This is a genomic window from Streptomyces sp. NPDC037083, assembly GCF_055606485.1.
Window position 1 is genome coordinate 1 of record NZ_JBVJSQ010000020.1, and the last position, 56,533, is coordinate 56,533.

Here is a 56,533-nt window from a genome sequence, read left to right on the forward strand (position 1 = left end):
GCTGCAACGAGGCCGCCGAGGGTGTAGGCCGCACGGTTGAGAGTGTCGGAGAATCCGGCGCCCTCGGAGACCTGGCCGCAGGCCTCAATCGGGGCCAGGACGGAGGCGAGCATGCGCTGAGTACGGTCGCGGTCGCCTCCCGCGGCGAGGACGGCCTGCTGGGCGCGCGGCGGGACGGGTCGGGGAGCGGGAACGCTGGGGGCCGGCAGGTGACCGGTACGTTCGAGTTCCTGTGCGAGCCAGGTCGGCAGGACGGCCGGCTCGCGAACGGCATCCACGGGGGTGTATGTGCCGTCGCGGGTCGTGGTGCCGGGGGCGACGATGTAGCCGCCGTGGGCCCGTACGTCGACCTGCCAGGCAAGGGCGCGGCCTTGGCTGGAGCCGGCCGAGCAGTGCCAGCGGCGGTTGTCTGCGGCTCGGTACCAAACGTGCAAGCCGCCTGAAGGGGTACGGACGCGCAGGGTGGTGTTGTCGTCGGCGGGGCTGGGCTGACCGCGCAGTGCGGCCAGTACGGCGAGTGTGTGGAAGCCGTTGGCCAGGCCAGTGAGATCGACGTGGTCGGCGATCGGGATGCCGGGCAGAATCCGGTCCCGGCCGGGAGGGCGGGTGGGATGGGCGTCGATGTCGATGACGACCAGACTGGCGGGGCCGCACGCGACGCCGACGCCGAATTCCGGGTGGGTGCCCCACCACTTGGCGATGCGGCGCTGGTCGAGGGTGGCGGCGTGAAAGCCGTGGCACCAGCGTTCTGCGGGAAGGCAGGGGCATTCGGCAGGCGGGTGCGGAGCCGTGCGGCAGTCCTGGCAGTTGGCAGCCGGGGTCTTGCGGCCGGCGGCGAGGGGGTGGACGGGCCAGCCGCGGCGTGCGCACCAGTTGGCTGTGGCGAGGGAGGCAGCGACTGAAGGCTCAGGGGCCGGCTGCCGTGAGTCGCTGTTAGGAAAACGCAGCTCAGCGGGCATTCGCACCCCCCATCAGCGACCGAAGCGACTCAACGACGGACACAGCGTAGCGAACGTTGCCGGTGAGGTCATGGAGCACATGCAAAAAGGAACACAGGTGCCGCGTCGATGGGGCCATCCGCTGGCTCATGCAGCGACCAAACGGGGAGGGCAGCGACCGAGCACCCCTCAGTCGCTGCCAGTCTGAGCGCGAAACCACCAGGTCAAAAGCCGGTAGAACTCAGAACAGCGACTGAAGCGACTGAAGCTTCCTATATATGACGCACACGCGCACACATGAATGTCTTCATATACCCGAACTTGAGTCGCTTCAGTCGCTAAAGAACTCTCGATCAAGCCTGTGACCTGCACTTTTTGGGCCGTTCCAGAGCAGCGACCGAAAGCCCGCTGAGTAGCTGGGCTTCAGTCGCTGCTCGCTGCGTCCAGCAGCGACCCAAGCGACTGAAGCGACTGAGCCTCCGACAACAAGCCCGCCTTCGCACGCCGGCAAGGCGACTCCGCCAGTGAGTCGCTTCGGTCGCTCCTCCTGAGCAGCGCCCCGGTCGGCGGTTCGCCAGACGCGGTTCGTTACACCCGACACCACCCCAGTGACCACGAGGATCACCGGCCGGCCCCATCCACTGCACACCGTCACAAGCACCAAAAGACAGAAGCAAACGCCGTGCAGCTACTGGAGGGTGCTGGCCTGCGCTACCGCCACGGTCCCATGCTGGCCAGTCCGCAAGGTCTTGGGAGGAGATACGGCGCTACCGCGCGTATCTCCTCCCAAGACCCTTGGCCTGTAGTCAAGGGGACTCGGCTCGACCGGCGGTTACTTATAGTGATGCCTTCTGGGGGTTCTGCAGGACGGGCGATGTCGCTCCGCTTTCGATCCTTGCTTCGAGGGATTCGGTTCCGCCCTTCGCCTCTCACGATCGGCCAACGGCCGCCTCCGCTGCTGTGGCATCCCCGGGGTGGGTCACGGGTGCCGGGGGCCGGGGAGCGAGCGAGGTCAGGGCCACGCCGCCGACCAGCAGGACCGCCGCGCACCAGCGCAGCCCGCTCACCGGTTCGCCCAGGAAGAGTGCCGCCGATGACATTCCGAAGACCGGGACGAGGAGGGAGAAGGGGGCCACCGTGGATGCCGGGTGGCGGCGCAGCAGCCAGCCCCAGGCGCCGAAGCCGAAGACGGTCGTGATCCAGGCGACGTATAGGACCGTGCTCGCGCCTTGCCAGTCGAGGGTGCGCAGCGCCGCCAGGTCGCGCGATGGACCCTCAATCAAGAGGGACAGGGCCAGCAGCGGCAGTACCGGGACCGTGCTTACCCAGACCATGAAGTTCAGCGCGTCCGGCGGGGCCGCCTTGCGGGTCAGGACGTTGGAGGCGCCCCAGCAGGCAGCCGCTGCGATGCACAAGGCAAACGCCCCGAGCGGGCCGGACGCACCCTCGTCCACCGCCGCAACGGCGATCCCGGCCAGGGCAACCGCCATACCCAGCGCGCTCAGCCACGAGGGGCGTTCCCCCAGGACGGCAAAGGCGATCATGGCCGTGAACACCGCCTGTGTCTGCAGGACCAAGGAGGACAGACCAGCCGGCATCCCGGTGTCCATTGCCACGAACAGCAGCCCGAACATGGCCACGCCCAGGATCAGCCCCACGGCCACGATCCACTTCCACGCGACCTTAGGGCGGCCCACCAAAAACACCACAGGAAACGCAACTGCGAGGAACCGCAGGGCGGAGAAGAGCAGGGGCGGGAAGTGGTCGAGGCCGATCTCGATGACGGTGAAGTTGATACCCCAGACGGCGGCGACGAGGACGGCGAGGGCGAGGTGTGCAGGGCGCATGGGCCGAGGATCACACCCACAGACCATGAAGCACCAGCGATGATTGCTGCATGGTTGAATGAAGCGACGCTAATCGATTGCTCCGTTCGTGACGGGAGACTTTCATGCTTGACCTTCAGCGGCTGCGCGCTCTGCACGCCGTCTCCGTGCACGGCAGCGTCGGTGCCGCCGCCTCCGCCTTGGGCTTCACGCCCTCTGCGGTGTCCCAGCAGATCGCCAAGCTGGAGCGGGAGACCGGGACTGTGCTGCTCGAGCGTGAGGGGCGCGGCGTCCGGCTGACCCCCGAGGCGCATCAGCTCGTCGCCGTCGCAGAGAAATTGCTGGCCATCGTGGAGCGGGCGGAGACCGAGTTGGAGCAGCGGCGCGGGAAACCGGCCGGGCGGCTCACCATCGCCGCCTTCGCGTCGGCGGCGCGCGGACTGCTGCCCGAGGCCCTCGCTGACCTGGCCGCACGGCATCCGGCGATGGAAGTACGGCTCAGCGAGGTTGACCCGCATCTGTCTGTCGGCATGGTCGCCAAGGGCGCGGTCGACATGAGCGTGGTTCATGACTGGGACATCGCGCCGCTGCCGCTGCCGCCGGGGGTGGAGCAGGCGGTGATCGGGGATGACCAGTGCACGCTGCTGGTGCCGCAGGAGCATCGGTTTGCAGAGCGGGATTCGGTGCGGCGCGAGGACCTCGGCGGTGAGCGGTGGGTGTGCCAGCCGCCGGGCCGGGTGTGTCACGAATGGCTGGTGCGGACCCTGCGGACGGCCGGGCAGGAGCCGGAGATCGTTCACCAGGCGGACGAGAATCCGACCTTGGTGGCGCTCGTTGCCGCCGGTCTCGGCATCTGCCTCATCCCACGCCTCGGGCGCGGCCCACTGCCCGCCGACGTGGTGGAGGTTGCGCTCGACCCGACGCCGGTACGGCGGCTGTACGCGCTGTGGCGCACCACGGCAGCCCAGCGCCCCGCGATCGCTGAGACCGTCCGCACCCTGCAGGAGCACTGGCCCAGGGCGGCACGGCCGAGTCGTCAGGCGGCTCGGATCCCTTGCGAGGATTGAACGACCCTCGCGTCGATGCTCGCAGCAAACGCCCCCACTGTCGAAGACTAACGACGCAATACGCCGGTTTCAGGAACATCTGCAATATCCCGGTTTGGGGCAGCCAGCGGAAGCTTGCCTCAACCGGTGGTTTGGAGGGTGGGGTTGTAGGCAGGCGGGGGTACGTGGAGTTGGTCGGTGGTGTAGTCGCCGAAGCGGAGCACGTTCTCGCGCCGGTAGGGACTGAGTACCGCCAGATCGCTCGCATTCAGGGTCCAGCCCTCGCGGCCCATCTGTCGCAGGGCCCAGGTCATGTCGATGGTGGTGGAGAAGATCACGCTGGCGGCGACAAGGTCGAGGAATTTCACTGCCTTGTCCTGCAGTTCGGGGTCGCGGCTGTTGAGCCAGCCAGCGTTGCCGAAGTGGAGCCACTTGGTGAACCCGTTGTAGGCCTCGGCCTTGTTCGTGGCCCGCTGGATCTGCTCGCGCAGCGCCGGGTCGGACAGGTAGCGCAGCAGCACGGCCGTACGGACAGCGCGCCCGACCTCACGGAATGCCTGGTAGATCTGGTTCTTCCGGGACCGGTTGTTCAGCCTGCGCAGCAGGGTCACCGAGGAGACGGTGCCCTGTTTAACTGAGAGCGGGACCTGCATGAGGTCGGGCCAGTGGCGGCGCAGAAGGTCCCAGTCGATCGCGGTACGAGGGTCGATGGAGAACAGCTGGTCGATGTGCCGGTAGCGCACCGTCGGGTCGGGACGATGGAAGGTGAGGTCCTGGAAGTTGCGGATCCTGGGCAGAAGATCGATCCCCAGCAGGTGTGCGAGCCCGAAGACAGGGAACGACTGGCCCTGCGTATCGGCGTGGACCTGCTCCGGGCGGGCAGACGACTGGTTCTGCAGGAGGGAGTCGATGAGGTAGACGGCTTCCCAGACGCCGCAGGGCACGAATCGTGAGAAGAGCGCGACGTAGGTATCGGCGACCAAATGGTGGGCGATGCCGCCGTATCCTCCGTACCGGATCGAGGTCTCGGCGAGCAGGTTGTCGATGGCCGCGTCCATCATCGTGCCGTCCACCGCGGCCACTGACCCGTCACCCCACGCCCGAACCAGGTCCAGGTCGAGATGGGCATCCACCACGTCAGCGCCGGCCCGGGCCAGGTTCTTCGGTGTGCAGTGACGTTTGGCGATCGCGGCCAGCTCGTGCGCGGAGACCGTGCGGATGTGCCGGGCGGCTTGCGCTGCCCCGAGGCCGGAGCCATAGGTGAACGCGGTAACCACGTAGCGCGCCAGCGGGTTCTTCAGCTTCGGGTCCGACCCCGACAGGGGGCCAAGGCGGTGCCACCAGCCGGCCCAGTGCGCCGCCCGGGCGAGGTGCTCCAGAATACCGCGCACCGGAAGCCGCTGATCCAGCTCCGCCTCCAGCGCCTCGGCGGAGGCCGTGCGCTCGCGGCCGGCGCGCTGCTTCAGCGAGGGCACCCCTGTCACCGGGTCGATCGTCAGGTCGGCATTGTCCGGATACCCGGCGTCCACCTCTTCCGCGACTCTTGTGAGCTGCTGTCTGAGGTTCTCTACGAAGCCGTCGGCGGTGTGGGGGATGCCGGCCTGCTCGCAGAACTGCGATATCTGCGCCTCCACCCGGTCCCACGGCAGGAGCATCGTCGTCCAGTCGCCGAAGTCCTCGGCACCGGCCACCGCGATGTCCCCGCAGCGGAGCTCTTCGACCAGGTAGGTAAAGACCATGGCCTCGAAGTGCCGGCGCACCAGCATCCCTGGCTGGTCCTTCGCATACACCGTCGTGCGCCACTGCTGTGAGGCGAACGACAAGTCCAGCACCCGCGACCGCGCAGGATCCCCACCGTCGGCCGACGGCACGGCGGCAAGGACGGCGTCGGGGATCAGCTCACGGGTCAGATGCCGGTGGGCGACGGCGTGCTCCAGGGCGTCCAGCACACTGCGGTCCCGAGATGTGGGCACGAAGGTGAGGGTCCGGGCGAGCTTGAACATCGTCGGCCGATCAGGGCGGAAGAAGCGCTCCACCAGCGGTGTCCAGTTCCCACCCCGATACGCCGCCAACGCCTCGATCTCCGCAAGCTGAGCCTCGAAGCCGCCACTGCCCTCCACCACCTCACGGACGCGCTTTACCACCAGAACATCACCCAGACTGCCTTGACCGCTCTGGCTGGCATCCTCGTCGACGATGTGCTCCTTGAGCGCCGTCAGCACGTCCCTGTAGGCGATCAGGAGCTGCTCTGTGGAGGCCTTGTGACGCTGCTCCAGATCCGCTAGCTCTTCCTGGGCCCGCTTGGCGTGCCGGGCCATGCGCTTGGACAGCATCACCACGAACTCATCGCGCACCCGCGCCCTGGCCTTGGCCACCGTGCAGGCGAGCAACGCGGTCCGCCGCGGCTCGGAGACGTCCAGCATCTCGCCGACCGATAAGACCCGGGCCTGCTCCGCGAACGCGCTGACCTTGGCTGCAGCGACACCCTCCACCCAGCTCGCAGCATCGCCGAAGCCATCGACGAGGTCGACACGCTCGCCGTGCAGCCGATACCTCGACCACGTCGCCCGCCGCCCGGGCTCCTTGATCACATCGAACGGACTGCGGCGCTCACCGTCCGGCACGACCAGCAGCCCTGCCAGCCGGGGCCTGGCCACGCCCACCCGCTCGGCGATCCGGGTGCAGATCTCGCCCTCCACCCGTGTCTTGACCGAGGCCGCCATCCGGTCCAATGTCGAGAAGCCCGGCAGCTCCAGACCCGCGCGGACGATCTCCTCCAGCGCGACGTTCACCAGGTCCACCACCGAGGCACGAACCGACGCCGCCTCTTCCATCGCGGCAGCGGCGATCCCACGGGCACGGACCGGGTCGTGCACCAGGCCCAGGTACTCCCGGATCCAGGAGCGGTAGCGTTTCGCGGTCCGCTCTTCGACCACCGGGGTGACGTCCTCCGGCAGAGCGGCCGCGGCACAGACACGGGCGATGACCGGCGCCGGAACCTCATCCAAGCCCGGGAAGTAGCCCAGCCTGGCACAGGACTTCAGCAACACCAGCAGTGTGAGGAGCGATTCCGGACGGTCATGGGTCCGCTTCGCCGCCCACGCGATCTCAACCTCGTCAGGGGTGAAGAACTGCGCCAGCTCGCGTTCGGAGATGATCCGCTTAAACCGCGGATACGCCGTCCGCTCCACCGACGCCACAACCACACCGGCCAATCACATGATCGACAGCACACTACCCGAGCCCCGCACCTACGATCATTACGGATCGTCACCCTGCGGTGAATACACTCCGCAGTCTGAGGTGGCAGAGAGTGTCCAAGTGGCCCGTTTCGCGCGTATCTCCTCCGGAGCCCCGCAAGGCGTGGCGCGGACACTGCAACCGCTGCCGCTTACGACCTCTGCAGCCCACACACCACTCGGCTGCGTCGGCACCATCCGCAGCAGCCCCCGCACCGGAGATAGGGCTGTCAGGAACGGTCGCTTGGTACAGGTTGCCCTCGGCTGCGTTCCGGGAGGCCATCTCGAGCATCATCGCGAGGCTGTGCAGAGTCTCGTCTCCGACGGTCGTCCAGACGGGCGCGCAGTACGAGGTCGGCCTGATCCAGGACGTCGGGCCAGGCCCTGGCGTACGTCTTCGGATCCCCCGGTCAGAGGCGTAGGCCACAGGGCGGCGTGCGACTGGAGCAGCTGCTCGGCCGACCGGTAGTCAGGACGGATCCGCAGGGCCGGCGTAGTCCGTCAGTGTCGGCGGCGGTGCCCGGCCCCCTGGGCATGGCACCGGAGTGGGTGGGACACAGGAGCGCGAGCCAGTCGGGCGGCTCCGCCGGCGCGGCGGCGGAGCCCTGCCGGAGCGGGGTCGCCGTGGCGGGGCAGTCCAGCACCCGGCGGACACCGGTGAGCTGTCGGCCGGCAGTGAGCTGGTCGGACGGCACATTGGGCTCTTTCGGCGGCTAGACCTCGATGTACGCGACGACCACCACGGTGCGCAGCGCGGTGACGAAGTACAGGACGCGGACGGCTTCGACTTCGTCGGTGTACTGGCGCAGCTGGGGGCCGGCGGTTTCGCCGGGGAGCCGCTCGCCGGCCTCTGGGTCGACGGAGATGACGACCAGGGCGCGGTCGAGGGCGTGGATGTCCGCCTCGCTGGTGATGTTCTCCAGCTGCTTGGCGGCGGAGTCGGAGAAGGCGATACGGGCGCGGCGTGGGCCCTGCTGCGGGGGCATCAGGCGACGGCCGGGCGCTGTGCGGCGAGGCGGGCGAGGTGGGCCTCGCGCAGCTCCTCCCATGGCGTGCAGTCCTCCACCGAGGGCAGCCCGTTGGCGGCGATGTCCTCGAGGACGGCGGCGAACTGGTCGGCGTTCTCACGGGTCCTGGCCGCGTACGCGCGGACCGCGTCGGCGGCCGCGGGCTCCAGCTGCTGGCGGGCGTGGTCGGCGGGGGCCGGCTGTTCGCTCATCGAGGGCTCCAGGAGGGCGGAACTGGCGTCTGCTTCAACGGTATCGGCCGCCCCGGCCCGTGGGGACCACTCCGGACGAACCCGGCCGTACGAAGGTGCGGGACCCAGGGACCCAGGTTTCGGGGCGGTTGCTGGGGCCCTGGTCCGCCCGCGCGATGACACAGATCAGCTGACCAGTGACACAGATGAGTGTGCCCACCTGGGGAAACGGGGGGTCGATGACACAGATGAAACAGGTCGGCCGGACTGTTCAGGCCGGGACGCCGGGCCCGACCTGGAGGCGTGCGGCCAGGATTTACCCGAGGAGTCTTCCGACATCGATGTTCATGCCCTGGAGCGCGCCGAACACGGGCGCCACCCCGAGCTTGACCGGTTCAGTGAGTTGGTACAGCGCGCCGCCGGTGGGCGAGCCGTCAGGGTTTACGCCCGGCAGGGAAGGCGGAAACTGCGAGCCGACCAGGCCGCCGAGAATCGGGACAGGGCCCGCGCTGGGGGCGAGGGCTGAGGCGCTGTACGCCGATCCGCCCAGGGCACCGGGGGTGAGGATCGTGGTGGCCGCGATCCGGGACGCTTTGTTTATCTCGATCCTTCGCTGGAGTCCACCGAGAGCACCCGCCGCTTGAGCCCGGCGGGCTTGACGTTGCGCTTGCTCACCACATGAACGCCCAGAGGGGATCTTGGTGCGGTCGCCAGAAGCGGCGGTGTCCGCGGGCATGACTACGTTTCGTACTGCTCACGAGTGCGCGGGAGGCGTGATCAAAAATGTCACGCTCTGCCCTCGAATCCCGCCTTGGAGGGGCTCACAGACCCCGGGAAGCGGACATAAAAGGAACATATTCGAGGCGGCGTGACGCTTTTCTGGGGAGCGTGACGGGTGGTGTCACGCTCACGCTCTGTCAGCGTGACACCACCCGGGTTGACCTTCGACAGGGGATCTTGACCGTTTGCCAGGTGAGTTTGATCGCCTGGCCGATGACTTCTCGCGACAAGGCCGAGGATGTTCAGGATCGTCCCCGCCATCGGGAATGATCAGCCTCATTGGGCGTCCTGCACGTCCAGCCCGAGCATGTGATTCGAGGAGTGGATATGGCGGAGCGGCAGTCCGGCACCGTGAAGTGGTTCAACGACGAGAAGGGGTTCGGCTTCATCACCCCCGAAAGCGGTCCGGACCTCTTCGTTCACTTCAGGGCGATCCAGGGGAGCGGTTTCAAGGGGCTCAAGGAAGGCCAGAAGGTGTCCTTCATCGCCGTGCAGGGCCAGAAGGGCATGCAGGCGGACGAGGTCATCGCGGAGGGCTGAGGCCGTGATCAGGGAAGCGTCTGCTACCGGCCCGGAGCTGAATTGGCTGCTGGGCCGTGCATCAGCAGGCGATGTTGCCGCATGGTCACAACGGGGATGTCAGCGGCCCGACCACGGCGAAACCGCGTGGTGACCTGGACGGGCGCGGGGACGCTCCTGCGGGGCGCGCAGAGTAGGCACAACCCGCTGCGTCGATGGCGGCCGCCACCGCTTGGCGCTGGGCACGGCGGTCGGCCTGCCTCTCGCACAGCGTGGGCGTCCTGCCTGGAGTCGAGCAGCACCCGGTCGTCACGCCGCACGTCGCTGTACTGCTGACGCTAGGAAGTCTCAGTGAACGACTCGGGGCGCATTCGTGCCAGCCCTCATCGACGGCTGCAAGGTCGTTCGTGACGGGCCACGATCACTTTCCCAAGGCCACTCGCTGTTCGTCCCTCTCCCTTTATGTCAGGTCGGGATAGGTGATGGTGAAGTCGTCTACCGGCGTGGCCCGGTCGGCGGCGTATTCGGCGCGGGCCTGCCGGTCTGCGTCGGTGATCTCTGGGTGCTCGGGGGGTGTCCGGGGTGCGCGCCAGAGCTGGATGAGGTGGTGTTCGCCGTGGTCGCCGATGCCGGGTTCGGGGTCGTCGGCGTGGCAGTACAGGCGCATGCGCACCCATTCGCCGCTGTGCGGGGAAGGCGGGATGGCGAGGGGGGTCTCGTCTGGTGGCCAGGCGTCGAGGATGTCGCCCTGTTCCAAGGTTGCCAGGCACAGGGTGGGCAGGTCGGTGTGCAGGCTCATTTCCTCTGCCGGTTCCCAGGCGCCGCCGGTTTCCGGGGGCGGCGGAGCGTCGTGGACCTCGACGGTCAGCTGGAGGGGGCCGGTGTCGGTGGTGGTCATGACGACGGCGCCTGCGTCGGTGGCCGGGCCGCAGCGCCATCCGAAGGGCATTTCGGCCGGGTATTCGTAGTCGTCGGTGAAGCCGATGAGGTAGCCGTTTTCGCCGAGTTCGACGGTGAACGAGGACGTGCGTACCAGCATGCGTTTGCCTCCTTGGAAACGGCCGGGCGCCCCTCTCCCGGGTGACGTGGGAAAGGGGCGCGCTGGCTGGCGGGAGTGTAACGGGGCTCAGGCGATGACGTAGAACGGGTCGTGGTCCATGACGTGCATCTGGCCGCGCCAGGCGGTGATGCGTCCGCCCTGGGACTTGTTCTCCTGGACCTTGACCCAGGTGATCTCCCGCTGGGCGGCGGGCAGGGTGGTGCCGCCTTCGTAGGTGGAGGCGAAGGGGTATTCGTCGCACGAGGTGCGGCCGGCGCGCTGCATGTCCGCCGGCGCAGTGCGCGGGCAGACCGCGGCCCTGTGCTGGCCCTCAACGGTCTTGTTGATCATCCAGTGCAGGGGCTTGCCGCCATTGGGGTCACCGTAGTGGCCGCCGCGGGCTCGCAGGTTGCGGATGCCCTCGTCGATGCGGGCCAGTCCGACCATGCTCACCCCGGTGGGAACCTCGGGGATGGCGCAGCCGGAGCGGTTGGTGCGGGTGCTGCCGTAGTAGTTGTCGCAGCGGTAGACGGCCGAGGCGTAGGAGACCTTGCCGGGGCTGTAGCCGGGCTTCGTGAAGGTGTACGTGTAGGTGGTCTTCGCCTTGGCGAGGATCTTCTTCGGGGCAATGGTGGTCTTGTAGCCGACGGTGCCGCTCGCGGCGCTGTCGAGGGTGTGGCCCTGCGGGAAGCTCACGGTCGCCTTCGTGCCGCCGCCGGACTTGGCGGCGACGTTGACGTGGACGCCGCGGCCCTGGCCGGTGGTCGTCGCCTTGGAGACCGCCAACTTCTCGCTCCAGTTCGCGGAGTTGGTCTTCAGGGTCATCTGGTGCTTGACGTTGAAGTCCGCGGTGCCCTTGAGGACCGGGCGCCCATTGACGACCTGGATGACGTCGACGTGGACGGTGACCCACTCGCATTCGCTGAAGCGGTTGATCGTGATGCGGTTGATCGTGCAGGTCGCGGCTGCGGCCGGGCTGACTTGCGCGCCCGTCTGAGCCCTGGCTGCGCTGGCGGTCGGTGAGCTGACGGTGACGCGCAGTTCCTGGGTGCTCTGTGGGTCTGCTATGGCGGACGGCGCAGCCGCCGTCACCAGCAGTCCCAGGCCTGCAGCCCCCGTAGCGAACAGGTTTCTCAGTTTCAAGTTGTACCCCCGGTGTTGGTCACATACGACAGGGACACCGATGGTCAACTCGCTTGCCCCCGCCGCGCGTTGACGTCATCGAACCACAGGAAGCACAAAGAGCGCACAGCGTTTTGCTCTGTTTCATGCATAGATGATCTGCTGTCGCACCCTAACGGTCGGAATTTGCCCAGCTGAGGTGCACGTCTCCGGACCAGATGGGCGTGCGATGCCTGGGCCTCCTTTGCACGCAGGCCTGACCGCTCCTTCGGGCTCCCCATCGATCAGAGGGGTATGAGAGCTCGGTCGACGAACGACGTCGACCCGGTGGAACGGCGTCCCGAAGCCCCGATCGCCTTCCACCTCCGCAGTCCGAGGGTGCAGTACGACTTCTCGGCGATCTCCGGATTGCGGCGAACCAAACTCGTGCTGGGTCACGGTCACGGTCAGCGAAATCGCCTTCTGTCCGTACTGAGCAGGCTGCTCGCAGGAGCCTCGACTCCCGCGCCAAGGAATCTTGGCCGTCGTGTCAAGAATCCGGGGTTCGGATGGCTGTGGGGATGTGAACGGCCGTTGCTTCACGGTGAGGCGCTTGAGGCCGCGGATTGGGGTGTCATTCGGTGGAGATGACTGGCGTGGGCGTCGCCGTGTATCTAGTGCTGTTGTTCGCGCCAGGGCTGAGCAGCGTGCTCGAGAGCATCGCCTTCCGCATCCGAGCCGCGGCGAAGGCAGACCTCGTGCGCGCAGAACGGGAGTCGGACGTGCACACGCGCCGGGGGCGCACAAGGAAGCGGGGGCGGCGTGGATGAACAGCAAGGGGTTCAGCGTGCCGAGAAGCTCGGGCTGCTGGTCGCCGAGTGGCGCGGGCAGATGGTTGGCCGCGCCAGCAACCGGCTGCGCACCTTAGGGGTTCCGCCCTCGTGGGCGGATCCCGAGGACGTCGTGCACAACGCCCTCATGAGCGTGTTGGCCCATTCCAAGCCAATCGAGCGGCTGCGCCCCTACGTCTTCAAGGCCATTCAGCATGAGGCGGGGCACGCGGCGCGGCGATACCGCAGCGGCCAGGGGTACGCATCTCTGGACGCGGACGTGCAGTTGGAGACGGCCGCTGTCGCCACCGACCCCTGTGCCGCGGCCGACCTACGCCTGGACCTCGACGAGGCGCTTACTGCTCTGCCTCCCCAGCAGCGCAGGTCAGTGTGGTGCAACAAGGCGCTGGGACTGACCCAGGCGGAGACGGCCGAAGTGTTGGAGACGACGCCCGGGACCGTTGCCACCCACGTCTACCGCGGTGTCAAAGCACTGCGGGCGACTTTGGGGGCTGTTCTGGCAGTGGTGTTCGCCGCCTTCACCGCGGTATGGGTGCGGACTGGCACCCTGCCCATTGACCCCGCCGCGACCGGTCACATGGCGGAGCCAATGGAACGCTGGGTGGCTCGCTGGGGGTGGCCGGAGACCGTCGTGGTCGTCCTGGTCGGCGGATCGCTGACGTGGTTGGCGTACACGTTGCTGAATCGGCAGTACTTGCGGCTGATGAGTCGGCTTCGCGGCAGGCGAGCCGCCGAGCCAGGCACCAAGCCGGGTCCCGAGCCAAGCACCGAGCCGGGTCCCGAGCCAAGCACCGAGCCGGGTCCCGAGGAATCGTTGGTTGTCTGGCAGGGCAGGGACTGGACCGTACGGCAAGTGGCGGGAAGTGAGGCCAAAAAGACGTACCGCTGCCCCGGCTGCACCCAAGCGATCCTCGCCGGCGTTGCGCACGTGGTGGTAGGGCTCAAGCACTCCGGCGGGGATGATCGATGGCACTGGCACCAGACCTGCTGGGACGCAAGAGAACGGTCCAGCGCGAGGACGAGGGGCCCACGGACTACTCCTTCAGCCGAGCGTCGGCATGCCCGATGGTAGCCGGAGGACGGAGTGGTTTTCGGACCGCTCCGGCCACACTGTGTGTTCGCAGGTGGCCGGGTCGGTTACTGACCTTCAAAGCGTGGTGTCGGTAGGGCTGACGGTCCATGATCCCTGCGGTACGCCAAGTGCATGAGGTATGCGCAAGGGGGCGGGCTGACCGACGAACGGCGGGCCTTCCGCGAGAAGTTGCGGTTGGAGGCGGCCGAGCGGTTCCGGCAGGGTGACGAGAACGCGGTCATCGCTCACGACCTGCGGGTCAGCGTCCGGTCGGTACAGCGGTGGCGCAAGGCTTGGTCTCAGAACGGGCCGAAAGCCCTGGCCTCGAAAGGGCCGGCGTCGCTGCCACTGCTCAGCGATGAACTCTTCGCCGCCCTCGAGCGGGAACTACTCAAGGGCCCGGTCGCGCCTGGCTGGCCGGACCAGACCTGGACGCTGTCGCGGATCAAGACCGTGATCGGGCGACGGTTCCACAAGAGCTACACAGTCCAGGGTGTCGCCGCACTGCTCAGACGGCACGGCTGGACCTGCCAGGTTCCCGCCCGCCGTGCCATCGAGCGAGACGAGGCGGCGGTGGCCGGCTGGATGAAGGAGACCTGGCCCCACGTGGAAGGACCGTGGCGGCGCTCGGCGCCTGGCTCGTCTTCGAGGACGAGGCCGGATTCTCGATGACGCCGCCGACCACCCGCACCTGGTCCCGCCGCGGCCACACCCCGGTGATCCGCGTGCGGGGCCGCTCCCGCCGCCGCTTATCGGTGGCCGCCCTGGCCTGCTACAAGGCCGGCGAGTCCTCGCGGCTGATCTACCGGCCCTGCCCAGACGCCCGGCCCGGCGGGCGCAAGAGCTTCTCCTGGAAGGACTACCGCGACCTGATCCAGTCCGCCCACCAGCAGCTCGGCGGCCCGATCGTGCTGGTCTGGGACAATCTCAACACCCACCTGACTGCCGGCATGCGCCGCTACATCACCGACCGCGACTGGCTCACCGTCTTCCAACTGCCGCCCTACGCACCCGACCTCAACCCAGTCGAAGGCATCTGGTCCGTCCTGCGACGCACCACCACAGCCAACCGCGCTTTCACCGACCCCGCCGACCTGATCACCGCCGTCCGACGCGGCCTACGCCAGCTCCAGTACCGCCCCGACGTCCTCGACGGCTGCCTCACCGGCACCGGCCTCCGACGCCAGCCACCATGACGACATCACGCATTCAAGGTCAGTAGCACGTTGACTGAGGTCTCCGCAGGAGTTCGAGGAAGACATGCCGGGAAGCTCCCGGAGCTGGCTACGGTTGGCCTGTGCCGGTGGACTTTTCTTCTGACGAACAGGCGGAGGCGCATGGGATTTTCACTCAGGTGGCCACGCGTCCCGAGCTGGAAGGGTTCTTCCTGGATGACGCGGACCGGGACGTGATTACGCTGTTTCGGTCGGGCGGGCACCGCTTGAGTACGGCGGTGCAGATCGGCAAGGTCCGCTATATCGGCAGGTTCCTCGATAATCCGTTGGCGACGCCGTGGAAGGTCGTAGATGACCTGGCTGGGCAGCTCGGCCTCGAGGATGCCTCCTGTGTGAAGTGGTACTCGGAGCGGCGCAGGATGCCGTACGAGCACGCAAGGAAGATCAAGGAGCAGTGCCAGTTCCAGCCGGGAGTTCCGGAGCCTTCCAGCTCGGACAAGGACGGCTGCTGGCCTTGCGCACTGTCGGCGATGCTGCTCCCGCGTGAGGTACAGCGCAACCACTGTGACGCTGGGTGCGTTCTGTGTCCCAAACGTCGGGTGGTAGAGGCGTGTGAAGCGGACGGGACCCCGGTCGGGTGGCCCGTCAAGACGCAAGCAGGAGGAAAACGGGCATGACGCAGGGGTGGAAGACCGCGGTCATTGTGCTAGCGGCGGTTGGAATCCTCTCCACGCCGCTGATCTGGCTGCTGCATAGTCCCGATTCGGGTGAACTGGCCGGGGCCTCCATTCAGGCCGCCGTCGGCATTGCGGCCCTGGTCTGCGCCCTGTTCCAGCAGCCCTCCAGTGTCGGTCCCGCGGACCGGGCCACCCGGACCGGGAAGGCCATCGGCGGCGGCGTTACCGGCATCAGGCGGCCCGGCGGTAGGGGGCGAGGCTCAGCCACCGTCAAGAACACCGGAGAGGCCAGCGGCGAGAACTCCGTTTCCGGCATCGACTACACGAGCTAGGGACCCGCGCCCGTGGCGAAAGCACCATCACGCAAGGCACGGGACGAGGATCCCGAGCCGTCCGTAACCGTGACGGGCACTGGCAACGCCGCGGCCTCCGACAACGGGACGGCCGTGACCGGCTACCGCGGGCCTGACCCGGGAACCGGCGACACACCCGGAGGCTCGGTGTGCGTGTCCGACACCGCGCCCGCGATCGCCACCAACGGCGCAACGGCCATCACTGGCTACGTCCACACAGTGACGTTGCAGCAGCGCGCTCCCCAGGAACCGGCCCCGTGGCCACACCAGGTCGGCGTCATCCCACCCCGGGCACAGTCCTTCCGGAACCGTGCCGAGGTGAAGCGGCTGCGGACCGCGGTGGAGAGCGGGGGTACGGCGGTGCCGTGCCAGGTCCTGACCGGGATGGGAGGGGTGGGCAAGACGCAGCTCGCCGCCGACTACGCACACACCGCCTGGGAGTCCGGCGAGCTGGACGTACTGGTGTGGATCACGTCGAGCACCCGCACCGCCATCGTGACCGCATACGCCCAAGCCGGCGTCGAGCTGTGCCGGGCCGACCCTGCTGACCCGGAGCAAGCTGCAGAGTCCTTCCTCGCATGGCTTACGCCCAAGCCTCAAGCCGAGCCGTGCCGGTGGCTGATCGTCCTGGACGACGTCGCCGATCCCGCCGATCTTCGCCTGCTGTGGCCACCTGCCGGCCCGCATGGCCGCACCCTGGCAACCACGCGCCGCCGCGACGCCGCCCTCACCGGAGAAAGCCGCCGTCTGATCGACGTCGGCTTGTTCACCGAGGCCGAAGCCGCCTCCTACCTCACCGCCTTCCTCGCCGCGCACGGCCGCCAGGAGCCCGCCGACCAGCTCACCGCCCTGGCATCTGACTTCGGGCACCTCCCCCTGGCCCTCTCCCAGGCCGCCGCCTACATCGTCGACACCCGCCTTGCCTGCGTCACTTATCGCCGCCACGTGACCGACCGAAAAAGGAAACTGGCCCAGCTCCTGCCCGAGCCCAGTGCTCTGCCCGACGACCAGGCCGCCGCCGTGGCCGCCGCCTGGTCCCTGTCCCTGGACCGCGCCGATCAGCTCCGCCCCGTCGGCCTGGCCAAGCCCATGCTTCAGCTCGCCGCGATGCTCGATCCCAACGGCATCCCCCACCAGGCCCTGACCAGCAATCCCGTCCTCGCCCACCTCACGGCCCGCCGGAGGGAACCAGACGCTGACGCCCACGCCCAGAAACCCCCCTCTATCACCGCCGAGGACGCAACCGACGCGCTAGGAGCCCTGCATCGTCTGAGCCTCATCGACCACACCCCGGATACCCCGCACCAGGCCGTACGCGTCCACCAACTCATCCAACGCGCCATGCGCGACCCGCTCGCCCCCGACGAGTACGACGACGTCGCGCGCGCCGCCGCAGATGCTCTCGTTGCCGCCTGGCCCGGCGTCGAATCCGACATCCTCCTGGTCCAAGCCCTGCGTGCCAACACCGGCACTCTCACCCACTACGCCGAAGACGCCTTGTACGAGCCCGGCATCCACAGCGTCCTGTTCTGCACCGGCAACAGTCTCGGGAAAATGGGCCAGGCCAGTGCCGCCATGAACCACTTCGCTCACCTGACCGAACTCGCCCTTCAACGGCTGGGCCCAGACCATCCCGACACCCTCACGGCCCGCAACAACCTCAGTGCCTGGGTGGGTTATGCAGGACACCCAGCCGAAGCGGCCCGCCTCTTCAGCGAACTGGTAACCGACCAGCAACGGGTACGGGGCCCAAACGACCCCGAGACCCTCATCACCCGAAACAACCTCGTCCACTGGCAAGGGCAGGCGGGCGATGCAATCGGTGCCGCGGCCGCCGCCGAAGAACTCCTGGCGCTCCAGCAGCAGCTTCTAAGCCCAGAGCATCCCGACGTTCTCACCAGCCGCAACAACCTGGCTGCCGCGATCGGAGAGTCTGGTGATGCGGCTGCTGCTGCGGCTGCCTTCGCAGAACTGATCCCCCTGCGGGAGCGGGTACTGGGCGCAGTGCACCCTGACACCCTCACCACCCGGCATAACCTCGCCCACTGGCAAGGCATGGCCGGGGACGCGGCCGGCGCCGCGGCCGCACTGACTAAACTGCTGCCGCTGCGCCAGCTAGTTCTGGGCGCGGATCACCCCGACACCCTCACCACCCGGGCTGATATCGCCATCTGGCAAGAAAGAACGGGCGATGCGGCCGGAGCAGCGGTCGCCTTTGCTGAACTACTGCCCGATCTGGTGCGGGTGCTGGGATCGAACCACCCCAACACCGTGTACGTCCGATCTCACCTGCAGGGGGTGGGGGATGCGGCCGAAACTGCCGACGAGCTGTACGCCTTCGCGCTCGCAGAACTGTTCGCTCACCGTGAGCGGCAACTCAGCGCGGACCACCCCAGCACCCCGACATCCCGACCCCCCGAGCGCCCCAACAATTCAGCCTCCTGGTTGGGCCAAGTCCGCCAGAGCGCCAGCTCTCTGTCTCGCTCCTTTCGCCGCTATCTTCAAAGAGCGGACGAAAACGATCGTTCATGAGCGCCAAGATCATCACCGCATGTCCGCAAGCCGGCGATGTAACGCGTCTTCACCGACAAAGCACTTCAGCAGGCTCGCCGGCCGCCCCGACTCTCCCTGGGACGGCGGTCGTAGGCCCTTGGCTCAACCCCCGCGTCGAGGCGCGGTCCGCTACGTCCTTCCGCAAGGCGAGGCATGGGGGCCTTGACCCCTGATTTTGGACACACGAGACACTGGATCCTGAGGATCTGAGAACGGACATCTCGTGGTCATGAAGAACTATCCGCCGGAGTTCAAGGCGGACGCGGTCGCGCTGTACCGGTCGCGGCCCGAGGCGACGATCCGGCAGGTTGCCGCAGATCTGGGGATCAATCCCGAGACCCTGCGCAACTGGGTCCGGGCAGTTGGCGCGAGCCGGCCGCGGGGCCGCCGGGCAGAGGCACCCACCGAGCCGCCCACGCCGCTGGAGGCGGAGAACGCCGCTCTGCGCAAGAAGGTCCGTGAGCTGGAGGAGGAACGCGAGATCCTGCGCAAGGCGGCCAAGTATTTCGCCGGGGAGACACGCTGGTGAACCGCTTCCAGTTCGTTGCCGACCACCAGCGCCGCCACGGCGTGAAGCGGCTGTGCAGCATCCTGGGCATCGCCCGCTCCAGCTTCTACTACTGCCGCCGGACCGCCGAAGATCGGACTGCCCGACGGGCGGCCGACGGCCGCCTCGCCGCCCGGATACGGGCCGTGCACCTCGAGTCGGGCGGCACCTACGGCGTCCCGAGGATCACCGCGGAACTCCGCGAGACGGGCGAGCGCATCAATCACAAGCGGATCGCCCGGGTGATGCGGAGCATCGGCCTGGCCGGGGTGCGGCTGCGGCGCAGGCACCGCACCACGATCGCGGACCCGGCCGCGGCGAAGGCTCCGGACCTGATCGGCCGCGACTTCACCGCGAGTGAGCCGAACACGAAGTACGTCGGCGACATCACTTATCTCCCGCTGGAGGGCGGGAAGTTCCTCTACCTGGCCACCGTCATCGACCTCGCCTCGCGCCGTCTGGCCGGCTGGGCGATCGAGGACCACATGCGCACCGACCTTGTCACCGACGCCCTGGCCGCCGCCGAACGCACCGGCGGCAGCCTCGCCGGAGCGGTCATGCACACCGACCACGGAGCCCAGTACACCAGCCGGGCCTTCGCCGAAGCCTGCCGCCAGGCCGGCGTCCGCCAGTCGATGAGCGTGATCGGCTCCAGCGCGGACAACGCACCCGCCGAGTCCTTCAACGCGACGTTCAAACGCGAGACGCTCCAGGGCCGCAAGCACTGTCCAGCGAGCGCGAGGCCCGCCTCGATGCGTTCGGCTGGTTGCACCGCTACAACACCCGACGCCGTCACTCCCACCTCGGACACCGCAACCCGATCGCCTACGAAGCAGCGTCCCGAACAACACCAACTACGCTGACCCCAGCCGCATAACCCCGTGTCCAGGATCCGGGGTCAAGGCCCTACGCCGTAATCACCCTGCGGATGCCACCTCTTCCGTGGGAACTCAGACCCGTCGTCGTACAAGCTTCAGCAGATCCTTGATGGAGTCCCTGCGCGCCCAGGCGATCAAGACGAGCGGCACGATGAGGATCAGCGGGGTCGCCGCGTTCTCGCCGCCGAAGACGGTCATCTGGACGACGAACGCGCCGACCATCAGCGCGCTCAGCGCGACCGCGGCCACTGACTGCAGCGCTGGGATCAACAGGGCCACCCCGCCGACGAGTTCGAGCGCGCCGATGACGTACATGCCGGTGCTGCCCCAGCCGATCCGCTCGAAGGAGTCGACGGCGTAGGAGTTCGCGATCAGCTTGGGCAGGGCGCTGGCGATGCCGTAGAAGAGGGCGAGCAGCACCTGCACGGTGCGCAGGGCGAACCGAGCACGGCGACCGCGGACGGCGGAGGCGAGGGAGGAAGCGCCGGAGGCGACGGGGGCGGTGGTCTCGGACATTTGGTTCTCCTGTGCTGCGGGGTCATGAGCCGTACGTGCTGCAGTCACAGCTGTAGACCAGGCGTCGCCCCAGAACTCATCGGCCCTCCAGCGCAAGCCATCCGCGCCCGCTGTACCAGTGCCCCCCTCCGGCAGATGTTCCCCACCGGCCGCTCCCGCTCCGGTTCAGCCGGCCAGCGCTGTGGCCGAGCCGGTTCATCGGGGTGGGAGCGTGTGCCTTGCTGGGCTTCGACGCCCGCCGGCTTCGTCAGCGCCCTGTCGCAGCCCTGGGCCGCCGTGTGTTCCGGCAGCCGTGCCTTGCCGATCCCTCGAGAACTTCACGCAGCACGTACGCACCGGCCTCTTCTAGCTCCGCGAGGCGTGTGCGACCCGTCCTGCAAGCCATCAGCGCACCCATCAAGCCCGCCAACTGCCGGCGCTTCTAGCTTTGTCGTGCATACGCGAGGGCCCACTTGCGATGAACCACTCCCCCACCGCCGACATCTTGTGTCCGGCCGTCGCATCGGCCCTGCTGGTGATTACGGCGTAATCACCCTGCACGGACGAGGCTGCCCACGCGGGATTGAGGCCCCACTGAACGGTAGGCACACAACGAAGGGCCGGAGCCCCATGATGCGGGCCCGGCCCTCGCGCGCTGCCAGCAACTCCTGGCGGCTGCCCCTGTGGTGACGGTGATCTCGGATCAGGTGGCGGGGGCGGCCTGGCTGTCCCTGTGCTTGATCAGTAGATCGAGCATCTTGTTGAACTCGTCGGGTGGCATCTTGTAGATCAGGTGCTGCGCGGCGTACACACCGTCCTCGTAGGGGAACCGCTTCGGCTTCTGCTCCCCTGCACTAGCCGTCATCACTTCACCCGTGGAGGCCTGTGCGGGGACAGATGGCGTGGGCTCCCCCGGTCGGCCAGGCGGCTCATCTTCTGTGGCCGTCGGTGTGACCACCACGGGCCGACCACCAGTGGCTGGCTCTGTCTCGGACTCGCTCTGGGCCTCGGGCGGTGAGGTGTCAGTGATTACGCCGTAATCACCGTCCTGATCGTTTCTGGGGCCAGCCTCCGAACTTGTTACAGCTTGCTGGCTTTGAGGCCTGAGCGTGCGCGCCTTCGCTTCTTCCTTGCGGGCACGATCCGCCTTCAGCTCTTCCAGTGCTGCTTCCTGCTCCTCAGCAGGCTTGTTACCGACCGCACGCAGCAGGTCGATGGGTTCATCACCGATGCGTTCTCGCAGCTCGGGGGTGAGATTGAGAAGGGCCAGGCGTTGAGAGACCCATCCTTGGGAGCGGTGGAGGCGCTTGGCGAGTGCTCTTTGGCTTCCGTGGATGGCAAGGAGACGTTGGAGGGCGCGGGCTTCGTCGACCTCGTTGAGGTCTTGGCGGTGGATGTTGGCGACGAGGGCGGACTCCAGGAGTTCTTCGGATGTGGTGCCTTGGTCGTCGCTGACCATGACCTTGATGGTGGGGAGGCCTGCTTCGCGAGCCGCAGCGAGGCGGCTGCTGCCGTCGACGACGATGTGGGTGGTGTCCGGCTCGAGGTCGGCTTCCTTGTCCGGGTTGGCCTTGACGTAGGCGTCACGGTTCATGACCGTGATGGCCACCTTCTGCCCGTGGGTTGCCAGGCTGCCGGCGAGGTCGGTGAGATCACCCAGCGAGGAGCGTGGGTTGTCGGGGTTGACGCTGATGCGGTCGACTGGAAGTTCCGTGGGAGGCGCGATGCCTTCGGTGGGCACTCCTGTGGCTGCGGCAACGGCCTGTCGGCGCGCGCTCACGGGACGCACAGCTCCGCCGAATCGGCCGGCGCCGAGCTGGTCGGCCTTGCTCATGCGATCTCCCTGGCCAGTGCGCGCATGCCGATCGCCTGCTGCGATTTGGGGGCGTACGACAGCAGTGGCTGCTTCATGCGGACTGCTTCCTTCTGCTCTTTGAGATCGCCGATGAGCCCGACGACCCGTGGATCCTTTATGTCGACCCATCCCTGCAGTGAGGATGTGGCGATGTAGCCGCGGCGGGAGTCGTAGAGGTTGACGACGATGCCGAGGTAGTCGATGTCGACCTGAAGGTCACCGCGCAGGTCGTCGATCTGTGTGGTGAGGAGTTCGTAGGCGTCGGCTGAGCTGTCCTCTGCCTGCACCACGATCAGGGCACCGGACTGGCCCGGCTTTTCGCCGTCGCGGCGGCGGCCGTAGTAGGCGGCGGCGTCCATGCTGAGGCCGAGACTGGGCGGGCAGTCGACGAGGATCACGTCGTAGTCGGCTTCGAGGGGCGCGAGCGCGCGTTCCAAGGCGGCTTCGCGGGCCCGTACGGCTGAGAGGCGCACGTCGAGCAGGAAGGCGTCGTTGCAGGCGGGCAGAAGGTGGAGGCGTCCGCCGAAGGTGTTGTCATCGATGGAGACGATGAGGTCGCGGAGGTCGCCCTTGGGGTCGCCTGCCATGTGGTTGGTGAGGCTGTCGCCGTTCATCGGCAGGGGTGCGGCGCCCAGTTGGTTGCTGAGGTGGCACTGGGGGTCGAAGTCGACGAGCAGGACGCGCAGTCCGAGTCCGGGCAGGTTCTCGATGTCGAGCGGGTCGCTGGCCGGTTCGACGTCCGGGTGGGCGTCGCTCTCCTGCAGGGCCTTGGCGAGGGCTTTGGCGACTCGAACGGAGTGCAGGACGTTGGAGTCTTCGGCGAGGGCTTCGCCAACGCCAGCGGTGATCGCTGTCTTGCCGACGCCGCCCTTCTGATTGCAGACGATGATGCGGCGGGTGACGGTGGGACGTTCGATGTCGGGTGCCGGGTTGGTGTCGAGCCAGAGTTGGACGGACTGGGCGAGGCCTTGGATGAGGGAGACGCCACGGTCGGCGGCAACCCGTCGGAACTCTTCCCAGTGACCGGGCGGCAGGAAGGTGGAGAAGGAGTCGGCTCCGGCGGTGTCGACCGGTGCGGTGGCCGAGGCAAGGCTGCACCAGTCGTTGATGCCCTGTTCCACGGCGATTTGGATGTCTACGCCGTGTTGGGCCGTTCTGATCTTGAGGTTCTGCCGGAGCCATCCCGGCAGTTTGGAGACGACCTTCTCGCGGTCGCTGGAGGTGGCTGGCGAACTCATGGAGACACCATACTAACGCCCATGATCAATAGCAGCATCGACACGTTACCTAGACCAACTTGATGCAGTGAGAGCACGGCCGACAAGCGATTACGCCGTAATCAACTCCCCCACCGGCGCCGTCCCCTCCCAGCCGGCCTGCGCGGGTTCGCCATCACTCCCCCACCGCCTTCCCGGTTCCTCACCGCGACACCGGTTCGCCTACGGCTCAGGCCGGTGACCTGCTGGCAGCGCCCTCTCAGAATCCTGGGCGAGGAACGAAGCTCGGCCACCACTGGGGCACGCCCGCGGGGCATCAAGGAGTGGCGGCACCTTCCCAGAAGACGGAGATGACGCACCAGACAACGCCCAGGAGCGCGACCGTCAGGGCCAAAGCGTGGAGAAGGGGACGGCTCCCACAAACGGCGCCCATCGCGCCCCAGACCAGCAGCAAGACCGCCCAGAGGTCGGGATGAACAGCCAAAGCAGGAAACCGCCGTTGGCCGCGGTGTTCACCCCCACATCGCAGGCGTTCCACAACCTGCCCAGGAGCATGGCTGTAGGCACCGCGAGAGCCAGCCCCGCCGCTGCCCCCAGACACCCCATGCAGCCGACGACTCGCCATAGAACCCCCTCCCCCGTCCTCTTTCGAAAGCAGCGGAGGCGTCGCTCGTCACGGCCCTCCCCCAGTCCGTCAACGCTGGTCGACCGGGACAGGATATTTAGTTATCTTAAGTAATCACCCGATCTGCCGGACGAAATCTGAGACCTCACGACATCGTCACCCTCACCTCAATCGGTCGGGCTGGGCTGCGTAGGGCGCAGATTCTGCCGACCAACCTGGACGCTGTGAGCTGTGCTCGGCTCCTTGTGCAGACAGGCTCACTATGAGCCGAGGAATCGTCTGACAGCGGCGGCGAACTCCGCAGGGACGGTCTCGTGGACGGTATGTCCGGCCGGGAGTTCAACTAGCTGTACACGGCGGCGCCGTGTCGCCATGTCCTTCGCATGCTCGGCGCTGAGGACCGTGCTGCGGCTGCCGCGGATGAGCAAGACCGGGCAGTCGCTGGTGAGCCAGTCGTCCCAGTGGTCCCCGTTGAGATTCTCTTGTGAGTCGTTCATGTCCTTCGGGTCGAAGGCAAGGCCCCAGCCGTCGGGGTACTCGCGTACGGCGTCCGTAACGTAGCGCGCTGATGGGCCGAGCATGTCCAGCAGCTCGCTCCGAGTGGGTGCTCGGTGCGGCCAGGACAGGCTGAAGGAGAGGTCGCCATCAACCTCGGCGCCAATGTCTTCGATGATCAGTGTTCCGACCAGACCAGGGTGCCGGGCGGCGAGTTGGTAGGCGTTCACGCCTCCGAGGGAGTGGCCCAATGCGGCAGCACTATCGATCTTCAGATCTCTGAGCACGGTCGCAGCGTCCTCGACATAGCCGGCGCGGGAGAAGTCGGCGGGCCGCTCGGAGTGTCCGTGCCCACGCTGATCGAGGGCGATGACCCGCCAGGATTCCCCCCAGTTCCTGAGCTAGACGTGTGAAGGTGCGGCCCTCTCCGAAGTGTCCGTGCAGAGCCAACAGAGGGCGGCCCGGACCACCGAAACCAAGGAAGGAGAGGTGACGCCCAGCCACCATCGTGGCCGCTCTCTTCGGTTCGATCGGGATCGTCGACGTCATGGTGGCCAGTATGTGTTTATCGCTTCCGCGCTCTGCAGTTGGGGAGGATGCCAGGTTCAAGACCAAAGCAGCTCATCGCCACCCAGGGGCCATCGGACAGGCCGCAACCGCCTTCCTCCTGGAGCAGCTCGAGGACGCACCTCCGGAGCATCCCGGACACGAGCGTCGGCTGCACGGGGTGTCGCCCATGAGGGAGCTAAGCAAGGGTTTCCAGCCCAGGCGACCGGTCCGGAAGCAAGAGGTGCCAGTCGGCCGCGTCTGCGCCACTACACCTGAGTTCGCATGTACGGCTGTGCCGTGCCGTGATCATTAGATGTTGGGGTGCCGTGGCGGGGTGATTACGTCGTAATCACTGCACCCGGCAGCGATGGGCAAGTCCTCCACTGGTGCGTGTGCCAGCTGGCTCGAGCAACGCCCGGACAAGCGCAAGGAGATCGCCTACCCGTCATCGACACGCGGTGTTCCCTCTGCCCGTAAGGACGCGTACGTCATCCCGACCGGTGGGCATGCGCACCCGCAGCTGCTGTCCTGTCTCATTGAAGTTAGTCGTCTGCATGGCGCTGACCTGCGTGGACTGGATTGCGTGAGACGCGCGGACTCGGTTCGTTGAGACAGACTGCGTCTGTCCATCTCATTGACCTCAGTTGATCAAGTTCGCCTGAGACGACGTCGATGCAGTGTGGCCGTGCTATCCGCCGACGCCGCTGGTTAATTCCCAGGTCAGCAGCTTGCTTCGACTGACAGGCTCAGTGCCACGTCGATGGATGCGTTAGTGGTCCGAGCCCGTGAGCCCTGGGAAGACCTGGCCCAAGTGCCGCTGTCGTTCGCCCCGTCGGGCGGTGTGAACGTCGTGGTCTCCCCCCGGTCCGGGCTGTGCGCGGTGGGCTGGGTCGGAGTGGTAGCTCTGGGCGGATCAGCGATCGTGACCGCGCCGAGTGAAAGTGCCGCCGTGATCGTTCGTGGCGCACTCGGGAGACTGCCGGTTGAGGCCGTCGTGGATAGCGCTTCGGTCCGGGAGGCTCTTCCGGTGGCTCGGGTGCTCGGGCCAGCGGCGCTGTCCTATGTGTCCCCAGCCAGTTTCCGGTCGGTGGAGGCTGGCGCGTTGACGGTGGAGCAACTGTCAGCTACTCACCCGGATTTGCGGATCCTGGCACAAGTGGCTGGTCATGAGGACGCTGGTGAGGCTGCTCTGGACGACATCACATCGCCCGCGTTCGTGGTTCGCGAACATAGCCAGGTGGTTGCTGCTGCGGGATATCTGATCTGGCCGAGGCGGACGGCCCATATCAGCGTACTGACGGCGCCAGAAGTGCGAGGGCGAGGACTGGCACGAGTGACGGGCTCAGCTGCGGTCGCTCATGCCCTTGCCGCCAGCCTGCTCCCGCAGTGGCGCGCCCCCCTCCCGCCTCCCGCCGTGTTGCGGCCGCATTGGGCTTCGAGGAATTGGGCACCCAACTCAGCATCGAGATCGCTTAAGAGGATCGGTGTGGCGGGGCTCGGTGGGGATCAGTAACGGTAGTAGGGGTGGAACAGGCTCCGTCTGCGGGCGCACGAAGTAATCCGGGGAGTGCCGACGCCGCTCCCGCTCACCGTCATGCCAGTGCAGCCAGAACGACTGCGAGCCGATCCCCACCAGGTTGGGATCGAAGTCCATCAGCAGCAGTCGGTCCCGCTCCAGCCACGACTCGAAGCCGACGTGCCGCCCGGTCGTCACCGCCCAGTACCACCTCGGGAAGTGAAGCTGACCGCGCGACCGCCAGAACGTACATCCTCGAACCGGTCCGTCACGCAGTCCCGCAGCGGACGCCGACGACGCCCGTGTACCGCGTCCACGTACGACAACTCGATGCACGGCGCTCCGCCTGATCCACCCCGTCTGGTACAGCAATCCAGCACCCAGCGCCCTCAGCGCGCGACCAGGTTCGCTGAGACAGAAGCCCGAACGACTCGGTTCATTGAGAAAACGGCTCGATCGAGTGAGACGGGACAGCTGCTACCTCTCTATGCAGCTTCATCCGTTGCTTCTCCATGGAGTGATTACGGCGTAATCACTCCTGTCACCGATCAGGCCGGCCGAGCGTCTCATGAGCAGGCGAATGAGCGGCGCGGAAGCGGCCTGCCAGGGCTGCCACGAGGGGCCCGCAGGAGACACCGTCGAAGCGCGGAGCTTGTCGGAGACATCCTCACTCAACCTGGCCGAAGGTGGGGGCGCCGGGGGAGTAGCCCAATGCGACCGCGCTTTCGCTCGCCACTGAACGCGATCAAGCGATGTCGAACGGATTCGCCTTCCATCGGCTACTGGCCCTGGTTGGTCCTGGGAGTGACTGCGCAGGGTGGTGGGCCGATCGACACCGAGAGGGCCGCGTGGGATCGGCCCGGATGTAGGCCTTCGTCAAGGCGGGGGAGAGGAACCGAGAGATCGCCGTTGCGCTGGTGAGCGAGCGGCCGGTGGAGGCGTGGCGAGGGCCTGGAGCAGGCGGGACCAGGCAGGGGCCCTGTCTGAGCGAGACGCTGGTGACCCGGCTGGAGCGCGGCCGCTGGCGGACGGCTGGATCTCAGTGGTGGACGTTGGCGCGGGTCGAGATGTTGAGTAGCCGGATGTCGCAGTTCTCCTGTGTAGTCGAGGCCGTGTGGCGTTTGCTGACGTGGCCTGGCTGCAGCTGAGACGGGCCAGTCAGGCGTGCCGTCGAGTGGGGCGACGATTCGGCCGAGGTGTGTGAGAAGGAGATCTGGCCGGGGGTAAGGGAATCGCGGGGGAGACGGGCCGGCTCATAACCGGTATCGCCCGACTTCGTCAGCAGCCGCACTGCCGCCCCTGGCCTGGGTCTGGATGATTGAGCAATGTCGGGGGACTTTTCTGGATGACGCACAACAGTCCGCATAGTCCCCGAGTGCAACGTCGTCGCAGAAGGTCTCCCAGAACCCGCTGCCCGCGAGAGCGGTCCCGTCGATGCTTGCGGCGAGCTCGCGCAGTTCTTCCGCCACCTTGTCAAACCCCTCCTCGTCGGTGTCCGCATAGAACGGGAAGCGTGCGATGACGGCCGCGATGCATCGGCTGAAGGAGTCGAGGTTGCGGTTCACGTGATGGATCCGCGATGGCTCGACAGCGGAGGTGCACCACCTGACCAGGGGCCACGTCGACGGCGATACGTCAGAACAGCCCACTCGTCTCGATGGCGACCAGCCGTCGTTCACCGATCCCGCCGAAGTACACCGGCTCGCTCAATGGCCGGTACCTATATCCGATTAACCCGCCTGAAATACCGCTCTCCCTGAGATCAACAGCGATATGAGCAGGCACCTAGGGTGACGCTGCTGCAGCGATCAAGAAGAGCTCGGGCTTCGGCAACTGCGACAGGGGCTGACTCACGGGAAGATCCCTTCACGATGAGCTGCCCTGCAACACCGCCCGCGAGGCTGGCACCTCTCATCAGGCCACCGCCCCCAACATGATCTGTTCGAGTTTGGTACTGACAAACGACGGGTGGGCCAAGAGCCAGCCGCCGTCATGACGCTGGTGGTGCCGCGGCGCGGAGGATGGGGTTGTAGGCGGGTGCGGGTATGTGGAACTGGTCGGTGCTGTAGTCGCCGAAGCTCCCCGCTTCCGCGTGCAGTGATTACGGCGTAATCACTGATGTCACCGATCACCCCGACCTGGCACCTCATGAGCAGGCGAATGACAGGCCGCACCGACGTGGCTCGGCGGGTTACCTTGACGACATCAGTGGTGAGGAGCCTGCGAATCTCTGTGTCGGCGAAGGTGTGCTTCGTCTCGGTGATCTCTTCGCAGTGAAGGCATTCAGGTTCGGCGTGAGTGATTACGGCGTAATCACTCACGCCGCAGACCACCTTGCCTTGGCCTGTCTGGGACGGCTGGCGTGAGAGTGATCGTGATGCCAGCGCTCGAGCGCTGGGACCAGCTCCTGCACCCGAACCCGAAGGGACCTGCGATGACCGGCCCGCACCACACCGGAGAACTGAGGACGCGATTCAGCATGCCGACTCGCCGGCCTGGTCCGTTCGCTGGGCGGCAGCTCGCGAGTTCGGACAAGATTGAAGAATTGGCGAACGTCATCCACCGTCTTCTTCTTGGACGCCCAGGACACCTGGGCAGAAAACGGCCGGGGCCTTGCTCAACGCAAGACGTCGTCGGCATGCGGTATGTCCTGCTCGTCTACAGTCACGCGGCGACCTACGACGCGGTGGATCATCTCGGTGCGGCCCTGAACGGTGATCCTGAGTGGATGACGACGGAAGGGGCGGACCGGCTGATCAAACAGTTGCGCGAGCTGGCGACGGACGAGGAACACAGGCGTCCGCGACGAAGCCCAGCAGATCATGGCGAGTCTGCGGCCGCGCGAGGAATGGGCGTCAGAGGCCGACTCATGATGTTCGGTTGATCAGGGTCGGCTGGGCCACACTCGACCGGAAGTCCGGGCCACCTCAACCCGGACCACTGGCTGTCTGCACTACCCGATGGCCCCTTGGAACCGGAAAAGTGGGGCCAGTTCAGGCATCTGGCACAAGTTCCGTGACGCGATCACTGTCCGTGATATCGGAGGCGTGTGGTGAGATGGCGGGACTTCAATCGTCCCCCTCCGGAGCCCTGTTCCCATCCCTGATCCCCACGGGGGATTGCGCGTAGAAGGCGCCTCGCACGGGCCACTCGCCGGATACCGGATGGGGAGGTGCTTGGCTGTTGTCGCGTCGGCCCGCGCGCTTGGATCGGCCGAGGACGACTCCGGCCAGGACCAGGGCCAGTCCGCACAGTTGCTGCACAGTCACCACTTCTCCGGCGACCGCTGTGCCGAGCAGCACGCCGGTAACGGGGTTGAGCAGCCCGATCAGTCCGACTGTCCCCGCGGGCAGGTGTTGCAGCCCGGTGAACCAGGCCGCGAAGGCCAGCGCGGTGGCGATCAGGGCAACGTAGCCGAACGCGAGGAGCGTCGGCGTTGAGAACGCGGGCGGAGGGCCCTCCAGGACTGCCGCGACCGGGAGCAGGAACAGACCTCCGGCGGTGAGTTGCCAGGCGGTCGAGGCGAGCACATCGGCGCCTGCGCCCCACCGTTTGGTCAGGATGTGGCCGAAGGACGACACCATCATGGCGGCGGCCGAGGCGAGGACTCCCGGCACGCTCACCCCTTCCACACCGGTGAGCAGCATGAGACAGACCCCGCCGAGTCCGATCGCGGCGCCGGTCAGGTGAGCGATGCCGGGCCGCTCTGACACCAGGGGCCAGGCGATGAGCATCATTGTCAGAGGGGACACGGCCATGACGGTCGAGGCGACGCTCGTCGGAAGCAGCTGGGAGGCGGCGTAGACGAGGACGAAGAACACGCTCATGTTGAGCAGCCCGAGCACCGCGGATCGCCACCACCACGCGCCGCGCGGCCGCTGCCTGCGCAAGGCGAGCAGGGCGAGACCGGCGGGCAGCGCCCGCAGGGCGGCCCCGTAGAGCGGGCGGTCGGCCGGCAGGAACTCGTGGGTGACGAAGTAGTTGGTCCCCCAGGCCACCGGCGCGACTGCGGTCAGTGCCGCCCAACGCATATTGGCTTCCATGGAAGACAATATAACTTCCCAGGAAGCTATCCTGGTGCGCATGGAGCACAGTGAACCGCTGGACCGCGTGGCCCGCATCCAGGCCGACTGGCGCCGCGAGCGGCCCGACCTCGATGTCAGCCCGCAGGGAGTGATCGGCCGACTGCACCGCCTGGCCGACCGGCTCACCGAGGAACTCTGCCTCGTCTATGGCCGCTACGGCCTCGGTGAGGGAGAGTTCGACGTCCTGTGCGCCCTGCGCCGGGCCGGGGAGCCCTACGAGCGGGCACCGGGCGAGCTCGCCGCGCACACCATGGTCACCACGGGCGCGATGACGAAGAGAATCGACCGCCTGGAGCGAGCCGGACTCGTCACCCGCCGCCGCTCCGACGACGACCAGCGCAGCCGGATCGTCGCCCTCACCAGCCCCGGACGTGAACTGATCGACCAGGCGTTCACCGACCACATGCGCAACGAACGTCACCTGTTGGATCTGCTGAGCCCCGCCGAGGCCAAGTCACTCGAAACGCTGCTCACCAGCTGGCTCTCCCGCATGGATCATCCGCGTATTCCTGGCAGCGAGTAACAAGCCCCTTCCGGCCCGCGACCAGCGCTTTGAAGGTGTCAGACGGCAGCTCGCAGGCGATCTCGCTCATGACGGCCGAATCTCCGCCGTCACCCGTCCGAGGAGCGATTCCGGGCGATCTCACCAACCCGCTCACAGAGACCAACAACTACAAGGCGTAACCGGGTCGCGGAATTTGTGCCGGACTCCAGTTCAGACCGTTAATGCCACGGTAGGCGACATCCATATGCAAACAGGGCACCGAGGACATGGTCGGCACCTGCCCCGCTAGCGGCCAGTCGTTGACAAGGCGGCTCGGGGCAGCTGGACGGGACAGTAGCCATAGGCCGGGGGAGCGGAGCAGTGGGGCCTTCTGCTGGAGTGATTACGACGTAATCACTCCAGTTCCTGATGGTCGCACAGGGCGTGGGGCTCGAAGTGGGGGAGTACTGCCGTATTTGGTCGAGCCAGAACATCACGTCCTCGTCGTCATCCAATCCGCTGCGCTTTAGGAGTCGATGCCCGCTAGAGCCGTGAAGGCATGCCTGCGGAAGGCCTTCTCCTCCGTCCGGAGTTCTGCAGCGGACCCGACCGTTGCCTGTCGGGCAGTGAGCAGAACTGCTCGGGCGCTATGGCGCACCAGCTGGTCCGGGTTTGCGAGATTGGTCGGGACTGCGGCACGCAGACTCGGCGCCTGATGAGGATGGATCGCGGGCGGATGTCCCGGCTGGGGCAGCTCAGTACCTGGGTAGCCATCGGCTTGTAAATGCTTGTTGTGAGCAACCTGAGCCCCGAAAAGCCAAATAGTGGACATGCCACACAAAAAGCGACTCACAGAATGGCCCCTTGGAGGGGCCAACTCCAGAGAGTCGGCATGATTCGACCTTGGGCACCACGACAGGCCGCCAGGGGCGCGTACAGGCCTTTTCCCCCTCCAGCTCCCTGCAGGGCTTGCCACCCTGGGGAACCGGCGGGACGTCCCCGTCCTCGGGGCGCCACTGGCCGAGCTGGCCCAGCACGGCCCCTTCGCACCCGTGTGGCGCCCTGGCGACCCCGACCAGCGAGTCCACAAAACCGTGCCTGGCTTCGGCAGACATCACGCGCGGCCGCCCACAGACGACGGCAGGGTCTGTACTCCGCTTCGCCCACAGCCCCTCCGTAGCCAAGCCGTCGGCCACCAAACCAGCACGGATGCGCCCCTTGTCGCCCTGGTCAGCCGCATGTCCGAACGCCAGCGGCCCGGTCGAAACTCCATGAGGAGCACCACGAGAAGCGCCAGGAAGGCACAAAGAAACAAACTCAGGGCCGTTCGTTTGACAGAACCGCTCGTTGGCCGTCCACACCGCTTCGCCTGCACATCAAACCCGTGTCGGTGATTGATCGCGAACTGGCGGTTCGCGGTGGGAGCGGGTTGTAACCCACCGTGCTGTGTAGCCGACACCCGCCAGTGCGGTCGTACCTGCGGCGGTGAGGGCGAACAGGTGGGCTGGTGAAGTGTGGTCGACAATGACGCCGCCCAGGAGGGTTCCGAGAGTGCCGCCCGCGAACAGGATGCTGGTGTTCCAGGTGAACGCCTCCCCGGCCGACTGTTCAGGGGCGCGTCGCCCCAGCAGTTCGGACTGGATGGTCAGCCAGGCTCCGATCAGACCGCCGTTGCACACGAGTGCTATCGCCAACACCCATGTGTGGGTAGCTGCGGCCGCTGTCGCCAGTGACAGTCCGAGTCCGAGGGCAATGTGCGGCAGGAGAGCAGTTGGCCTGCGGGTGGCGCTTCGGCCGTACAGGATCCCGCCGCAGGCACTGGCGAGGGACCAGATTCCCAGCAGTGTCCCTGCTCGGCCCGCGTGCCCGCTGGCGGTGGAGAGACCAATCACGGCGAGTTCGACTGCGCCGATCAGCAACGCACCCAACCCTTGGAGGGCGTACAGGGGCCGCAGGAGACGCCAGGGCAGGAGTGGTCTCCCGGGTGCACTGGCTGCCGGTGGCCGTTTTCCGCGCGGCTTCTCGGTGCGTGTCAGTGCCCATGCGGTCCAGGCCACTCCCGTTGCCAGCACACCAGCTGCGACTGCCAGGGCCATGGAGGCGGAATTGGCGGCAGCGATCACTCCGACGAGCGCGGGCCCCGCGGCGAACGCCAGATCCACGACGGCCACGTCCAGGGCGAAGACGGCCCGCTGACGGGAGGGTTCAGCAATCCGGCGACCCAGCGCTGCGCGCGTCACTCCGCTGACGGGCGGCAGACTCGCGCCGGCCACCGCCGCAAGGACTGCGGCCAGGAGGGGGGCTTGTGCGGAGGCGGCCGACATGACGGCGACCAGGAGCACCGCGTGCAGCAGTCCGGACGTCAGCAGCACGAGGTGTGCGCTGCCCCTGTCCGCGCGGCGGGCCAGCGCTGGCCCCGCGAGCGCTCCGCACACCCCGTAGGCGGTGGCCGTGGCGCCAGCCCATGCGAACGACGTGCCGTGCGACTGCACCATAAGGATGGCCAGGACGCTCATCCCCAGCCCTGTGCGAGCTGCCAAGGATGCCGTCAGGACGGCAGCCACGCCTCGAGTGCGCAGCACATCGGCGAACATCGATTCCTCTTCAGTGGGTAGGTGCCATAGTGTCTTATGGTTGCAACATGAGCGAACTTAGCCAGCGGCATGTAGCAAGTCAAGCCACGGAAGGCGCCTACATTGAGACGCCGGTCGAAGTGGCTCTGGCTCTGGCCAACGCCATCCCTGAGGTGGCAGGGCCTTCAGGGATGGCGGATTTCTTCGCTGCCTGCACCCCCCTGCTCAAAACTCATCAGGTGGACGGGCCTCTCACCGAGGAGGCAGAACTCGACCTGCTCGACACCGCCCAGCGCATCCGGGCAGTGGCCGCCTCACGCGACCCCGAGGAGGTGGCTGAACGCCTCAACCGGCTCCTGGCATGCTGCACGCCCTCGCCACAGGTGGTGCGGGTCAAAAAAACGTTTCAGTTGCGCTACGCGGCCGACGGGACCAGTGTGCTGGACTGGCTATCAGCACACGTCGCCATGGGAATCGCACAGTTGGTCTGCGAGCAGGGCTGGCAAAGGCTACGCATCTGTGCGGCGAGCGGATGTGGGCGGATCCTGGTCGACACGACCAAGAACCGTTCCCGCCGCTACTGTTCGCCCACCTGCGCTAGCAGAACCACGGTCGCAGCGCACCGCGCACGCGTCCGAGCACAGACTCGACCGCCGGCATAGGAAGACGCTGACGTTCTCCTGTGCTTCGGGACGAACCCGTAGGCCGGTGAAAGCAAAGCGTCCCTTCCTGACGGACACCGCCGGGACCATCACTCCGAGGGCCCCGGCAGCCCCGCGCACCTGCCGCCCGGAGTCAACAGGCGAGTCCGTCACCGCACGAAAACACAGACCAGGACACAGGGAAAGGCCCCTGGCGGCTACCTCGCGTGGACGGAGCGGCCAGGAGTGTCGTTGTCTGGGGTCAGGCGCGACCAGCTTGATACCGATGGCCAAGCACCCCAGGCGTTCCTTCTCCGGCGGGGTAGATGCTCCGGATGCTGGCCAGTTGCTCCTCACGGGTCGCCTCGGGGTTCACCTGGGAGGGCCCTTCGGCGTCCAGGAGTTCCTCGAACGAGGCGTATTCGGCGACCCGTGTCACCTGGGTCAGGCATGACCGGTCGGTGTTCTTCACGGCGAACCTGATCAGGTCACCGGCCGCCAGGCCGTCGAACTTCGGGTACTTCACCCGTACTTCCCGGGTCTTGCGGCCTGCGGCCACGAGGTCGAAGTACTGGGGGTACAGGTTCAGCTCGATGACGCGGGCTGAGGTGGCGCTCATGTAGTCGGACTCCCTGTGGGTACGGACATCAGCCGCGACAGCTCCGCAGCCTAGTACGAGCGGAAGAAGTGTCGGGGATGGGAGAGCAGCAGTTCCGTCAGGTTCAGCAGGCGGTCAGCGAACTGCTCCACGGTGCCTGGCCACTTCCGGGTGTCGAGCATCCAGGGTTCGGCGCCTGCGGGCAACGACGCCTCCCCGGAGCGGATGAGGCTCTTGGAGAGTTTTGCGCCCGTCTCGGCGACGATCATCGGGCAGAACAGCCGCGCGGGCAGCTGGCCCGGGGTGAGGCCCACGGCTTGGTGGGCGCCGTCGACCAGAAGGCTCCCGGGCATCCAGTCGGTGCCCTTGACCATCACGTGCAGGACGCCGGGCTCCGCGAGCGAGGCGAGCTCCTTGACCATGTTCCGGTACAGGGTGGCGAGGTCGAGATAGCCGCCGCCCGTGGGCGTGATCGTGGCCGTGTAAGGGCCGTGATGCAGGCAGACCGCCGACACATGGGCGACGCCTGGGCCGGCTAACTCGACGCGGGTGCGCTGCGCGTACTTCTCCGCTCACGCAGGAGTGCGGGCAGGGCACCCGCAGATGCGGCACCCCGGTGGAGGGTGCCAACCACAGGCCGGCAGCCTTCAGATGGGGCAGAACCCGCAGCCACGTCTCCCGGAACTGGCCGGTTGCCTGCTGCTGCGAGTAGGTCTGCACGCCGTACGGCACGCCCAGTCGCTGCGACAGTGCGTCGAATAAGGGGCGGTAGAGGTCGCCGACCAGATGGGCGATGCCGTCCGCGCCGAGCGCCTGGGCGTAAGCCCGCTGGTAGCGGTGACCCGATGCAGGGTCGGTGACCAGCTCGAGCGGCGCGTTGTCCAGTGCCGAGAACCGGACCTCCACGGGCAGGCCGTGGCGCTCATGAAGCCGCGCGGCCGTGGCGAACGCCATCGACTGCACCAGTGAGGTACCGGCGTGGGGTGCGCCGTTGATCTGCGTGCCGACGACCAGGGCGATTCGCTGCGGCTTACTGGCGCGGATGCGCGGGGCCAGGACGTCCTCGACGTCCGTCAGGGCGTTCGCGAGGACAGTGTTCGGGCTGATGAGTGTCACGGTGTTACCTCGTCTCGTGTCGGTGACCTGCTGGCTGCGTGGGCCGGGCTGGTGGACGTGGACGGGCGGGGGACAGGTCGGTGGAATCGGATGCCGGGCCGGCGGCTGGTGACCGTGGGGGAGGGGCGGGCGGGCCGTATCGCCTGGTTGCGGCTCGCGATCAGAGGGCTGTCAGGCCTTTCGGGACAGTCCATCGGCAGTGGTGCGGCGTCGGTGAGGACGGGCATGCCGAGGTCGACGAGCTGGGGACGTTACGGGGAGGTGCTGTTGGTTGGCGGCGTTCGGGGCTGCCTGAGCGTCAGTGCTCGGGGGGCGCTGGTGGGCGGCGTACTCCTCGGCCGGCCAGGAGCTACACGGACCTACGGCGGGGAACTGCATTCGTACCGTGCGGGCATGCGGGATTGTCGCAACCATCAGGCGTCACTGCCGTTTACGCGCTGGTGGATGTCGATGAGGGTGGCGATGGCGTCGAGGCTGTCCGCCTCGCCGACCCACTGCCCGAGCGCGGTGAAGACGGGGATCTCGTTGCGGTCGGCGTCGAAGATGACGCAGTAGTCGCCGTAGCGGTCGATCACCATGTCCCTCAGTACCGGGATGAGTGAGGTGTCCAGGACCTTCAGGGCGTCGACGGTGAGCCGGGCGGGCTAGCCGGGGGTGGGCGGCTGGACGAGGGTTCCGGTGACGCGCAGCAGGTCGCCGGGCTGGATGCCGTTCAGCACCTCGTGGGTGATCCGGGGTTCGCCGCTGGTGCAGGTGACGACCGTGTCGGGGGCGTCGTCGGCGAGCGCGTCGATGTCGGCGGGGCGGACAATCAGGTCGAAGGTGGCAGCCCCAAGGCGCGGGCCGGGGGCGGGTATCGCGTCGACCCAGCCGTCGACGGCGCAGTACGTGGTGTCCATCAGTTGGCCTCCGTCAGGGTTTCGGTGGGGCGAAGGGAGCGGGGTCGGGTGGTGCGCTGGGCGATGTCCAGCAGCTCGCGGTTGCGCCGCTGCTGTGCGGGCGTGAGCGGGCGGGCCTTCGCGCCGTGGCGGTGCCAGAGCGGAGAGGCCGGCGGCTCGGGGTAGGCGAGGGCGTGGTCGACGTCGCGGTCGGTGCTGCTCATTGAGGTCCTCCAGGTGGAGGTTCAGGCGTGGTCGCCTTGGCCCTTGGTCTGGGGCTTCGGCGTGGGGTCGGAGGCGTACCGCCCGCGGCAGGCCTCAGCGGGGTTGGCGGTGATCCAGTGCTCATCGCATGCCTTGTGCACGGGCTCACCGGAGTGCGAGCGCATGGGCGTGGGCTGGTCGCACAGCGTGCAGGCGAGGTCCTGCCAGCGGTCGAAGTGCTGGCCGTCGCGCCAGACCAGCAGCTCACCGGGAGCCGGGATCAGGCCCGGCTCGAACGGCGGCTTCTCCTTCTTCGTGCGTCCCTTGCGGGTCACGGCCGGAAGGCGAGCAACTGCTGGAACACGCAGTCCAGCAGACCCTCGGTCGGCTTCCATGACCCGAGTTGGCCGGTGGCGGGGACGGGCAGCGGCAGCTCCTGGACGTCCTGGAGGACCAGGTGCCACATGCCGGCCTGCGCCCACGGCGTGCAGGGCTCGGAGCCCTCGGGGTCCTGATGGCAGTCGACCAGGCACGCAATGCCGATCACGGCTCCGGTGGCCAGCTCGCGGCCGCGGATCGTGCGGGCGATCAGCGGGACGCGCAGGGCGGCCCGGTCGATCCGCTGGCTCGCGTGCAGGAGCATCCAGCCACGCCAGCTCCAGGGCTGTGGGCGGTTCTCGATGCCCTTGGCGCCGGTCAGGATGCAGGTGGCGTGGGGCTGCTGGACGCTGATGCCGCGGACCCAGTCGCCCTCGGGCAGGGTCGTGATGCTCATGCCGCCCGCCTCCATGCGGCCGTTCCCGGGCGTCCGGCGCGGCGGCCGTTGATGGACGGCACCGTGGTGTGCGCGGGCGAGGCGACAGTGGCGCGGCCCGAGTCCTTGCCGTCGTACAGGGCCGCGTCCGCGGCCCGCTGCAGAACGGTCAGGTCGCGGGAGCCGACCGTGGGTGGGGTCGCGGCGCCGACCGAGGCGGCCACGTCGACGATGCGGTCGTCCTCGAGGACGACCGGGGTGTGCAGCATGCGGACCAGTTGCGCGAGGCGCTGCTCCAGGCGGGCGGCGGGCAGCTCCAGGACGACGGCGAACTCATCGCCGCCGAGGCGGCCGACGGAGGCGCGCGGGCCCGCCCACGCAGCGAGCCGCGCGGCGGTCGCGGTCAGGACGGCGTCCCCGGCCGGTTGCCCGAAGTCGTCGTTCACAGCCTTGAAGTGGTTTTCCCGAACTACCGCTAGCGGCGGCATCCAGCGAGTTCGTGCCTGTCCACGTTCGACTGCGCCGGGTCGGCAGCCGGGAAAAGCCGTTTCCCGTGTGATCTTCGAATGGCAGGATCCAGGCATGACGCTGGATCCGCTGATAGCTCGTGCTCATGCGCTGTGGCAGGACTTGGCCGACGCGCCCGTGGAGTTCGGACGCTCCGCCGCCAGCGTGATCGTCTCGCCAAGATCGCAACTGTGTCCGCCCGCGTGGTGTGGGGTCGTGGTCCTGGGCGGAGCAGGGATCGTCACGGTGCCGACGGCCGAGGTTGCCGTCCAGCTGCGCAAAGTCGTTGCTGAGGTGCCCCCTGCGGCCCTTGTCGAGACGGATGTACTCCGGGCCCAACTGCCCGTCGCCGATGTACTGGGTCCGGCCGCCCTCGCGTATTTGTCCGGCGCGCATTTCCGTCCCATGTCCACAGACCGGACGGTGACGCGTGTGCCTGCGGGGCACCCGGGCCTGCTGGCTTTGCTGACGAAGGTGGGGCAAGAAGACGCTGGCGAAAGCGGTCTGGATGAGATCTCCTCGCCTGCCTTCCTCGTCCTTGAAGGTGTCGAGGTCGTGGCCGCAGCGGGATATCAGGCTTGGCCAGGACGGACAGCGCATCTGTCCGTCCTGACAGAGCCGGAGCATCGCAGTCGTGGGTTGGCCAAGACGGTGGCCTCCGCAGCAGTGGCGCACGCTCTCGACGCGGGCCTCATGCCGCAATGGAGAGCTCGGCCGGAATCGTCCCGACGGGTTGCTCACGCGCTCGGGTTTCAGGAGGTAGGGGCCCAGTTGAGCATTCGGCTCGACGATGGCGGAGGTTGAGCAGGGGTAGGTGGGTGCGGGCATGATGGTGCTCTCCATTCCGGTGGAGGGCGGGGTGCGGCGTGCTGTGGAAGGTGGGCCGCGCCCCGCGTGCTGTCAGGCTTTTCTGATCTGCGGGATTCCGAGATCAGCGATTCGGGTTGTGGACTGGTTTCGGGTCCGGTCCATGGCAGTGAGCTTGTTGCGGGCGGCTTCGAGGCTGACCCGGAGGCCTTCTTCCTCTCCGAGCCAGCCGTTGAGCTTGGCTTCCGCGATGCGCTCGGTCAGGCTGCGGATGATCTCGATCAGCCGGGCCCGTTGAGCGGGGTCGACTCGCAGCATGGGGCAGCGGATGCAGGCGTGTTCGTGCTTGCAGGGTGTCCCGTAGGGCCGTCCGCAGGTGCCGAGTTCGAGCTTCCGCAACGCGAAGTGCTGCTGGAACTCGCGCCATTCGTCGTCCGTCGGGTCGCGGTATTCCGCGGCGGGCCGCAGGGACCGCCGCTGGTCGAGGAACGAGCGGTAGGAACGGATCAGGTCTTCCTGGAAGACCGCCAGGTAGGCCTGGGTGGTGGACAGGTCCTCGTGCCCCAGCAGCCGGGCGGCGATGTGGACCGGAAGGCCGCCGGTGACCGCTTCGGTGGCGAACATCCGGCGGAAGTCGTGAGGGGTGAACTTCAGCGGCTCGCCCGCGACGTCCCGCAGGCCGGTCCGGGCCAAGGTGGCGTCCAACAGGTTCTGGACCGTCGTGTGGGACATCACCTCGTTGCGGTGGCCTCGCGTCCGGCGCTGGAACAGGTGCGGCAGTATCGGGCCGAAGGTCCGTTCATGAGGGTCGTATTGGCTGGTGAGAGGGATCGTCCCGCCGTTGGCCTTGCGCAGACGGGTGATGATCGTGGCCAGGACGCTTGCCAGCTCTGGGCTGATCAGCAGCAGCCTTTCCTCGTTGCTCTTCGACGGCACGATCTGCAGCAGGGGAACGAGTTCACCGGTGTCGGCAAGCCGATAGGACACGAGAGCAAGGTGGGTGATCTCCAACAGTTCCTCGCGGCGGATCCCGGTGTGCCGGAGTGTCTCGATCACCGCCCAGGACCAGAACGCGTCGTCTTCGGTCTGGGACAGATCGCTCTTCTCGCCGGTGGCCAGGTTCTCGACCATCACCGCCTCCGGCCGGGAGCGGCTCGTGTTCCTTGCCCACGTCTTGTAGATGAACCGCAGGTAGGGGACACCGTCGTGCTCGAACCGCTCCCCGATAGGGACGGCTCGCGCCGTGGCCAACAGTGCTTCCTGGCCGGCGCGGTGCCGTTCAGCCGCGTCGACCAGCACGGGCAGGTGCGGAGCCGTTCCCGGACGCGTTGGTGCATGTTGGCCCGGGTGCGGCGCCGGTGTTTCTGCATCCCATCGGTGTCACCGTGCCGCACCGGGCTGGGAACGGCATGAGGTGCCCAGCTCGGGTCCTCCAGAGCCCATTCCTGGATGTCGAGATAGAAGCTGCGGACCTGGACCAGGAGGTTGAGGTAGTTCTTGCGCGGGCGGGCTGGTCCGTCCGTTTGGTGACGTACTTCATCCGCTCCTTCCAGGCCATGGCCACCTCCTCCGGCAAGTGGAGGCTGTCGACCTCGGGGTGATGGGCTTCGATGTCGGCCCAGAAGGTGGAGACGAGGTGGATGATCAGGTGCTGGAAGGTCACGTAGTCCAGGCTTGGCCGGCGCTCTTCGAGATAGCGGACCAGCGCGTCCCGGACAGGCTTGCAGCGCAGCTGATAGCGGTCGACCAGCTCAGCGGTGGGCCGTTGTCCCTGGTGCTGAAAGGCCTTGAAGGAGACGGTTTTGGGCAGGATGCCGATGCCGCGCAGCAGGTCCCATGCCGGGTAGATGCCGTGCGGGAGGAGTCCGTTCTTCGCCAAGCCCCAGTGTCGGAAGTCCTCGAAGTCCTCGGGAGTGAGCTGATCCGGTCCGCGGCCGGTGTGCAGCACCAGTTTCGACAGCACGTTCATGCCCTCGATGAGGCGCCGTTCGACCATGCCGTCGTTCTGGGCCTGCTTCAGGATGCGGTTGAAGACCTCGGGATGGATCGAGCGCCACACATCCCGGAACAAGGTGAGCGAGCTATATGCGGCGAGGAAGCCGTGGCTGGGCAGGATCACCTGGTTCAGCAGCAGGCTGGCGATGCCGGCGACGTTCGTAGCCCGTCGATGCACCACTCCGGCGGTGGAGTCGGCGGGGACCGTGCTGAGCCAGCCCAGGTCGGCGTCCGCGTGGGAGGCCAGCCAGCGTTCCTGCCATCCCTGGCCCGGATGAGACGCCAGCCAGTCGAGGATGATGGGAACCCCGCGCCGCAGATCACGCTTGCGCTTGTCGGTGTAGCCCATCCGCTCCGCATGCTGGACAGCTGCGGCCAGCACCTCCCTGGGCGGACTCTGATCCAGCAGGCCCACCCGCGACTCAGGCGCTGCGAACGCTCCTCCCACTGACGACGTCCGCGGCGGCGGGACAGCCGCGACGGTCGTGAGGTCCGGCGTCACAGCGCGACACCTCCCAGCAGGACGGCCAGATCGTCTGCGTCGTAGCCGACGGCCACCGGCTTCGGCACCGCGGCAGCCTCCTTGCGGTCCGCCAGATACCGATGGACGCGCCGCAGGACCTCCTCGTCGTCCTCAACGAGGTAGACCTGAGTGGTGGCCAGGTGGGCGTGTCCGAGGATGACCTGCACGTCCCTCAGGGACAGCTTCTGCGACCGGACCATGCGCAGGGCACTGGTGTGTCGCAGGTCGTGCATGGTCCAGTTCGTGCCGAGCATGTCGTTCGCCCGGCGCAGCACCGCCCGCAGAGCGTCGTAGTTCAGCGGCCGCCGCGTCAGGTCCTCACCCGGTTTCGTCCGGCGCCGCAGGGTCCACCAGACCGGATCATTCGGACTAAGGTCCTTGAGTTCGACAAGGTAGAGGCGCAGCCAGATGAACGACTCCGCACTGGCAGGCAGCCACTGCTGGGCGCCCGTGCCCTTGCGCCGGACCTGGACCAGCTGGTCGCCCCAGTCGACGTCAGCGGCTCGGATGCCGAGCAGTTCGCTGGCCCGGGCCGCCGTACTCACGGCGAGCGCCAGGATCGCCCGGTCCCGGTTGGACCGCATCGCCGCGAAGAGGTCGACCCAGCGTTCATCCGGCATGGCCCGTGGCCGCTGCCTGGGCACTTTGGGGTTGTAGCGGAGTGAGCCCTCCGGCCGGAACGAATCCAGCGGGTTGTGATGGACGTTCGCCCGACCGCGACGGCCACGGTCCCGGCGCACCGGGTTGGCCAGTGGCCCATCCCCGGCGTCGATGACGAACTCGTAGTACGGCTGTCCTGCTCCATCTACGTCTGGGCGCAGGTCACCAAAGGCGAGCAGCGATACGCCCCCTGCCCACCCGGAGCGCGAAGCGACCCCGGGCGGCACTACCTCACACGCGGGTGCAGTACGGGCTACGCGGCCCTCAGAAACACGCTCGACACCCACGCCGAACACTTGTCCGTAGCGATCGACGCCGGTGTCACTGAGCACTTCAGTTGGCGCCGCTCGCCAGATCAAGCGCTCAGTCTGCGACACCCTCCAGCGGAAGGTGGTCTCGGTAGTACTCCGATTCCAGCCACTCCTCCTTCACGAAGAGCGGACGCGTAAGCCACGCTTCCCCGACCCGCTGTGAGCGCAGAAGACTCGGTGAGAAATGGGTTCTGGCACAGATCTTGGGGAGCGGTCGCGGAGCGTCACGCCGGTGTTCGATCGCGGTATCGCCGCCACCGCGTGCTGATCTCGCGCCGTCGAGGGTTAGTAGCTCGGTCATAGCCCGGATGGTGTAGCCGATCGAGATGCGCGTCGGAGGAGGAGCCATGGTGGATACATGGCAGACGACACATCTCCTCCGCGCCGTGGAACTGTGACCGATTGGATCAGTTTGGTGGTTGCCGCGATTGCACTACTCGTGTCGTGGCTGAGCTGGAACGAGTCGCGCGGCGCCAATCACGAGGCGCAGAAGGCAAACAGGGAGACGCAGAAGGCAAACATCGAGACGCAGCGGCTGGTGAAAAGGGAACAGGCGCTCAAGGTCGACTTCATCCTGGAACAGAAGAGGGACGGGGAGGTGCTAAGCATTGCCAACCGCTCGCCCTCCCTCATCCAGAACGTCTCCCTCACCTCCGCGGATGGCTCTTACATCGACGTAGAAGCCGTGGCAGCTTGCACCATCTGGTGGGTGTCGCCACTCAGTGTGACGAATTCGGACGGTGAGACCGTCACGCTCCAAAGACCAATCCGGCTCGACTTCACTGATGCCCAGGATCCACCGGGACGTTGGACGATCACGGGCGCCGGACTCAGGAGTCAGGTCTCTGAGCCCAACCAGAAAAGAGATGTCAAAGCCGATTTCGGAGCTCAGATCAACTTCAATCGCCTGGAGCAATGCGGCTGAACCATGGGCGTCGGACCAGCCCGCCGGGTCCGGCGAACCCCCAGCTCGATGATTCCTGCGCGAGCCCCGACACCGTCACCGCCTTCGAAGAGGCCGTGGCCGCCATTCCCCACGTGCTCCAGGCGCAGCGTCTCTTTGGCGAACCCGACTACCTCCTGCGGGTCGCAACGGCCGACCTGGCCGCATTCCAGGAGCTGTATGACCAGCGGCTCGCCCGGCTGCCCGGGGTCCAGCGCCTAACTTCCACCCTCGTCATGAAGAACGTCATCGATGACCGGCCCCTGCCAGAGAGCTAACCCTCGTCGAACTGTTGCGCGGACTGCCAGCTAGCTAGGCCGTGTATCGAAAGTGGATCTCGAGTTGTGGATGATCACGGTTCATGGGGCGGGGAGATCTCACGGATGAACAGTGGGCGGTGTTGGAGCCGTTGTTGCCGAAGGGGATGAAGGCGGGGCGGCCGCCCGTCTGGCACTGAGCCACCAGCAGCGCGCCCAGATCGAGTGGCGCATCCGCGCGGCCATCGACCGGTTACTGGCCGGGCAGATCCCGCCCGGCGGCGCCTGTAACGTCTAGACGCTCGCCCGCGAGGCGGGCATCTCCCGCGCATCCCTCTACCGGACCTGGGGCCACCTCAAGGACGAGTTCGAGCAACGCCGAGCCGCTGCCTGGGCCGCCGGACATCAGCCCGATCCCCGCGAAGCACGGATCGCGCGGCTACGGGACCTCAACCAGCAGCTCACCAGCAAACTCGCCCGCACGCAAACCGAATTCAAACAGCTCCAGGAGCGTCACCAGGTGCTGCTGTCCATCCCGGCAGCCAAAGACGACGAGCTCCAGCGCCTCCGCCGCGAGCTGAGCACGCTCAGCCGCGAGTCCTTGGCGCTGATCCCTGGCGAAGGGCAGAGAGACGGCGCCAGGAGCGTCGTTCCCCTGCCTCGCCGCTGAGTATCTGGACTAGCTATATAGGACCTGACGCCGGTATCGGCTGTGGTATCGGCAGGTGAGGCGCTGGGAAGGGAACTGGTGGAGTGTGGGCGCCGGGGCAGCGGATGGTCAACGCGTACGGACCGACGGAGACGCCGATGTCCCAAGCGTTGGGTAGAGGCGGAACTGCTGATCGGTATGGTTTTCATAGCGCCCACGTCGGCCTTACTCGTGAGCCGGCTCGCCGATCAGGAGCGCCACCAGCCGAGGGCCAGACCTGTGCTGCGGCGTATGCGGAGGCAGGAGGACGAGTGAGTCGTGGTGCGACGTTTCACGGATGCGGGGTAGCCGTGCGTCTGTGAGGTGCCCTACCGCGGTTCGGGGAACGGGTCTCGGCGACTTCTGCGGATGAGCAGGGGCCGGATCTGTGCGGCGGCGAGACCGGGTCGGAGCTGCTGCCCCACACCCCTTCTCGCCGCCGATTACCCCGCACCGCTTCCCGCTGCCAGCCCCCGTCCGTGCCTTCCGAGTCCTCTCAAGAGGACCTGCCTGGACGGGGCATCGTCGCCTGTGCCTGTGCGGGCAGCCCGAGCCCACGAGCCTGGCGGATCCGCCCGAGCAGCTCGCGCTCCACCGGGCGCTACTCGGTGCGCAGCACCGTGGCCGTACGTGCCCTGGCGGCCCAGCCCGCCGGGATCAGCGCGCCCAGCATCGCGATCACGACGCCGCCGAGCCCCAGCAGGAGCAGCCGGTATGGTCCGTACACATCGAGGACAAGCGACGGCAGGCTGGTGCCCACAGCACTCCCCATCACCGGCATGACGACGTGGTGCAGCGCGTACCCCGCGGGCACGCCGATTAGCCCGCCGAACACGCCGATCACGGTCACCGAGGCGAGCACGAGGCTCAGGGTCTGCCGCGGCGACATGCCGATCGCCTTGCAGACACCCAGGTCGTGGATGCGTTCCTGGGTGTCGAGGACCACGGAGTTGAGCACGGCGAGACCGGCCACGATGATCAGCATGAGGGTGAGCAGCACCGCCATCGCGGCCATGATGAGGATGACGCCGTCCTGCCCGGACTCGGAGCCGGTCGTGGCGTCACCTCCCAGCGGCTGTACGACCGCGGCGACCTTCTGGGCGTACTCGTCGGCGGAGACGCCGGACTTCGTTTCGACGAGGAAGGTACTGGGCTCGGCCGACTTGAAGTCGGCCATGTCCGCGTGGATCTCCAGCTGGCTGCCCGACGTGTCGAAGGACTCGCCCACGATCCGCAGGTTCACGGTCTCCTTCTCGTAGGTCACCCGCACCGTGTCACCGAGCTTGGTGCTGGTCCTTTCCAGGAAGCGCGAGGGCACTACGACCTGTCCCTTGCCGGTGATCCAGTGCCCGGAGAGCATCTCGTAGCTGCCGGCGCGCGAATCGCCCTCGTAGAGGCTGGCCTGGATCGATCCTGAGATCCCGGCCACGGCGACCTCGGTCTGGGCCTTGCCGTAGTACGACTCTGTGCCCGGCTGCGACGTGACGGCGGACCGCACCTTCGCCGGGTCGGCGACCTTGGGCTTCTTGGACGTGCTCGCCGCGCTGTTCTCCACGGGAGGCGGGCCCGACTCGCTGCCGCCGGGGGGAGGCGGATCTCCCGCGTCGCCCCCCACAGGAGGAGGCGGCGGGGGAGCGACTTCGATCGCCTTGGTCGTCGTGACCGTGACCGCAGCACGGTTCTCGGGGTCCTGCGAGGTGCCGATCGCGTTCAGGGACGAGGTAAGACCCACCGCGAACGTCGCCGCGACCGTGCCGAACGCCACCGCGAGCAGCATCGCGAGGGTACGTACCGGATGCGTGAAGGGGGTGGCGAGACCGTAGGTCACCGGTCGCGGCAGCGGCAGCATCCCCATCGCCCGGTGCGCCCACTGGCCGCGCCCCGTGCGCGGCGCCCGGCCGACCGCGATGGCCTCGACCGTCCGCAGTCTTCCGGCCCGCAGCGCGGGAATCAGCGCCGCGAGCCCCACGACGCCCAGGGCTACGGCCGGCACGGCGACATCCACCCACCAGGCCACCGAGAGCGAGACGCCGCCGTACACCGACTCGGTGTCGGACAGCAGTGGCGCTGCCAGGAGGTTGCCCAGGGCGACACCCAGGGCGATGCCGGCGACGGCCGGGATCAGCGCCTGGGCTACGTAGGCGCGTACGACCTCGCGCGGAGTGAAGCCGATGGCCTTTAGGATGCCGATCCTGCGCAGGCTGGTGCCGACCGCGCCACTGATCACACTGCTGACGATGATCACCGACATCACGATGCCGAGCGCGCCGAAAGCCATCACGAACGGGACGGTCGCCGCCGCACCCTGATCAGCGGCGCGCTTGGTGTCCAGCCAGGATTGGGTACCCAGCAGCGCCCCGGGCCCCACGGAGGCGGCGAGCTTCTTCCGGTCGGCGAGGATCTGCTGCTTCGTGCTCGCGGAGTCGAAGCGGTAGAGCATCTGACTCGCGACCGGGTTGCCCTTCGACGCCAGCGCGTCGACCTGCGCGGGGGCCGCCCAGGCGTCGGCGGTCTTGCTGGCGGAGACGGCGAAGCCGACGATTGAAAGGGTCGGGGCGTCCTTGGCGTCCGACGTCTTCATGGGGGTGCCGATCCCGATGGCGGGCCCCTCGAACGACGCGTCGAGCACGATCTCGCCCGGCTTCTGCGTCCACCGGCCCGACTTCAGATCCACCCGGTCCACGGCGCCGTCAGGGCCGGACCGCCCGACCAGGGTCAGTGTCGGCAGTTGGAAGCCCGCCCGGTCCACCGGACGGACCGACGTGGACGGGTACGGTCCCGCGCTCGCGGCGACGCCGGGCAGCTTCCCGCTCTTCGCCAGCTCCGCCGCACTCGCCTTGGCCGGATCGAACTGCGCGGTGATGTGCGAACCCCGCTGCTTCTTGAAGGCGTTGTCGAAGGGAGCGGCCGCAGCGACCATCAGCGACCCTGCGACCACGGCCGAGGCCACGGCCATCATCGTGGCCACGGCGATCACCACGGTCTGCACCCGCCGCCTGCCGACGCCGGAGCGTACGATCCGGCCCAGCGCGCCAGTACCGAACAGGCTCATCGGACGGCCTGCGCGTACGTGTCGAGGGCGAGGTGACCATCGACCAGGTGGATCGTGCGGCTCGCGCACGCCTCCGCGAGGGACAGGTCGTGCGTCACCAGGACGATCGTCTGTCCTGCGCGGTGCAGATCAAGGAGCAGGTTGCGGACGTCGTGGCCCGAGGCGGTGTCGAGCGCACCGGTCGGCTCGTCGGCGAGCAGCAGCGCGGGCCGGTTGACCAACGCCCTGGCGACACCGACCCGCTGGCGTTCACCTCCAGACAGTCGGCCAGGGTATGCGCGGGCATGGTTCTGGATGCCCAGCATCTCCATGAGCTCACCCGCGCGGGCCGCGGCCTTGCGCCGACTGGTCCCGGTCAGCTGGGCCGGGAGTTGGATGTTGTCGGTGACGGTGAGGTCGTCGAGAAGGTTGAAGAACTGGAAGGCCATGCCGACGTGTTCGCGACGGAACTTGGCGAGGGCGTGCTCGCTCAACTGGTCGATCCGTCGCCCGGCCACGATCACGGCGCCGTCGGTCGGCTTGTCCAGGCCGGCGACGAGGTTCAGCAGCGTGGACTTGCCGCTGCCGGAAGGACCCGTCACGGCAAGGGCCTCGCCCTTGGCGACGCTGAGCGTGAGCGGTCCGAGCGCCAGCGCACCGGCGCTGTCGTAGCGCTTCGCCACACCCTCCAGTTCGATCACTTGATGCATATGAGTCGTCCGTCCTTGCGGTCGCGAGAGGCACACGCCGTTGCCGGTCCTGCGAACCTAGAGGTGCCGCGTATGGGGCGCGTCGGCCGCGGAACCAACATCAGGCCCTTCCTGCGGAGGATTCGGCCGCGGAGTCATACCTGAGAAGTAGGCCTCTGGGGCAATGCCCTGGCCAGACAGGCGGACGCGGGCCCAGCGGAGAGCGCAGCACAATGCACGGATGGAGACGGAAGACCGGCGCAGCCGGCATCAGCAACTCATCGACGCGCTACGCCCGGAGGCGAAGGCCGCCCCGCTGTCCCGGCGAGCGGTGCGCGCCGATGTGGTGCTGGCGTTCGTACTGACCGTCATGGCCCTGGCCGTGGCGGTGCGCTATCCCGGCGACGGGCCGGTGAACAGCAGCCCCCCTGCGGTAGACGTCGGGACAGGGGTCCCGGCCCCGCCCTCGCCGCCCGACCCTGGCCAGGTGCCCGTGGAGGAAGAACCCTCCTCCGTACCCTGGGCCCTGGTCGTCCTGTCGACGCTGCCGCTGGCAGCCCGGCGCCGGTATCCACTGACCTTGTTCATGGTGGTGCTGGGCGCAGCACTGGCCATCGGCAGCTCCGCCTCCTGGATCACCGTCCTGGCCTGTGTCATCGGCGCCTACAGCGCCGTCGTATACAGCCGTTACCGGATAACGGCAATCGCCCTCCTGGTGATCGCCGCCGCGCTGTCCGGTTTCGCTTTCCGCAACGCGGAACCTGTGCTCCCCGGATGGTCCAGCCCGGGATTCGTGCTCCTGGTGGCAGGGATGCTGGCCAGCCTCGTCCGCTTTCTGCAACTTCGGCTGGCGTCCAGCCGGGACCGGGTGACAGAACTGCAGGCCGCTCAGGAGGAGGCCACGCGCCGCGCCGTCGAGGAGGAGCGTGCCCGCATTGCCTCCGAACTGCACGACGTTGTGACCCACAATGTGAGCGTGATGGTGATCCAGGCTGGCGCGGCCCGCAAAGTGATGGACATGGCGCCCGAGCAGTCGAAGGAGGCACTGCTGGCCGTCGAGGCGGGCGGTCGGGCCGCCATGGCCGAACTCCGCCACGTGATGGGCCTGCTGGCCGCCCCGGACCACGAGAGGCCCGACAGCCTGGAGCCCCAGCCCGGGCTCGCACAGCTCGACGCGCTCGTCGCACGAGTACGCGCCGCCGGTACGCCCGTGAGCCTCGGGGTGTCGCTGCCGCCGGATCCGCTGCCACCGGGGGTGGAACTCGCGGCGTACCGCGTCGTACAGGAGGCGCTGACCAACACGATCAAACATGCGCGCGGCGCGCAGGCGTCCGTCGCCATTGGTTACACCGACGCCTGTCTGGAGATCGAGATCACGGACACCGGCGGCGCCAAGGAGTCCCCGCCGGTACAGAGCAACGGCCGTGGCCACATGGGGCTGCGCGAGCGGCTGGCCGTCTACAAGGGCGAGCTGACGGCCGGTCCGACAAACGCCGGCGGCTACCGGGTCACGGCCCGTATCCCGCGGAGCACCGTATGAACAAGGACCAGCCACCGCTGCGTGCCGTCATCGCCGACGACCAAGCTCTCGTACGCACCGGTTTCAAGATGATCCTGGCCGCGGACGGCATCGAAGTGACGGCCGAGGCTGCCGACGGGGCCGAGGCTGTCGCAGCGGTCCGCCGTACGCGGCCCGACGTGGTCCTCATGGACATCCGGATGCCGGAGATGGACGGCATCGAGGCCACCAGGCGCATCATCGGCGACCCTGGCCCGGACAGAACGCGGGTCATCATCCTCACCACATACGACCTCGACCACTACGTCTACGCCGCGCTCACGGCCGGCGCCAGCGGCTTCCTGCTCAAGGACGTCACCCCCGAACATCTGGTCTCCGCCTTGCGCCTGGTGCAGACCGGCGACGCTCTCCTCGCGCCCACGATCACTCGTCGGCTGATCGAGCGCTTCGCCTGTCACGACGAACCGCAGACCATCGCCCCGCACCGCGATCTGTCCGGCCTGACCCCGCGCGAGCTCGAGGTGCTCTGCCTGCTCGCGACGGGCCTCAGTAATGCCGAACTCGCCTCCCGGCTGTTCCTCAGCCCGACCACGGTCAAGAGCCACGTCGGCCGCATCCTGTCGAAGCTGGACCTGCGCGACCGCGTCCAGGCCGTCGTCTTCGCTTACGAGACGGGGCTGATCGCCCCGGGCGGGGGCGCCTAGTAGATGATCGATTCCAAGGTCAGTGGTCGTAGCCGATCAGTGACCGGATGACTGGTTGGTCGGTGTGGTGGTTGTGCCAGATCGCAGCGGTCAGAGCGAGGAGTCGTTGCGCGACGCGGACGGCTACCCCGGCAGGGTCTGGTTGACGGACTCGATCGGCTGCCGTAGCGGCTTGAACAGCGCCGCGCCGGCCCGTTCGGGTTTGCCCTTGCTTGCCGGCCTCAGCAGCCGGACGCCCAGGTCAGCGGTTCTCGACACGGACCGGCCAACTGCCCTCGGAGCCGTAGCGACCTTCGGTCTCGGCAGGATTTCCGGCGTCGCAGCGGATCACCAGGTGTGCGTCAGCCGTGATGCCGTCACCCTCAGGAGCGCATTCCGAGGCGCGACGTCGACGCCTTCCAACCGAGACACCTGAGCGGAATCCTAGCCATACCACTGTCGGCTACTGCCCCTCAAAAGCGAGACGTCGAGGAAGGCGGACACGGCATTTGCCGCGTTAACCCAGAAGTCTCCGATCGCGCTTCCGGCGCGGGTGAGTCCGAGCAGGGCGGCGAAGACGGCGGGACGATGCTGCATGCTGGTTCTCTCCTGATCTCGAAGGGGTGAGGGAGCGGGCGGCCGGCCTTTGCCGGTGCTGCGGCCGCCCGGGTTGTGCGGGCCCCGTCCCGGCCTGGACGGTCGGGACGGGGCTGGCTCACGCGGCCAGCCGGTGAGCGAATGGGGCCGGGAGGGTCATGAGGCTGCTGGGGTCTGCGGGCGTGCCGTCGTAGCACTCCAGGCAGCAGCCGAGTCTCTTCGAGAGGCAGATGTAGAAACGCCTCCCGCACTGGCCACAGGTCTGTCTCGCTGCCATCGCCTGATCGAGGGCCCACTCCTGAGCGAGCGTCGGCACGCGCTTGGGCACGGCCAGGTCGACGCGGAGCAGAAAGCCGCGGGTGGGGTGACGGCAGGACCACTGCGGACGGGTCGCGCACAACCTGCAGCGCAGGATCGCGACCGGGCCCTCGTTGCCGCCAGGGCTCAGGCCCATGTCCCGTAACTGCCGCCTGGTGACCAAGCCTTCGGGCACCGTGCTGCGGTCGTACTCGGGCAGCGCCGCGTCGCTGCGCGGCACCCGGGTCACCTCGCGGCGGCGGCGCTTCTTCCTCGGGCGCGGCATCACCTGCTCCAGGCGCCGGGCAGCCGGTAGGGGCGGTGCGGGTAGCGGGGGCCGGGACGCTGCGGGCGGGGCCGGCCGATCCGGCGGCGCGGGCGGGGAATGAGCACGAGCAGTTCCTCCAGTCGTCGGTGGACAGCGCTGCGCCCCACCGACGTCGTGCTGGTGTCGGCGGGGCGCAGCGGGTGGTGCGGCTGGGTGGTGCGTGCGGCCGGGCGGCCTGTCCGGTCCTCGCCGGACCCCGGGTCGGGGCGGCGAGGACCAGGCAGAGCGTCAGGTCAACGCTGGAGCTGGTGGATGTTGTCGGGACCGAGGTCGTCGCCCGCCGGGCTGGGGGCGGGGATGGTGGCGTGCAGGTGGAGCGCGGGGTTGAACTGGTACTGCGGCGGGTGATTGTGGACGACGGGCCGAAGCGTCAGCCCGCGCAGGGCGAACATGCTGGCCAGCGCCCACATCAGGGCGGCGAGCCCGGTGGCGGTGGCGCGGCCTCCGGCCGGGGCGGTGGACCAGATCATTGCGAGGCTGCCGAGGCCGAACAGCAGCCAGGCGATGCGGGCTCCGGCGTTGCCGAAGAACCCGCCGACCAGGCCGACCAGCCCGGTCATCTGCCAGAACACGTACAGGGCGGCCGGGGCGACGGACAGGTGCGCGGCCTGGTCGGCGAAGAACACACGGACGGGGTGGTCGACTGTGCCCCACAGTCCGCTGCCGTCACCGGCGCCGGTGGCCGGGACGTCGGACAGGCCCTTGAGCGTGGCGGAGGCGATGTCGCCGGCGGCGTCGACCATCAGCACGATGAGGCTGAGCCCGCCGAACAGTGCGGCGCCCTTGAGCCAGTTGGCGACCTCGTGCCAGCTGGCGTGCCGGGCCTGGAAGATCTCTTCCCACCGCTGGTAGAGGAAGCCGCCCTCCTCCCATGACTCCTTCCATGCGGCGCGCAGTCGGGCGAGCCGCCGGGTGCCGGGCTTGCCGTCCAGTTCGGGGGCCGGCGGCACGGGCGGCAACTCGTTGAGCAGGTCGAGGAAGGACGGGTTGTCCTGGCCGTTGACCGGCTTGTCGTTGCTGGGCATGGCGTAGCTGCTCCTTCGGCGAAGGGGTTCGGTGTGGGTGGTGCGGGCTGGCCGGAGCCGGTCAGCGGATCTCGTTGCGGGTGCGGGCGAAGAACGCGCCGCGCGTGGTGCTGTTGTTGTGGATCTCGGTGTGGTGGGTGACCGGGCCCTCGTAGACGTTCATGGTGACGGCCGCGCGGGCCTTGCTGATTACGCCGCTGATGGCGGTGGCGACCATCGCGATGCCCGCGAAGGGCAGGGTGACCATGAGGACGCCGTTCAACGTGACGGAGGCCAGGCCCTGGAGCACGAGCCAGGCACCGCAGCCGATCCCGGTGACGCCGGCGCCCACGCCGATGGAGGCCACCGCGATCCCGGCCGCCCAGGCCGGGACGATCCGGTGGTCCTCCTGCTTCACCGGCGGAGCGGTGCCGAAGGCCGGCGTCTCCGTGTCGTCGCGGAACGAGGTGGGGTGGTGGCGTACGGGCTTGCCCGCCCATTCGTCGAGCAGACGGCGGGCTTCGGCCGCGGCCTCGGACTCGGGCATGCCGGACTGGGTGGTGTTCAGGGGGTCCATCGGGGTTCTCCGATCACGCGGGAAGGGGAGCGCCCTCCCGGCCGTGGTGGCCGGGAGGGCGCGTGGGGGAGTGGCCGCGCGCAACGGCGAAGGGCGTCGCCGGCGTCGTGTCCGGCGGTGCCCTTCGGCGTTGCGCAGCAGATGAGTTGGGGCTGACGGGTGGGTAGTCACCGCACCTGCGCCCCGGGCATCCTCGAACTGACAGGCGCGGGAAGGGGATCTGGTGGAGTTCGTCTTCGATTGCGGATGGTGCGGCGGGGACAACTACTTCGTGGGCAGGCAGGTCGGCTTCTGGGTCGACAAGTGGGAGATCCCCTCGGAGTGGGACTGCCGCTTCTGCGAAGGGCTCAACTACACGCCCGACCCGCCGTGGACCGAGGCGTAGTTCAGAAGCTGGAGATCAGTCCCGCGAGCGAGGCGAGGCCGCGGTTGATGACCGGGGCCAGGCCGGTCGCGGCGAGGGTGAAGCCGAACAGCGTGCAGAGCAGCGCGGAGCCGATCCGGACGTAGCCGCCCTTGACCAGGACGAACACGATGATGCCCAGCAGCGCGGCGACGGAGATCGAAAGGGCCACGGCGGGTGATGCTCCTTCGGGATCAGGGTGGGGCCAGCCGTGCTCGGGCAGGCCGGCCCCGGGATGGATGGGTGGCGAGCGGTCAGGCGTTGTTGAGGCTCTTGATGGCCTCCAGCGCCTGGCGGGGTGAGGTGACCTGCTCGGAGCGGCTGCCGGAGCCGGAGCTGCGCTTGCCGCCGCCGCCCTTGCCGCCTCCACCACCGCCGCGGCGACGGCGGCCGCCGTCGTCACCGTCGTCCTCGTCGGGCTCGGGCCAGAACTCGCCGGGCCGCACAGGCTCGTTCCAGTCGAACCACAGGCCGCGCTTCTCCAGCTCCGCGATCTCGTGGTCGGTGAGCCGGTTGACCTCGCCGGGGAACAGGTTGGACAGGTCGGTGTCGAAGTCCGCGTACAGCGACCGCATCAGGACGGCGCGGCCGTTGTCGAGGACGATGACCGCGACGCCGCCCGTGGAGACGCCGTTCTCCGGGTCGGCCTCGCCGCGCATGGCCCGCTCGATCGCGGAGCCCTCGGTGCGGGAGTAGCGGGCCGGGATAGTCGGCACCTCGTAGGCGTTCTCCATGGTGCCCTCCGCCGCCTTGCGGGTGGCGCCGGGCGAACCCATGTTGAAGATGACCGGGCGGCTGTTCTGCCGCAGGTTGTCCTTCATCTCGGTGGAGAACCCGTTGTGCGCGAACGGGCTCTGTCCGGCCGGGTTGAAGCCGATGCCGTACTTGAGACCGGTGACCGTGAGGTCCTCGCCGTCCTTCTGGATGAACTCGCCGAAGTCCGCGTCCTGCGCCGCGGTCATGAACTCATCGCCGTAGACGTTGAGCTGCCGGTAGGGGCAGCGCGGGTCGCCGGGCTTGTAGTCGTGCGGCTGGCCGTCGTGCGGCCAGGGCATATCGGCGCGGATCTCGCACAGCGCCTTCGCCGCCCGCAGTGAGCGGGCCATCCACAGCGCGTTCGAGCCCTGCCGGTCGATGTAGCGGCCGAGCACGGTGGTCTTCTCGTCTTTGCGGACGGTGCCCAGCCACACCACCTGTCCGTCCAGGGACTGGGCGGCCATGTGGATCGCGAAGAACTGCGTCTTGCCCGACCGGGACACCCCGAGGGTAAGGCCGTGAGCCGGGGCGTTCTTGTCGTGCTGGTACACCATCGTCTTCACCGGCTGGCCGGTGATGGTGAACCCGCACACGTACATCCCCTTGGCGTCCGGGGTGAGCAGCTCGCGGGTGGCGGGAAAGATCGCGCTGAGCGGCGGGGTGTCGAACGCGCTGATCAGGAACTCACTGCCGTCGATGAGGACGAACACGCAGGAGTCGTCCTCGGGCAGGTTCAGCGCACGGCAGACCTTGGCCAGGTCGATGCGCGGGGTCTCGGTGGAGTCGGCCATCTTCGCCCGGTAGAAGGTCACCCCGCGTTCATCGTCGCGGGTCGTGTGGACCAGCTCGGAGCCGGGGGCGCCGCCCTTGGGCCCGCCGACCTTGTCCGTCCAGCGCTCCTGCGCGGTCGGCTTGGTGCGGCGGCGCTGGTTGGCGTCGGGGGTGATGCGGGCCTCCATCCAGCCGGGCCCGCCCTGGCGGCCGGGCTGAATGGCGACCTCCGCCAGGACGACGTCGCTGGAGTGCACGCCGAACGGCGCGGCGACCGCCGCCTCCGTGAGACCGGTGATCGGCCGCCCGGTCTCCGAGGCACGCAGCAGGATCGTCATGTCGTGCCGCTGACCGGCATGCCGGGTGGCCTTGACGATGTGCGTGCGGGCGGGCATCCCGGCCCGCTCCCACAGGAGCCGGGCATCGCGGGTGAGCAGGTCGGCTCCGTCGTCCGGCCGCGCCACCGATTCCTCGAGGACTTCGGCGGGCGCCGGCTGCGGGGCCGGGGCGGCCAGCGCGGGGCGGTGGCGGCGGCGGGTGTGCCGGGAGAACGGCATCACCAGGCAGCCGGCCGCCGCCCATCCGGCGGCGAGCAGCCCGTCCAGCCAGTACAAGCCGAAACCTGTGGTGTGCCCGGCGGCGACGTCGACGGCGGCGGCCAGGACCAGCGGGGACCAGCGCAGGATCTTGCGTCCGGCACCGGGCTCATCGCTCTTGGCGGCCAGGAACCAGCCGCCGATCCCGGCCGCGCCGGCCAGCTGCACGACCTGGTTGACGGGGCTGTCGGGGTAGACGTTGGGGGCCACGGCCAGCACAGGCGCGGCGAGGGTGTAGGCGAGGCGTTCGAGCGCGACACTGCGCGGCGTGGTCACCGGCGTCTCCTTCGGGAACAGCCGCGGGCGGCCTCGCGAGGTGTGCGGGGCCGCCCGCGGCGGGGTGGGGGAGTGGGGTCAGCGGTTGAAGAACCCGGGCTTGGGGGTCTTCTCGCGCCGGCCCGAGCGGATGTCGTCCAGCGCGCCGTAGAGCTTGGAGTGGGTGCGCTTGGTCTCGTGGGTGAGGTCGGCTGTCTCCTGCGCGGTCTCGTACAGCTTCTTGACCTGTACGCCGGCGCCCCCGAGGGCGACACCGACGTTGCTGGTCAGCTCCACGAACTTCGGGTCGAGTTCGGCCGCCTCGACGTCGCGGGCCGCGTCCTCGGCGCGCTTGGCGTTCTTCGCGATGCTGCGCACGAGCTCCTCCAGGCCGAGCCCGGCGTCATCGAGCGCGCGCCCGAGGGCGTCGAGCTTGGCCTGGACGGCCTTGTAGCGGTT

At 67.9% G+C, this 56,533-nt stretch carries 49 protein-coding genes and 5 pseudogenes (1 of these 54 cut by a window edge); 19 read left to right on the top strand and 35 right to left on the bottom strand.

From position 1 onward, the window contains the following. On the bottom strand, nucleotides 1–959 hold a 959-nt coding region (locus ACZ7DE_RS37485), incomplete at its 3' end, for a bifunctional DNA primase/polymerase (RefSeq protein WP_470768874.1). 908 nt (nucleotides 960–1,867) lie between these two features. Next, a complete protein-coding gene (locus tag ACZ7DE_RS37490; protein WP_470768875.1) occupies nucleotides 1,868–2,785 on the bottom strand; it encodes an EamA family transporter in 918 nt (305 codons plus the stop codon). Nucleotides 2,786–2,889: 104 nt separating this feature from the next. Here ACZ7DE_RS37490 and ACZ7DE_RS37495 point away from each other — a divergent pair, with 104 nt between their 5' ends. Continuing rightward, a complete protein-coding gene (locus ACZ7DE_RS37495) occupies nucleotides 2,890–3,831 on the top strand; it encodes a LysR family transcriptional regulator (RefSeq protein ID WP_470768876.1) in 942 nt (313 codons plus the stop codon). Nucleotides 3,832–3,950: 119 nt separating this feature from the next. On the opposite strand, the gene ACZ7DE_RS37500 is transcribed toward ACZ7DE_RS37495, so the two are convergent. From ACZ7DE_RS37500 to ACZ7DE_RS37510, 3 genes are all read right to left on the bottom strand, one after another. After that, nucleotides 3,951–7,010, bottom strand: a complete 3,060-nt coding sequence (locus ACZ7DE_RS37500; RefSeq protein ID WP_470768877.1) for a Tn3 family transposase — start codon at nucleotides 7,008–7,010, stop codon at nucleotides 3,951–3,953. 752 nt (nucleotides 7,011–7,762) lie between these two features. Beyond that, a complete protein-coding gene (locus ACZ7DE_RS37505) occupies nucleotides 7,763–8,035 on the bottom strand; it encodes a hypothetical protein (protein WP_470768878.1) in 273 nt (90 codons plus the stop codon). After that, nucleotides 8,035–8,268, bottom strand: coding sequence for a hypothetical protein (locus ACZ7DE_RS37510; RefSeq protein WP_319130275.1), 234 nt, complete (start codon nucleotides 8,266–8,268; stop codon nucleotides 8,035–8,037). The genes ACZ7DE_RS37505 and ACZ7DE_RS37510 overlap by 1 nt, the downstream gene beginning before the upstream one ends. A gap of 1,086 nt (nucleotides 8,269–9,354) precedes the next feature. Between ACZ7DE_RS37510 and ACZ7DE_RS37515 the strand changes: the two genes are divergently transcribed. Next, the gene (locus ACZ7DE_RS37515) at nucleotides 9,355–9,567 is read left to right on the top strand and encodes a cold-shock protein (protein ID WP_470768879.1); all 213 of its coding nucleotides are present in this window, start codon (nucleotides 9,355–9,357) and stop codon (nucleotides 9,565–9,567) included. A gap of 439 nt (nucleotides 9,568–10,006) precedes the next feature. On the opposite strand, the gene ACZ7DE_RS37520 is transcribed toward ACZ7DE_RS37515, so the two are convergent. Continuing rightward, nucleotides 10,007–10,585 carry a hypothetical protein gene (locus tag ACZ7DE_RS37520; protein WP_470768880.1) on the bottom strand — a complete coding sequence of 193 codons (579 nt, stop codon included), beginning with the start codon at nucleotides 10,583–10,585 and terminating at the stop codon, nucleotides 10,007–10,009. A gap of 87 nt (nucleotides 10,586–10,672) precedes the next feature. Next, entirely contained in the window at nucleotides 10,673–11,728 is a 1,056-nt protein-coding gene (locus ACZ7DE_RS37525; protein ID WP_470768881.1) for a NucA/NucB deoxyribonuclease domain-containing protein, read from the bottom strand. 780 nt (nucleotides 11,729–12,508) lie between these two features. On the opposite strand from ACZ7DE_RS37525, the gene ACZ7DE_RS37530 reads away from it, so the two are divergent. From ACZ7DE_RS37530 to ACZ7DE_RS37555, 6 genes and pseudogenes are all read left to right on the top strand, one after another. Further along, on the top strand, nucleotides 12,509–13,609 hold the full coding sequence (locus tag ACZ7DE_RS37530) for a sigma-70 family RNA polymerase sigma factor (RefSeq protein WP_470768882.1): 1,101 nt from the start codon (nucleotides 12,509–12,511) through the stop codon (nucleotides 13,607–13,609). A 132-nt stretch (nucleotides 13,610–13,741) separates the two neighbouring features. Further along, nucleotides 13,742–14,805, top strand: a protein-coding gene (locus tag ACZ7DE_RS37535; protein WP_470768883.1) for an IS630 family transposase whose coding sequence is annotated in 2 segments (ribosomal slippage) — nucleotides 13,742–14,185 and nucleotides 14,188–14,805 — 1,062 coding nt in all. Because the reading frame shifts where the segments join, the coding sequence is not laid out codon by codon here. 101 nt (nucleotides 14,806–14,906) lie between these two features. Further along, nucleotides 14,907–15,461, top strand: a complete 555-nt coding sequence (locus tag ACZ7DE_RS37540; protein WP_470768884.1) for a DUF4158 domain-containing protein — start codon at nucleotides 14,907–14,909, stop codon at nucleotides 15,459–15,461. Beyond that, a complete protein-coding gene (locus ACZ7DE_RS37545) occupies nucleotides 15,458–15,793 on the top strand; it encodes a hypothetical protein (RefSeq protein ID WP_470768885.1) in 336 nt (111 codons plus the stop codon). Before ACZ7DE_RS37540 ends, ACZ7DE_RS37545 begins: the two co-directional genes overlap by 4 nt. 12 nt (nucleotides 15,794–15,805) lie before the next feature. After that, nucleotides 15,806–18,346 carry a tetratricopeptide repeat protein gene (locus ACZ7DE_RS37550; protein WP_470768886.1) on the top strand — a complete coding sequence of 847 codons (2,541 nt, stop codon included), beginning with the start codon at nucleotides 15,806–15,808 and terminating at the stop codon, nucleotides 18,344–18,346. Between the two features lie 244 nt (nucleotides 18,347–18,590). Beyond that, nucleotides 18,591–19,791: pseudogene (locus ACZ7DE_RS37555) on the top strand (IS3 family transposase). A 73-nt stretch (nucleotides 19,792–19,864) separates the two neighbouring features. On the opposite strand, the gene ACZ7DE_RS37560 reads toward ACZ7DE_RS37555, so the two are convergent. The 4 genes from ACZ7DE_RS37560 to ACZ7DE_RS37575 all read right to left on the bottom strand — a co-directional run bounded on the left by ACZ7DE_RS37560 (nucleotide 19,865) and on the right by ACZ7DE_RS37575 (nucleotide 24,850). Beyond that, nucleotides 19,865–20,308 (bottom strand): DoxX family protein, encoded by a 444-nt coding sequence (locus tag ACZ7DE_RS37560; protein WP_470768887.1) that lies wholly within the window; start codon nucleotides 20,306–20,308, stop codon nucleotides 19,865–19,867. Between the two features lie 682 nt (nucleotides 20,309–20,990). Next, a complete protein-coding gene (locus ACZ7DE_RS37565; RefSeq protein WP_470768888.1) occupies nucleotides 20,991–22,121 on the bottom strand; it encodes a ParB/RepB/Spo0J family partition protein in 1,131 nt (376 codons plus the stop codon). Further along, nucleotides 22,118–23,380, bottom strand: a complete 1,263-nt coding sequence (locus ACZ7DE_RS37570; protein WP_470768889.1) for a ParA family protein — start codon at nucleotides 23,378–23,380, stop codon at nucleotides 22,118–22,120. The genes ACZ7DE_RS37565 and ACZ7DE_RS37570 overlap by 4 nt, the downstream gene beginning before the upstream one ends. 864 nt (nucleotides 23,381–24,244) lie before the next feature. Further along, entirely contained in the window at nucleotides 24,245–24,850 is a 606-nt protein-coding gene (locus tag ACZ7DE_RS37575; protein ID WP_470768961.1) for an alpha/beta fold hydrolase, read from the bottom strand. Between the two features lie 938 nt (nucleotides 24,851–25,788). Here ACZ7DE_RS37575 and ACZ7DE_RS37580 point away from each other — a divergent pair. Beyond that, the gene (locus ACZ7DE_RS37580; protein ID WP_470768890.1) at nucleotides 25,789–26,541 is read left to right on the top strand and encodes a GNAT family N-acetyltransferase; all 753 of its coding nucleotides are present in this window, start codon (nucleotides 25,789–25,791) and stop codon (nucleotides 26,539–26,541) included. Between the two features lie 1,256 nt (nucleotides 26,542–27,797). Here ACZ7DE_RS37580 and ACZ7DE_RS37585 read toward each other — a convergent pair. After that, nucleotides 27,798–28,109 (bottom strand): hypothetical protein, encoded by a 312-nt coding sequence (locus ACZ7DE_RS37585; RefSeq protein WP_470768891.1) that lies wholly within the window; start codon nucleotides 28,107–28,109, stop codon nucleotides 27,798–27,800. 812 nt (nucleotides 28,110–28,921) lie between these two features. On the opposite strand from ACZ7DE_RS37585, the gene ACZ7DE_RS37590 reads away from it, so the two are divergent. Beyond that, nucleotides 28,922–29,428: a hypothetical protein gene (locus ACZ7DE_RS37590; protein WP_470768892.1), complete on the top strand. Its 507-nt coding sequence runs from the start codon at nucleotides 28,922–28,924 to the stop codon at nucleotides 29,426–29,428. Between the two features lie 184 nt (nucleotides 29,429–29,612). Here the strand turns inward: ACZ7DE_RS37590 and ACZ7DE_RS37595 are convergent, their stop codons facing one another. Next, nucleotides 29,613–30,575, bottom strand: a complete 963-nt coding sequence (locus ACZ7DE_RS37595; RefSeq protein WP_470768962.1) for a DMT family transporter — start codon at nucleotides 30,573–30,575, stop codon at nucleotides 29,613–29,615. A 52-nt stretch (nucleotides 30,576–30,627) separates the two neighbouring features. On the opposite strand from ACZ7DE_RS37595, the gene ACZ7DE_RS37600 reads away from it, so the two are divergent. Further along, nucleotides 30,628–31,152 carry a MarR family winged helix-turn-helix transcriptional regulator gene (locus ACZ7DE_RS37600; protein ID WP_470768893.1) on the top strand — a complete coding sequence of 175 codons (525 nt, stop codon included), beginning with the start codon at nucleotides 30,628–30,630 and terminating at the stop codon, nucleotides 31,150–31,152. A 1,337-nt stretch (nucleotides 31,153–32,489) separates the two neighbouring features. Here ACZ7DE_RS37600 and ACZ7DE_RS37605 read toward each other — a convergent pair. Next, complete coding sequence (locus ACZ7DE_RS37605) at nucleotides 32,490–33,707, bottom strand: MFS transporter (protein ID WP_470768894.1); 1,218 nt, start codon at nucleotides 33,705–33,707, stop codon at nucleotides 32,490–32,492. 47 nt (nucleotides 33,708–33,754) lie between these two features. Between ACZ7DE_RS37605 and ACZ7DE_RS37610 the strand changes: the two genes are divergently transcribed. Next, nucleotides 33,755–34,348 (top strand): CGNR zinc finger domain-containing protein, encoded by a 594-nt coding sequence (locus ACZ7DE_RS37610; protein WP_470768895.1) that lies wholly within the window; start codon nucleotides 33,755–33,757, stop codon nucleotides 34,346–34,348. A 249-nt stretch (nucleotides 34,349–34,597) separates the two neighbouring features. Here ACZ7DE_RS37610 and ACZ7DE_RS37615 read toward each other — a convergent pair. The 8 genes and pseudogenes from ACZ7DE_RS37615 to ACZ7DE_RS37650 form a co-directional block, all read right to left on the bottom strand. Further along, a pseudogene (locus tag ACZ7DE_RS37615) lies at nucleotides 34,598–34,946 on the bottom strand (ASCH domain-containing protein); the annotation flags it as partial. A 50-nt stretch (nucleotides 34,947–34,996) separates the two neighbouring features. Continuing rightward, nucleotides 34,997–35,440, bottom strand: coding sequence for a hypothetical protein (locus tag ACZ7DE_RS37620; protein WP_470768896.1), 444 nt, complete (start codon nucleotides 35,438–35,440; stop codon nucleotides 34,997–34,999). Nucleotides 35,441–36,454: 1,014 nt separating this feature from the next. After that, nucleotides 36,455–36,619 carry a hypothetical protein gene (locus ACZ7DE_RS37625; RefSeq protein ID WP_470768897.1) on the bottom strand — a complete coding sequence of 55 codons (165 nt, stop codon included), beginning with the start codon at nucleotides 36,617–36,619 and terminating at the stop codon, nucleotides 36,455–36,457. Between the two features lie 66 nt (nucleotides 36,620–36,685). Then, on the bottom strand, nucleotides 36,686–36,940 hold the full coding sequence (locus ACZ7DE_RS37630) for a hypothetical protein (protein WP_470768898.1): 255 nt from the start codon (nucleotides 36,938–36,940) through the stop codon (nucleotides 36,686–36,688). Then, nucleotides 36,940–37,143: a hypothetical protein gene (locus ACZ7DE_RS37635; RefSeq protein ID WP_470768899.1), complete on the bottom strand. Its 204-nt coding sequence runs from the start codon at nucleotides 37,141–37,143 to the stop codon at nucleotides 36,940–36,942. Before ACZ7DE_RS37635 ends, ACZ7DE_RS37630 begins: the two co-directional genes overlap by 1 nt. 21 nt (nucleotides 37,144–37,164) lie before the next feature. Further along, a complete protein-coding gene (locus ACZ7DE_RS37640; RefSeq protein ID WP_470768900.1) occupies nucleotides 37,165–37,458 on the bottom strand; it encodes a hypothetical protein in 294 nt (97 codons plus the stop codon). After that, nucleotides 37,455–37,898 (bottom strand): ASCH domain-containing protein, encoded by a 444-nt coding sequence (locus tag ACZ7DE_RS37645; protein ID WP_470768901.1) that lies wholly within the window; start codon nucleotides 37,896–37,898, stop codon nucleotides 37,455–37,457. Before ACZ7DE_RS37645 ends, ACZ7DE_RS37640 begins: the two co-directional genes overlap by 4 nt. Next, nucleotides 37,895–38,461 (bottom strand): GGDEF domain-containing protein, encoded by a 567-nt coding sequence (locus tag ACZ7DE_RS37650; protein WP_470768902.1) that lies wholly within the window; start codon nucleotides 38,459–38,461, stop codon nucleotides 37,895–37,897. Before ACZ7DE_RS37650 ends, ACZ7DE_RS37645 begins: the two co-directional genes overlap by 4 nt. Between ACZ7DE_RS37650 and ACZ7DE_RS37655 the strand changes: the two genes are divergently transcribed. Continuing rightward, entirely contained in the window at nucleotides 38,460–39,188 is a 729-nt protein-coding gene (locus ACZ7DE_RS37655; RefSeq protein ID WP_470768903.1) for a GNAT family N-acetyltransferase, read from the top strand. The two genes, ACZ7DE_RS37650 and ACZ7DE_RS37655, sit on opposite strands and share 2 nt — an antisense overlap. Before the next feature lie 96 nt (nucleotides 39,189–39,284). Here ACZ7DE_RS37655 and ACZ7DE_RS37660 read toward each other — a convergent pair whose 3' ends face one another. Genes ACZ7DE_RS37660 through ACZ7DE_RS37670 form a run of 3 tightly spaced genes read right to left on the bottom strand, consistent with a single transcriptional unit; the run spans nucleotide 39,285 to nucleotide 42,329 of the window. Then, entirely contained in the window at nucleotides 39,285–40,442 is a 1,158-nt protein-coding gene (locus tag ACZ7DE_RS37660; RefSeq protein WP_470768904.1) for a tyrosine-type recombinase/integrase, read from the bottom strand. A gap of 28 nt (nucleotides 40,443–40,470) precedes the next feature. Continuing rightward, nucleotides 40,471–41,688 (bottom strand): hypothetical protein, encoded by a 1,218-nt coding sequence (locus ACZ7DE_RS37665; protein WP_470768905.1) that lies wholly within the window; start codon nucleotides 41,686–41,688, stop codon nucleotides 40,471–40,473. Beyond that, entirely contained in the window at nucleotides 41,685–42,329 is a 645-nt protein-coding gene (locus ACZ7DE_RS37670) for a site-specific integrase (protein WP_470768906.1), read from the bottom strand. Before ACZ7DE_RS37670 ends, ACZ7DE_RS37665 begins: the two co-directional genes overlap by 4 nt. A gap of 709 nt (nucleotides 42,330–43,038) precedes the next feature. Here ACZ7DE_RS37670 and ACZ7DE_RS37675 point away from each other — a divergent pair. The 3 genes and pseudogenes from ACZ7DE_RS37675 to ACZ7DE_RS37685 form a co-directional block, all read left to right on the top strand. Beyond that, entirely contained in the window at nucleotides 43,039–43,605 is a 567-nt protein-coding gene (locus ACZ7DE_RS37675) for a hypothetical protein (RefSeq protein ID WP_470768907.1), read from the top strand. A 68-nt stretch (nucleotides 43,606–43,673) separates the two neighbouring features. Further along, nucleotides 43,674–43,901, top strand: a pseudogene (locus ACZ7DE_RS37680) (Lrp/AsnC ligand binding domain-containing protein); the annotation flags it as partial. 83 nt (nucleotides 43,902–43,984) lie between these two features. Continuing rightward, nucleotides 43,985–44,074: pseudogene (locus tag ACZ7DE_RS37685) on the top strand (transposase); the annotation flags it as partial. 1,095 nt (nucleotides 44,075–45,169) lie between these two features. On the opposite strand, the gene ACZ7DE_RS37690 reads toward ACZ7DE_RS37685, so the two are convergent. Beyond that, nucleotides 45,170–47,620 carry an ABC transporter permease gene (locus tag ACZ7DE_RS37690; protein WP_470768908.1) on the bottom strand — a complete coding sequence of 817 codons (2,451 nt, stop codon included), beginning with the start codon at nucleotides 47,618–47,620 and terminating at the stop codon, nucleotides 45,170–45,172. Continuing rightward, nucleotides 47,617–48,309 (bottom strand): ABC transporter ATP-binding protein, encoded by a 693-nt coding sequence (locus ACZ7DE_RS37695; protein WP_470768909.1) that lies wholly within the window; start codon nucleotides 48,307–48,309, stop codon nucleotides 47,617–47,619. Before ACZ7DE_RS37695 ends, ACZ7DE_RS37690 begins: the two co-directional genes overlap by 4 nt. 220 nt (nucleotides 48,310–48,529) lie before the next feature. Here ACZ7DE_RS37695 and ACZ7DE_RS37700 point away from each other — a divergent pair, with 220 nt between their 5' ends. Together ACZ7DE_RS37700 and ACZ7DE_RS37705 are read left to right on the top strand one after the other, a co-directional pair. Beyond that, a complete protein-coding gene (locus ACZ7DE_RS37700) occupies nucleotides 48,530–49,828 on the top strand; it encodes a sensor histidine kinase (RefSeq protein ID WP_470768910.1) in 1,299 nt (432 codons plus the stop codon). After that, a complete protein-coding gene (locus ACZ7DE_RS37705; protein ID WP_470768911.1) occupies nucleotides 49,825–50,511 on the top strand; it encodes a response regulator in 687 nt (228 codons plus the stop codon). The genes ACZ7DE_RS37700 and ACZ7DE_RS37705 overlap by 4 nt, the downstream gene beginning before the upstream one ends. 19 nt (nucleotides 50,512–50,530) lie before the next feature. Here the strand turns inward: ACZ7DE_RS37705 and ACZ7DE_RS37710 are convergent. The 5 genes and pseudogenes from ACZ7DE_RS37710 to ACZ7DE_RS37730 form a co-directional block, all read right to left on the bottom strand. After that, nucleotides 50,531–50,757, bottom strand: a pseudogene (locus tag ACZ7DE_RS37710) (IS982 family transposase); the annotation flags it as partial. Nucleotides 50,758–51,205: 448 nt separating this feature from the next. Beyond that, complete coding sequence (locus ACZ7DE_RS37715; RefSeq protein ID WP_470768912.1) at nucleotides 51,206–51,670, bottom strand: RRQRL motif-containing zinc-binding protein; 465 nt, start codon at nucleotides 51,668–51,670, stop codon at nucleotides 51,206–51,208. Next, nucleotides 51,670–51,819 carry a hypothetical protein gene (locus ACZ7DE_RS37720; RefSeq protein WP_470768913.1) on the bottom strand — a complete coding sequence of 50 codons (150 nt, stop codon included), beginning with the start codon at nucleotides 51,817–51,819 and terminating at the stop codon, nucleotides 51,670–51,672. Before ACZ7DE_RS37720 ends, ACZ7DE_RS37715 begins: the two co-directional genes overlap by 1 nt. Nucleotides 51,820–51,945: 126 nt before the next feature. Beyond that, entirely contained in the window at nucleotides 51,946–52,737 is a 792-nt protein-coding gene (locus ACZ7DE_RS37725; RefSeq protein WP_470768914.1) for a hypothetical protein, read from the bottom strand. Nucleotides 52,738–52,798: 61 nt separating this feature from the next. Next, nucleotides 52,799–53,293, bottom strand: coding sequence for a hypothetical protein (locus ACZ7DE_RS37730; protein ID WP_470768915.1), 495 nt, complete (start codon nucleotides 53,291–53,293; stop codon nucleotides 52,799–52,801). Nucleotides 53,294–53,516: 223 nt separating this feature from the next. On the opposite strand from ACZ7DE_RS37730, the gene ACZ7DE_RS37735 reads away from it, so the two are divergent. Further along, a complete protein-coding gene (locus ACZ7DE_RS37735; protein WP_389684848.1) occupies nucleotides 53,517–53,678 on the top strand; it encodes a hypothetical protein in 162 nt (53 codons plus the stop codon). Between the two features lies 1 nt (nucleotide 53,679). On the opposite strand, the gene ACZ7DE_RS37740 is transcribed toward ACZ7DE_RS37735, so the two are convergent. The 3 genes from ACZ7DE_RS37740 to ACZ7DE_RS37750 all read right to left on the bottom strand — a co-directional run. Then, nucleotides 53,680–53,868, bottom strand: coding sequence for a hypothetical protein (locus ACZ7DE_RS37740; protein WP_470768916.1), 189 nt, complete (start codon nucleotides 53,866–53,868; stop codon nucleotides 53,680–53,682). Nucleotides 53,869–53,950: 82 nt separating this feature from the next. Beyond that, the gene (locus ACZ7DE_RS37745; protein WP_470768917.1) at nucleotides 53,951–56,095 is read right to left on the bottom strand and encodes a chromosome segregation protein ParM; all 2,145 of its coding nucleotides are present in this window, start codon (nucleotides 56,093–56,095) and stop codon (nucleotides 53,951–53,953) included. A 78-nt stretch (nucleotides 56,096–56,173) separates the two neighbouring features. Then, a protein-coding gene (locus ACZ7DE_RS37750; protein WP_470768918.1) for a conjugal transfer protein TraB crosses the window boundary here: on the bottom strand, nucleotides 56,174–56,533 show its 3' portion. The gene runs 84 nt beyond the window's last position; only the last 360 of its 444 coding nucleotides appear in the window; the start codon falls outside the window, past its right edge; its stop codon occupies nucleotides 56,174–56,176.

Excerpts from the sequence above, each read along its gene's own strand:
- ACZ7DE_RS37490 (WP_470768875.1), bottom strand. The coding sequence starts at position 2,785 with ATGCGCCCTGCACACCTCGCCCTCGCCGTCCTCGTCGCCGCCGTCTGG.
- ACZ7DE_RS37495 (WP_470768876.1), top strand. The coding sequence starts at position 2,890 with ATGCTTGACCTTCAGCGGCTGCGCGCTCTGCACGCCGTCTCCGTGCAC.
- ACZ7DE_RS37505 (WP_470768878.1), bottom strand. The coding sequence starts at position 8,035 with ATGCCCCCGCAGCAGGGCCCACGCCGCGCCCGTATCGCCTTCTCCGAC.
- ACZ7DE_RS37510 (WP_319130275.1), bottom strand. The coding sequence starts at position 8,268 with ATGAGCGAACAGCCGGCCCCCGCCGACCACGCCCGCCAGCAGCTGGAG.
- ACZ7DE_RS37515 (WP_470768879.1), top strand. The coding sequence starts at position 9,355 with ATGGCGGAGCGGCAGTCCGGCACCGTGAAGTGGTTCAACGACGAGAAG.
- ACZ7DE_RS37520 (WP_470768880.1), bottom strand. The coding sequence starts at position 10,585 with ATGCTGGTACGCACGTCCTCGTTCACCGTCGAACTCGGCGAAAACGGC.
- ACZ7DE_RS37545 (WP_470768885.1), top strand. The coding sequence starts at position 15,458 with ATGACGCAGGGGTGGAAGACCGCGGTCATTGTGCTAGCGGCGGTTGGA.
- ACZ7DE_RS37560 (WP_470768887.1), bottom strand. The coding sequence starts at position 20,308 with ATGTCCGAGACCACCGCCCCCGTCGCCTCCGGCGCTTCCTCCCTCGCC.
- ACZ7DE_RS37565 (WP_470768888.1), bottom strand. The coding sequence starts at position 22,121 with ATGAGCAAGGCCGACCAGCTCGGCGCCGGCCGATTCGGCGGAGCTGTG.
- ACZ7DE_RS37570 (WP_470768889.1), bottom strand. The coding sequence starts at position 23,380 with ATGAGTTCGCCAGCCACCTCCAGCGACCGCGAGAAGGTCGTCTCCAAA.
- ACZ7DE_RS37580 (WP_470768890.1), top strand. The coding sequence starts at position 25,789 with ATGGATGCGTTAGTGGTCCGAGCCCGTGAGCCCTGGGAAGACCTGGCC.
- ACZ7DE_RS37590 (WP_470768892.1), top strand. The coding sequence starts at position 28,922 with ATGCCAGCGCTCGAGCGCTGGGACCAGCTCCTGCACCCGAACCCGAAG.
- ACZ7DE_RS37595 (WP_470768962.1), bottom strand. The coding sequence starts at position 30,575 with ATGCGTTGGGCGGCACTGACCGCAGTCGCGCCGGTGGCCTGGGGGACC.
- ACZ7DE_RS37600 (WP_470768893.1), top strand. The coding sequence starts at position 30,628 with ATGGAGCACAGTGAACCGCTGGACCGCGTGGCCCGCATCCAGGCCGAC.
- ACZ7DE_RS37605 (WP_470768894.1), bottom strand. The coding sequence starts at position 33,707 with ATGTTCGCCGATGTGCTGCGCACTCGAGGCGTGGCTGCCGTCCTGACG.
- ACZ7DE_RS37610 (WP_470768895.1), top strand. The coding sequence starts at position 33,755 with ATGAGCGAACTTAGCCAGCGGCATGTAGCAAGTCAAGCCACGGAAGGC.
- ACZ7DE_RS37625 (WP_470768897.1), bottom strand. The coding sequence starts at position 36,619 with ATGGTGATCGACCGCTACGGCGACTACTGCGTCATCTTCGACGCCGAC.
- ACZ7DE_RS37630 (WP_470768898.1), bottom strand. The coding sequence starts at position 36,940 with ATGGACACCACGTACTGCGCCGTCGACGGCTGGGTCGACGCGATACCC.
- ACZ7DE_RS37635 (WP_470768899.1), bottom strand. The coding sequence starts at position 37,143 with ATGAGCAGCACCGACCGCGACGTCGACCACGCCCTCGCCTACCCCGAG.
- ACZ7DE_RS37645 (WP_470768901.1), bottom strand. The coding sequence starts at position 37,898 with ATGAGCATCACGACCCTGCCCGAGGGCGACTGGGTCCGCGGCATCAGC.
- ACZ7DE_RS37655 (WP_470768903.1), top strand. The coding sequence starts at position 38,460 with ATGACGCTGGATCCGCTGATAGCTCGTGCTCATGCGCTGTGGCAGGAC.
- ACZ7DE_RS37650 (WP_470768902.1), bottom strand. The coding sequence starts at position 38,461 with ATGCCTGGATCCTGCCATTCGAAGATCACACGGGAAACGGCTTTTCCC.
- ACZ7DE_RS37670 (WP_470768906.1), bottom strand. The coding sequence starts at position 42,329 with ATGCCGGATGAACGCTGGGTCGACCTCTTCGCGGCGATGCGGTCCAAC.
- ACZ7DE_RS37675 (WP_470768907.1), top strand. The coding sequence starts at position 43,039 with ATGGCAGACGACACATCTCCTCCGCGCCGTGGAACTGTGACCGATTGG.
- ACZ7DE_RS37690 (WP_470768908.1), bottom strand. The coding sequence starts at position 47,620 with ATGAGCCTGTTCGGTACTGGCGCGCTGGGCCGGATCGTACGCTCCGGC.
- ACZ7DE_RS37695 (WP_470768909.1), bottom strand. The coding sequence starts at position 48,309 with ATGCATCAAGTGATCGAACTGGAGGGTGTGGCGAAGCGCTACGACAGC.
- ACZ7DE_RS37700 (WP_470768910.1), top strand. The coding sequence starts at position 48,530 with ATGGAGACGGAAGACCGGCGCAGCCGGCATCAGCAACTCATCGACGCG.
- ACZ7DE_RS37705 (WP_470768911.1), top strand. The coding sequence starts at position 49,825 with ATGAACAAGGACCAGCCACCGCTGCGTGCCGTCATCGCCGACGACCAA.
- ACZ7DE_RS37715 (WP_470768912.1), bottom strand. The coding sequence starts at position 51,670 with ATGCCGCGCCCGAGGAAGAAGCGCCGCCGCCGCGAGGTGACCCGGGTG.
- ACZ7DE_RS37725 (WP_470768914.1), bottom strand. The coding sequence starts at position 52,737 with ATGCCCAGCAACGACAAGCCGGTCAACGGCCAGGACAACCCGTCCTTC.
- ACZ7DE_RS37730 (WP_470768915.1), bottom strand. The coding sequence starts at position 53,293 with ATGGACCCCCTGAACACCACCCAGTCCGGCATGCCCGAGTCCGAGGCC.